General features: G+C 71.2%; 49 protein-coding genes (1 of these 49 running past the window's edge). 24 read left to right on the plus strand and 25 right to left on the minus strand.

Annotated elements, in window-relative coordinates:
• Positions 1-97 precede the first annotated feature (97 nt).
• A complete protein-coding gene (locus tag AB0J87_RS50685; protein ID WP_363979845.1) occupies positions 98-1,528 on the plus strand; it encodes an N-acetylmuramoyl-L-alanine amidase in 1,431 nt (476 codons plus the stop codon).
• Between the two features lie 352 nt (positions 1,529-1,880).
• On the opposite strand, the gene AB0J87_RS50690 is transcribed toward AB0J87_RS50685, so the two are convergent.
• Both AB0J87_RS50690 and AB0J87_RS50695 read right to left on the minus strand, forming a co-directional pair.
• The gene (locus AB0J87_RS50690; RefSeq protein ID WP_363979848.1) at positions 1,881-2,861 is read right to left on the minus strand and encodes a helix-turn-helix domain-containing protein; all 981 of its coding nucleotides are present in this window, start codon (positions 2,859-2,861) and stop codon (positions 1,881-1,883) included.
• A 34-nt stretch (positions 2,862-2,895) separates the two neighbouring features.
• On the minus strand, positions 2,896-3,849 hold the full coding sequence (locus tag AB0J87_RS50695) for a LuxR C-terminal-related transcriptional regulator (RefSeq protein WP_363979851.1): 954 nt from the start codon (positions 3,847-3,849) through the stop codon (positions 2,896-2,898).
• 115 nt (positions 3,850-3,964) lie between these two features.
• Between AB0J87_RS50695 and AB0J87_RS50700 the strand changes: the two genes are divergently transcribed.
• The 4 genes from AB0J87_RS50700 to AB0J87_RS50715 all read left to right on the plus strand — a co-directional run bounded on the left by AB0J87_RS50700 (position 3,965) and on the right by AB0J87_RS50715 (position 11,056).
• A complete protein-coding gene (locus AB0J87_RS50700) occupies positions 3,965-7,798 on the plus strand; it encodes a S8 family serine peptidase (protein ID WP_363979853.1) in 3,834 nt (1,277 codons plus the stop codon).
• A gap of 122 nt (positions 7,799-7,920) precedes the next feature.
• Positions 7,921-8,811 (plus strand): ABC transporter ATP-binding protein, encoded by an 891-nt coding sequence (locus AB0J87_RS50705; RefSeq protein ID WP_363979856.1) that lies wholly within the window; start codon positions 7,921-7,923, stop codon positions 8,809-8,811.
• Complete coding sequence (locus AB0J87_RS50710; RefSeq protein ID WP_363979859.1) at positions 8,808-9,653, plus strand: ABC transporter permease; 846 nt, start codon at positions 8,808-8,810, stop codon at positions 9,651-9,653. The genes AB0J87_RS50705 and AB0J87_RS50710 overlap by 4 nt, the downstream gene beginning before the upstream one ends.
• Positions 9,654-9,760: 107 nt before the next feature.
• Complete coding sequence (locus AB0J87_RS50715; RefSeq protein ID WP_363979862.1) at positions 9,761-11,056, plus strand: FG-GAP-like repeat-containing protein; 1,296 nt, start codon at positions 9,761-9,763, stop codon at positions 11,054-11,056.
• 51 nt (positions 11,057-11,107) lie between these two features.
• Here AB0J87_RS50715 and AB0J87_RS50720 read toward each other — a convergent pair whose 3' ends face one another.
• Entirely contained in the window at positions 11,108-11,746 is a 639-nt protein-coding gene (locus AB0J87_RS50720) for a TetR/AcrR family transcriptional regulator (protein WP_355210647.1), read from the minus strand.
• A gap of 172 nt (positions 11,747-11,918) precedes the next feature.
• On the opposite strand from AB0J87_RS50720, the gene AB0J87_RS50725 reads away from it, so the two are divergent.
• Genes AB0J87_RS50725 through AB0J87_RS50745 form a run of 5 tightly spaced genes read left to right on the plus strand, consistent with a single transcriptional unit; the run spans position 11,919 to position 16,893 of the window.
• Positions 11,919-12,797 carry a sugar phosphate isomerase/epimerase gene (locus tag AB0J87_RS50725; protein ID WP_363979866.1) on the plus strand — a complete coding sequence of 293 codons (879 nt, stop codon included), beginning with the start codon at positions 11,919-11,921 and terminating at the stop codon, positions 12,795-12,797.
• Complete coding sequence (locus tag AB0J87_RS50730; protein ID WP_363979869.1) at positions 12,794-13,834, plus strand: Gfo/Idh/MocA family oxidoreductase; 1,041 nt, start codon at positions 12,794-12,796, stop codon at positions 13,832-13,834. The genes AB0J87_RS50725 and AB0J87_RS50730 overlap by 4 nt, the downstream gene beginning before the upstream one ends.
• Positions 13,831-14,649, plus strand: a complete 819-nt coding sequence (locus AB0J87_RS50735) for a hypothetical protein (RefSeq protein ID WP_363979871.1) — start codon at positions 13,831-13,833, stop codon at positions 14,647-14,649. The genes AB0J87_RS50730 and AB0J87_RS50735 overlap by 4 nt, the downstream gene beginning before the upstream one ends.
• A 28-nt stretch (positions 14,650-14,677) precedes the next feature.
• Positions 14,678-15,949, plus strand: a complete 1,272-nt coding sequence (locus tag AB0J87_RS50740) for an MFS transporter (protein ID WP_363979874.1) — start codon at positions 14,678-14,680, stop codon at positions 15,947-15,949.
• A gap of 26 nt (positions 15,950-15,975) precedes the next feature.
• The gene (locus AB0J87_RS50745) at positions 15,976-16,893 is read left to right on the plus strand and encodes an NAD(+)/NADH kinase (protein ID WP_363979877.1); all 918 of its coding nucleotides are present in this window, start codon (positions 15,976-15,978) and stop codon (positions 16,891-16,893) included.
• On the opposite strand, the gene AB0J87_RS50750 is transcribed toward AB0J87_RS50745, so the two are convergent.
• The 5 genes from AB0J87_RS50750 to AB0J87_RS50770 are packed head-to-tail and all read right to left on the minus strand — an operon-like array spanning position 16,890 to position 22,115.
• Positions 16,890-17,927 (minus strand): hypothetical protein, encoded by a 1,038-nt coding sequence (locus AB0J87_RS50750; RefSeq protein WP_363979880.1) that lies wholly within the window; start codon positions 17,925-17,927, stop codon positions 16,890-16,892. The two genes, AB0J87_RS50745 and AB0J87_RS50750, sit on opposite strands and share 4 nt — an antisense overlap.
• Before the next feature lie 54 nt (positions 17,928-17,981).
• Positions 17,982-18,827, minus strand: coding sequence for a carbohydrate ABC transporter permease (locus tag AB0J87_RS50755; protein ID WP_350742833.1), 846 nt, complete (start codon positions 18,825-18,827; stop codon positions 17,982-17,984).
• Entirely contained in the window at positions 18,820-19,845 is a 1,026-nt protein-coding gene (locus AB0J87_RS50760) for a sugar ABC transporter permease (protein WP_363979883.1), read from the minus strand. Before AB0J87_RS50760 ends, AB0J87_RS50755 begins: the two co-directional genes overlap by 8 nt.
• Complete coding sequence (locus AB0J87_RS50765; RefSeq protein ID WP_363979886.1) at positions 19,842-21,092, minus strand: extracellular solute-binding protein; 1,251 nt, start codon at positions 21,090-21,092, stop codon at positions 19,842-19,844. Before AB0J87_RS50765 ends, AB0J87_RS50760 begins: the two co-directional genes overlap by 4 nt.
• 39 nt (positions 21,093-21,131) lie before the next feature.
• Entirely contained in the window at positions 21,132-22,115 is a 984-nt protein-coding gene (locus AB0J87_RS50770; RefSeq protein WP_363979889.1) for a LacI family DNA-binding transcriptional regulator, read from the minus strand.
• A gap of 162 nt (positions 22,116-22,277) precedes the next feature.
• Between AB0J87_RS50770 and AB0J87_RS50775 the strand changes: the two genes are divergently transcribed.
• Entirely contained in the window at positions 22,278-24,344 is a 2,067-nt protein-coding gene (locus tag AB0J87_RS50775; protein ID WP_363979892.1) for a glycogen debranching N-terminal domain-containing protein, read from the plus strand.
• On the opposite strand, the gene AB0J87_RS50780 is transcribed toward AB0J87_RS50775, so the two are convergent.
• The 5 genes from AB0J87_RS50780 to AB0J87_RS50800 are packed head-to-tail and all read right to left on the minus strand — an operon-like array spanning position 24,319 to position 28,702.
• Positions 24,319-25,149 (minus strand): carbohydrate ABC transporter permease, encoded by an 831-nt coding sequence (locus AB0J87_RS50780; protein ID WP_363979895.1) that lies wholly within the window; start codon positions 25,147-25,149, stop codon positions 24,319-24,321. The genes AB0J87_RS50775 and AB0J87_RS50780 overlap by 26 nt on opposite strands.
• The gene (locus tag AB0J87_RS50785; protein WP_363979898.1) at positions 25,146-26,081 is read right to left on the minus strand and encodes a sugar ABC transporter permease; all 936 of its coding nucleotides are present in this window, start codon (positions 26,079-26,081) and stop codon (positions 25,146-25,148) included. The genes AB0J87_RS50780 and AB0J87_RS50785 overlap by 4 nt, the downstream gene beginning before the upstream one ends.
• The gene (locus tag AB0J87_RS50790; protein ID WP_363979901.1) at positions 26,081-27,379 is read right to left on the minus strand and encodes an extracellular solute-binding protein; all 1,299 of its coding nucleotides are present in this window, start codon (positions 27,377-27,379) and stop codon (positions 26,081-26,083) included. The genes AB0J87_RS50785 and AB0J87_RS50790 overlap by 1 nt, the downstream gene beginning before the upstream one ends.
• A gap of 7 nt (positions 27,380-27,386) precedes the next feature.
• Entirely contained in the window at positions 27,387-28,100 is a 714-nt protein-coding gene (locus tag AB0J87_RS50795; RefSeq protein ID WP_363979903.1) for a fibronectin type III domain-containing protein, read from the minus strand.
• A gap of 17 nt (positions 28,101-28,117) precedes the next feature.
• On the minus strand, positions 28,118-28,702 hold the full coding sequence (locus tag AB0J87_RS50800) for a hypothetical protein (protein ID WP_357751158.1): 585 nt from the start codon (positions 28,700-28,702) through the stop codon (positions 28,118-28,120).
• 398 nt (positions 28,703-29,100) lie between these two features.
• On the opposite strand from AB0J87_RS50800, the gene AB0J87_RS50805 reads away from it, so the two are divergent.
• From AB0J87_RS50805 to AB0J87_RS50815, 3 genes are all read left to right on the plus strand, one after another.
• A complete protein-coding gene (locus tag AB0J87_RS50805) occupies positions 29,101-30,072 on the plus strand; it encodes a helix-turn-helix transcriptional regulator (protein ID WP_363979906.1) in 972 nt (323 codons plus the stop codon).
• 204 nt (positions 30,073-30,276) lie between these two features.
• A complete protein-coding gene (locus AB0J87_RS50810) occupies positions 30,277-30,651 on the plus strand; it encodes an STAS domain-containing protein (RefSeq protein ID WP_363979909.1) in 375 nt (124 codons plus the stop codon).
• Positions 30,652-30,803: 152 nt separating this feature from the next.
• On the plus strand, positions 30,804-31,262 hold the full coding sequence (locus AB0J87_RS50815) for an ATP-binding protein (RefSeq protein WP_363979912.1): 459 nt from the start codon (positions 30,804-30,806) through the stop codon (positions 31,260-31,262).
• Positions 31,263-31,460: 198 nt separating this feature from the next.
• On the opposite strand, the gene AB0J87_RS50820 is transcribed toward AB0J87_RS50815, so the two are convergent.
• Both AB0J87_RS50820 and AB0J87_RS50825 read right to left on the minus strand, forming a co-directional pair.
• Positions 31,461-32,816, minus strand: coding sequence for an OFA family MFS transporter (locus AB0J87_RS50820; protein WP_363979915.1), 1,356 nt, complete (start codon positions 32,814-32,816; stop codon positions 31,461-31,463).
• Positions 32,817-32,931: 115 nt separating this feature from the next.
• Entirely contained in the window at positions 32,932-33,735 is an 804-nt protein-coding gene (locus AB0J87_RS50825; protein ID WP_363979918.1) for an SDR family oxidoreductase, read from the minus strand.
• Positions 33,736-33,822: 87 nt separating this feature from the next.
• Here AB0J87_RS50825 and AB0J87_RS50830 point away from each other — a divergent pair, with 87 nt between their 5' ends.
• The 6 genes from AB0J87_RS50830 to AB0J87_RS50855 all read left to right on the plus strand — a co-directional run bounded on the left by AB0J87_RS50830 (position 33,823) and on the right by AB0J87_RS50855 (position 41,706).
• Complete coding sequence (locus AB0J87_RS50830; protein ID WP_363979921.1) at positions 33,823-34,431, plus strand: TetR family transcriptional regulator; 609 nt, start codon at positions 33,823-33,825, stop codon at positions 34,429-34,431.
• Positions 34,432-34,674: 243 nt separating this feature from the next.
• Complete coding sequence (locus AB0J87_RS50835) at positions 34,675-35,436, plus strand: hypothetical protein (RefSeq protein WP_363979924.1); 762 nt, start codon at positions 34,675-34,677, stop codon at positions 35,434-35,436.
• Positions 35,430-38,135: a PQQ-binding-like beta-propeller repeat protein gene (locus AB0J87_RS50840; protein ID WP_363979927.1), complete on the plus strand. Its 2,706-nt coding sequence runs from the start codon at positions 35,430-35,432 to the stop codon at positions 38,133-38,135. The genes AB0J87_RS50835 and AB0J87_RS50840 overlap by 7 nt, the downstream gene beginning before the upstream one ends.
• A gap of 191 nt (positions 38,136-38,326) precedes the next feature.
• The gene (locus tag AB0J87_RS50845) at positions 38,327-40,501 is read left to right on the plus strand and encodes a fibronectin type III domain-containing protein (RefSeq protein ID WP_363979930.1); all 2,175 of its coding nucleotides are present in this window, start codon (positions 38,327-38,329) and stop codon (positions 40,499-40,501) included.
• A 98-nt stretch (positions 40,502-40,599) separates the two neighbouring features.
• A complete protein-coding gene (locus tag AB0J87_RS50850) occupies positions 40,600-41,331 on the plus strand; it encodes a class I SAM-dependent methyltransferase (protein ID WP_363979933.1) in 732 nt (243 codons plus the stop codon).
• Between the two features lie 114 nt (positions 41,332-41,445).
• A complete protein-coding gene (locus AB0J87_RS50855; protein WP_363979936.1) occupies positions 41,446-41,706 on the plus strand; it encodes a dihydrodipicolinate reductase C-terminal domain-containing protein in 261 nt (86 codons plus the stop codon).
• A gap of 8 nt (positions 41,707-41,714) precedes the next feature.
• Here AB0J87_RS50855 and AB0J87_RS50860 read toward each other — a convergent pair whose 3' ends face one another.
• From AB0J87_RS50860 to AB0J87_RS50885, 6 genes are all read right to left on the minus strand, one after another.
• Positions 41,715-42,572 carry a carbohydrate ABC transporter permease gene (locus tag AB0J87_RS50860; protein ID WP_363979939.1) on the minus strand — a complete coding sequence of 286 codons (858 nt, stop codon included), beginning with the start codon at positions 42,570-42,572 and terminating at the stop codon, positions 41,715-41,717.
• Positions 42,569-43,483 (minus strand): sugar ABC transporter permease, encoded by a 915-nt coding sequence (locus AB0J87_RS50865; protein ID WP_350742797.1) that lies wholly within the window; start codon positions 43,481-43,483, stop codon positions 42,569-42,571. Before AB0J87_RS50865 ends, AB0J87_RS50860 begins: the two co-directional genes overlap by 4 nt.
• Position 43,484: 1 nt before the next feature.
• Entirely contained in the window at positions 43,485-44,804 is a 1,320-nt protein-coding gene (locus AB0J87_RS50870) for an extracellular solute-binding protein (RefSeq protein ID WP_363979943.1), read from the minus strand.
• Between the two features lie 11 nt (positions 44,805-44,815).
• The gene (locus AB0J87_RS50875; protein ID WP_363979946.1) at positions 44,816-46,909 is read right to left on the minus strand and encodes a glycoside hydrolase family 36 protein; all 2,094 of its coding nucleotides are present in this window, start codon (positions 46,907-46,909) and stop codon (positions 44,816-44,818) included.
• A gap of 36 nt (positions 46,910-46,945) precedes the next feature.
• Positions 46,946-49,000 carry a CBM35 domain-containing protein gene (locus tag AB0J87_RS50880; RefSeq protein WP_363979949.1) on the minus strand — a complete coding sequence of 685 codons (2,055 nt, stop codon included), beginning with the start codon at positions 48,998-49,000 and terminating at the stop codon, positions 46,946-46,948.
• Positions 49,001-49,223: 223 nt separating this feature from the next.
• Positions 49,224-49,580: a helix-turn-helix domain-containing protein gene (locus tag AB0J87_RS50885; protein ID WP_363979952.1), complete on the minus strand. Its 357-nt coding sequence runs from the start codon at positions 49,578-49,580 to the stop codon at positions 49,224-49,226.
• Between the two features lie 132 nt (positions 49,581-49,712).
• On the opposite strand from AB0J87_RS50885, the gene AB0J87_RS50890 reads away from it, so the two are divergent.
• Entirely contained in the window at positions 49,713-50,450 is a 738-nt protein-coding gene (locus AB0J87_RS50890; protein ID WP_363979955.1) for an SDR family oxidoreductase, read from the plus strand.
• Here the strand turns inward: AB0J87_RS50890 and AB0J87_RS50895 are convergent.
• Positions 50,429-51,124: a DUF899 domain-containing protein gene (locus AB0J87_RS50895; RefSeq protein ID WP_363979957.1), complete on the minus strand. Its 696-nt coding sequence runs from the start codon at positions 51,122-51,124 to the stop codon at positions 50,429-50,431. The genes AB0J87_RS50890 and AB0J87_RS50895 overlap by 22 nt on opposite strands.
• Before the next feature lie 221 nt (positions 51,125-51,345).
• On the opposite strand from AB0J87_RS50895, the gene AB0J87_RS50900 reads away from it, so the two are divergent.
• On the plus strand, positions 51,346-53,346 hold the full coding sequence (locus AB0J87_RS50900) for a serine/threonine-protein kinase (protein ID WP_363979960.1): 2,001 nt from the start codon (positions 51,346-51,348) through the stop codon (positions 53,344-53,346).
• Positions 53,347-53,417: 71 nt separating this feature from the next.
• Here the strand turns inward: AB0J87_RS50900 and AB0J87_RS50905 are convergent, their stop codons facing one another.
• Both AB0J87_RS50905 and AB0J87_RS50910 read right to left on the minus strand, forming a co-directional pair.
• Positions 53,418-53,948 carry a hypothetical protein gene (locus AB0J87_RS50905; protein WP_363979963.1) on the minus strand — a complete coding sequence of 177 codons (531 nt, stop codon included), beginning with the start codon at positions 53,946-53,948 and terminating at the stop codon, positions 53,418-53,420.
• 153 nt (positions 53,949-54,101) lie between these two features.
• Positions 54,102-54,785, minus strand: coding sequence for a TetR/AcrR family transcriptional regulator (locus AB0J87_RS50910; RefSeq protein WP_363979966.1), 684 nt, complete (start codon positions 54,783-54,785; stop codon positions 54,102-54,104).
• A 73-nt stretch (positions 54,786-54,858) separates the two neighbouring features.
• On the opposite strand from AB0J87_RS50910, the gene AB0J87_RS50915 reads away from it, so the two are divergent.
• A complete protein-coding gene (locus AB0J87_RS50915; protein WP_363979969.1) occupies positions 54,859-56,388 on the plus strand; it encodes an FAD-dependent monooxygenase in 1,530 nt (509 codons plus the stop codon).
• 50 nt (positions 56,389-56,438) lie between these two features.
• Here AB0J87_RS50915 and AB0J87_RS50920 read toward each other — a convergent pair whose 3' ends face one another.
• Positions 56,439-57,287, minus strand: a complete 849-nt coding sequence (locus AB0J87_RS50920) for an enoyl-CoA hydratase/isomerase family protein (protein WP_363979972.1) — start codon at positions 57,285-57,287, stop codon at positions 56,439-56,441.
• Between the two features lie 291 nt (positions 57,288-57,578).
• Between AB0J87_RS50920 and AB0J87_RS50925 the strand changes: the two genes are divergently transcribed.
• Positions 57,579-57,671, plus strand: the 5' end (the start) of a protein-coding gene (locus tag AB0J87_RS50925) for a type 1 glutamine amidotransferase domain-containing protein (RefSeq protein ID WP_363979975.1). Its footprint extends 600 nt past the window's final position; the window shows 93 of its 693 coding nt (coding positions 1-93); its start codon is at positions 57,579-57,581; its stop codon lies beyond the right edge, outside the window.

Here is a 57,671-nt window from a genome sequence, read left to right on the forward strand (position 1 = left end):
GCGCGGCGCGGCCGCCGGCAAGTGCGTCAAGTGGGGCGGCAAGGCCGGATCCAGCACGTACAACAGCCCGTCCGAGCACTGCGGGAGCTGAACCCTCGTGAACCTGCGCATTCTCCTGGCCGGCGCCGCCGTTCTGCCCCTGTCGATGCTGGTGGGGCAGCCGGCCGGCGCGGCGGCCGCCGATCCGATGACCGACGCGTTCACCAAGGCGGCCTCGACGTATGAGGTGCCTCGTGACCTGCTGGTCTCGGTGGCCTACTCCGAGACCCACCTGGACGGGCACCAGGGCCAGCCGAGCGCCGACGGCGGCTATGGCGTGATGCACCTGGTCACCGCCAAGACCCTCGACAAGGCCGCCACGCTGACGAAGAAGTCCGCTTCGGCGCTGAAGTCGGACGACGCGACGAACATCGCGGGCGGCGCGGCCGTCCTGCGTGCCCTCGCCGACGAGCTCAAGCTGGACGCCACCGCCCGCAAGGACGCGGGCAAGTGGTACCAGGCGGTCGCCAAGTACGGCGGCGCCTCCTCCCCCGCGGTCGCCCGGTTGTACGCCGACACCGTGTACGAGCAGCTCGCCAAGGGCGTGAACGCCAAGACGCCCGCCGGAGAGACCGTCACCGCGCCCGCACGCGCCGTGACGCCCGACCGCGGCCCTTACGCCAAGGCGGACGACCTGGACAAGCCCAGCACGCTCGCGGCGAGCACCGACTACCCGGGCGCCGCGTGGGCTCCGGCGCACAGCACCAACTACGCCGTCTCCAACCGGCCCACCAGCGACGCGATCGACCGCATCGTCATCCACGTGGCGCAGGGCACCTACGCCGGGACGATCGACTGGTTCCAGACCGGCCCCCGGCCGAACCCCACCTCGGCCCACTACGTCGTCCGCTCCTCCGACGGCGCCATCACCCAGACGGTGAGGGAGAAGGACCGGGCCTTCCACGCCGGGAACTACAACCGGCGCTCGGTCGGCATCGAGCACGAGGGCTGGGTCGACAACGCGACGTGGTTCACCGACACCATGTACCGCGCGTCGGCGGCGCTGACCCGCAACATCGCCGACCGGTACGGCATCCCCAAGGACCGCACCCACATCGTGGGCCACAGCGAGGTCCCGGAGGCCGACCACACCGACCCGGGCCAGTACTGGGACTGGACCAAGTACATGCAGTACGTCACCGGTGGCGGCGGCGGGGGCACCAACCCGCACACGCCGGAGTCGGTGTGCGGCACCGGCTACAAGGTGATCGACTCGAGCGCGCTGGGCACGGCGGGCACGGTCTACCTGCTGTACAACGCGGACAACGGGAACAACTGCGTGGCCACGATCAAGAAGACCTCGCTGGGTACGGCCACCGCCACCACGGCCTTCCTGGAGGTCGAGGACAAGGCCCGGGTCACGGACACCGGCAACTTCGAGTACTACGCCGGACCCGTCCGGGCCGCCGCCGCCGACAAGTGCGTCAAGTGGGGCGGCAAGGCAGGGGCGAGCACGTACGAGAGCCCCTTCGAACACTGCGGAAGCTGACCCTCTGAGCTGTGGCCGGATCGCGCGGGCTCGCGATCCGGCCACAGCCGTGTCTTCCCGGAAAACCACACCCCCGATCGGCGCCTTCGAGGGGCCTTCCCGCCGTCGGAGGCCGGTGTCCCTCGTGCAGGCGCGCGCCGGCCGGCGCGGTGCGCCCGCACCCCTCCCCCGACCACCCAAGACGCCTCCTGCTCCTCCACCCTGGTCAGTGGGGGAGGGGCTCTCCCGCCGTCAGGGGCGGGGTCTCTTGAGGGAGGGCCGGAGCTGTGGTTGCGCGGCGTCGAGCGCGTCCTGACACTCCCACTCCCCGAAGGACCGCACCCCGGTCGGCGGGGGAGTGGCTCTCCCGCCGTCAAGGGGACGGTGGTGAGGGTGGTTGGGAGAGGGCGGCCTGGACGCCGGCCTGGAAGCGGGTGCGGGCGCCGAGCCGGGACATCAGCTCGGCGATCCGCCGCTCCGCCGTGCGGTGGCCGACCCCGAGCTGGCGGGCGATGGCCTCGTCCGTGAGCCCCGACAGCAGGAGCGCGATCAGCCGCGCGTCGTCCCGGGAGTCCCTGGGGGGCGGGTTGCGGACGGACGGCGCCAGCCCGAGCGGCAGCGCCCGCTGCCACAACCCCTCGAAGAGCCTGATCAGCGCCTCCAGCAGCCCCGACGGATGGATGACGAGCGCCGCCACCGCGTCCGCCGGCTCGTGCCTGAGCAGGAGCAGCGCCAGCCGGTCGTCCACCACGTACAGCTTCATCGGCAGCTCGGGCAGCACCCGCGCCTGCTGGCCCGCCCCCACCATCTCCTCGATCTGCCGTAACGCGCCCTCGGCCGCCACGAAGTCCCGCTCGTAGATCATGCGGCTGGTGATCCCGCGCTCCAGCAGCTCCCGCTGCGCGGCCACGCTGCCCAGGGGGTCGAAGTACGGCCGCCTGGACAGGCACCGGAGCTGCTGCCTGGCGGCGCGCTGGATCTGGGCGTGCCGCTGCTCGACCGCCCGCCGCCCGGAGACCACCTCGACGACCACCGGGGGCGTACGCTCGCGGGCGCGCTCCTGGAAGACCTCCTCGAGCTCGCGGGCGCGTTCGCGGACCCGCAGCAGGTCGCGTTCGGCGGCGAGCAGGAGGACGTCGAGCGCCATCTCCGGAGCGACGGCGGCGTAGGCGGGCGGAGGCCCCGGGGAGGTGTTGAGCAGGCCCTTTGCCTCCAGCGACGCGAGCAGCGGCTGCAGGTCGGCGCGCGGCCAGGCGGCGGCCAGCTCGGCGAGGGTGGCGGGGGAGCGGTCCAGCAGCACCTCGTACAGCGCCTCCTCATCGGGCCCGAGCCCGATCGCGCCCAGCGAGGTCACGGCCCACCCCCATCCGTGCCGAGCCCAAGGGGGGTCATAACGCGTCCCCGTCCAGCCAGCCGCGTACGACCGCCTGGTAGCCCGCCTGGAAGCGGGTTCGCGCGTCGAGCCGGACCATCATCGCGCGCACGTGGCGGCGTACCGTCCGGTCGCTCCACCCGAGGTGGGCGGCGATGGCCGCGTCCGTCAGCCCCGCGGTGAGCAGCGGCAACAGGTCCCGCTGCGCGTCGGCGGGGCCGGTCGCCTCGGCCAGCCGCCCGTGCCTGACCTGCAGCGGCACGGCCCGCTCCCAGTACATCTCGAACAACGCCGACAACGCGTCCAGCAGCGTCGAGTCGTGCACCACCAGCGCGGACTCCACCACGTGCTGGTCGTGGCGGAGCGGCATGATCGCCATGGGGAGGTCGTTCAGTGCGAGCTTGACGGGCACGTCGCCGACCCTGGCCTGCTCGCCGGCCGCGACGTAGCGGGTGATGAGCGAGAGGGTGCCCGGCACCTCCATGGCCCTCCGGTCGTACAGCGCACGGTACTCGACACCCCTCTCCAGCAGCTCGAACTCCACCTCGTTGCCACCCATGGGCGTCGCGTACGGCGGCGCGTCGAAGACGCTGATCTGCCGCCGCGCGCTCTCCTGGAGCCGCCGGAACCACCGGCCCACCGCGTCCTTGCCGATCACCACCTCGACCAGGTCGGCGGAGTCCCCGTCCGGCACCGAGCGGTGGAAGCGCGCGGCGAGCTGGGCGGCGCGGTGGCGGGCCGCGGCCAGCTCCCGGGTGCGCGCCCGGATGAGCGCGTCCAGCCCCATCTCGGGAGAGACCGCAACGTAGCGCGGCGGGTCCTCCGGGAGCCGGGTGATCAGCCCCAGCTGCTCCAGCCTGGCGGCCGTGGAGGCGGCGTGCCCCAGCTCGGCGAGCGCGGCGGGGGAGCGCTCCACCAGCGCCTCGTACAGTGCCTGCTCGGCGTACGAGAGCCCGATGATCTCCAGCACGATCACAGCATGTCCTATTTCCGCACATGGCGGGAAGAGGACTCACAATCGTCTTTCGCGGCTTTACTGCGATCTGTCATGGTTCCCGGGGACACGATGATCTCTGAGGAGACGCATGATCGGCCGGTCGCTTGTCGCGTTGGGGGTGCTGCTTTCCACCGGGATGGCCGCCCCGACCCCACCTCCCGCTCCCTCCGTGCCGCCGCCGGTCGTCGGCGCGGCGGGGGAGTCCGCGAAGAGGATCACATTGATCACCGGGGACGTGGTCACCTACAGTACCGCCCCGGACGGCAGCCCGCAGGCCCAGATCCAGCCGGCCCGGCGTCCGGACGGCGCCCCGGTGTTCTTCATGTCGGTACGCGAGCCCGCCGCGTACTACGTCTACCCCACGGACGTGATGGGCCTGGTGTCGGCGGGACGCCTGGACAGGGGCCTGTTCGACGTCGCCTACCTGGCGGCCAACGGCTACTCCGACGCGGAGAGCCCCACCCTGCCCCTGATCGTCCAGCACGGGGCGCAGCAGCGCACAGCCGGGGCCCGCACCCTGGCCAGCATCGACGCCGCCGCCGTGAAGGTGGACAAGAAGGCCGCCGGGCAGTTCTGGTCCGGGGTCAGCACGGCGAGGACCGCGTCCGAGAAGATCTGGCTCGACCGCAAGGTCCAGGTCTCGCTCGACAGGAGCGTCAAGCAGATCGGCGCGCCCGAGGCATGGGCGGCCGGGCTCAAGGGCGCGGGCGTCAAGGTGGCCGTGCTCGACACCGGCATCGACGCCAGCCACCCCGACCTCGCCGGCCGCATCGCCGCGGCCGAGAACTTCAGCTCCGAGAAGACCGCCCAGGACGGCCACGGCCACGGCACGCACGTCGCCTCCATCATCGCGGGCAACGGCGCCAAGTACCGGGGCGTCGCCCCGGAGGCGTCGCTGCTGGTCGGCAAGGTGCTCAACAACTACGGCAGCGGCCTCTCATCCGACATCATCGCGGGCATGCAGTGGGCGGTCGACCAGAAGGCCCGCGTGGTCAGCATGAGCCTCGGCGGCTGCTGCCCCGGCCCGGACAACCCCCTCGACCAGGCCCTGAACAAGCTGTCCGCCGATTCGGGGGCGCTGTTCGTGGTCGCCGCGGGCAACGACGGCGAGAGCCGCCAGGTCGGTGCCCCGGGCACCGCGGCCTCGGCGCTCACGGTCGCCGCCGTGGACCGCGACGACAAGCTGGCGTCCTTCTCCAGCCGGGGCCCCACCGCGATCGACTACAGCCTCAAGCCCGACATCAGCGCCCCCGGCGTGGACATCGTCGCCGCCCGCGCGGCCGGCACGTCCATGGGTGAGCCCGCCGAGGACGGCTACACCACCGCGTCCGGCACCTCGATGGCCACCCCGCACGTCGCGGGCGCCGCCGCGCTGCTCGCCCAGCAGCACCCCGACTGGACGAACACCCAGCTCAAGGCCGCGCTCACCAGCTCCGCCCACGGCGACGGCCAGGACGCCTACGAGCAGGGCGCCGGCCGCGTGGACGTCGCCCGCGCCGTCAAGCAGCAGGTGCGCGGCTCCGGCGGCATCGACTTCGGCTTCCTGCCCTCACCCCAGAACGGCCCGGTCACCAAGACCCTCACCTACACCAACGACGGCGACCAGCCGGTCACCCTCACGCTGAGCACGGGCGTCAAGGCGCACCGGGGCGGCGACGTGCCCGCGCGCACGCTCACCATCGACCGCGACACGGTCACCGTCCCCGCGCACGGCACCGCGCCGGTCTCGGTCACGTTCGACCCCGCGGGCCCCGACACCTGGTACGAGGGCTCCGTCCGCGCCACCGGCGAGAACGGCCAGGTCCAGGTGAACACGGCCGTGGGCACGTTCGTCGAGCCGAAGAAGGTCACCGTCCGGGCCCGGGTGGTGCTGCCCGACGGCGCGAGCGCCCCCATGGAGAACCCGTGGATGTTCATGCGCACCGACGACCGCGACGACCTCCAGTACGCCTACACCCCCGCCTCGGGCACCGAGACCGAGGCCCAGGTCTACCCCGGCACCTACACCGTGCTCACCGCGCTGGCCTGGCGCGGCGCGGACGGCGCATGGGTCCAGTCGCTCCCGTCCGACCCGCAGATCGAGATCACCAAGGACACCACGGTCACGCTCGACCTGCGCAAGGCGCGCAAGGTGTCCGTGCGGACGCCGCGCGAGTCGGAGACCCGCCTCTCGCAGTACGCCTACCGGCGCACCGCGGCCAACGGCGTCGGCTACGTCGACGTGCAGTCCCTGTACCCGCAGTACGGGCTGGACAACTACGTGATGCTGCCCACCCGCAAGGTCACCCAGGGCACGTTCACCCTCAACGGCCGCTACCAGCTCGGCGCCCCCGCGATCACCATGACGGTGCCCGGCGGCCCCCGCATCACCCCCCGCTACCAGGACATGGCGCCGCAGACGCCCAAGCTCGACGGCCGCAGCAGGCTCTCGCTGGCCTACGCCGGCAAGGGCGCCGACTTCGGCGGCCTGGACGTGCGCGGCAAGCTCGTCCTGCTCAACCTCGAGGACCTCTGCCCGGCCGTGGCCTGCACGGGTAACGCCCTGGACCGGGTCAAGGCCGCCCAGCAGGCGGGGGCCGTGGGAGTCCTCGGGTACGGGGCCGTCAACCGGGCCTTCCTCGACCCGGCGGGCAGCTGGCCCACGTACCCGATCCCGACCATGAGCCTGAGCGCCGAGCAGGGACGGGCCCTGGCAGCCCTGGCCGGGCGCCGGCCGGTGACCGTCACGGCGGAGGGCGTCGCGACCACGCCGTACCTGTACTCGCTGATGCTGCCCGAGCAGGGCCGCGTCCCCGCCGACCTGTCCTACTCGGTCCGGACGGGCGACCTGCAGCGCATCGAGGACCGCTTCCACGCCGACCGGCCCGGCTCGGTCGAGCTGAGCACGTCGGCGGGGATGGTGCGGCCGGCCAGGTTCGCGAACACGTGGTCCATGGAGCACACCGTGCGGGCGCAGACGACCTTCACGGAGTACGTGGGGCCCGTCTCGCCGGACGTCGTCTGGACCCGCACGAACACGATGAACTACGACGAGGGCGGTGACTTCTACAACAGGCGCGCGCTGTCGGCGACCGCGGTGGACATCTTCGCCACCGCGGGCACGCGGACCGAGCCGTGGGGGATCCAGCCCCGCGTGCCGGGCAACGTCGTCGTCTCCGACGCGGTGCTCCGCTCCGGGACCGCCCAGTGCTTCCCCTGCCGGACGAAGGACACCTTCCTGTCGGCGCTGCCGATCATGGGCCCGGTGCCGAACCACCAGGAGGCGTTCGCGTACAACGCCAACTTCCAGGGTGACAAGCATGGCGGAAAGGACGAGCTGCGCCTGTACCGCGACGGGCGGGAGGTCCCGCTCGTCGAGGCGACGGTCGTGATCGCCATCTTCGCGATCATCGTGCCGACCTTCACCCTCCCGGAGACGGAGGCCGCCTACCGGCTCACCGACAAGTTCCACACCCCGAACCCGTCCCAGCTGTACGCCAAGGACGTCGAGACCGCCTGGACGTTCAAGTCGAAGCGGCCCACCGGCGGGATGCAGACCACGGACGACGGGCTCTGCCTGGCCTGGTTCGCCACGGGCAAGCTGGCGCCGTGCGAGCCGGTCCGGCGGCTCAACCTCCGCTACGACGTGCCTCTCGACCTGGACAACCGCCTCAAGGCGGGCACGCCGCACCGGATCACCGTCACCGGCTACCACGGGTCCTACGGCACCCCGGACGCGAAGGTCAAGGACGTGAAGCTCTCGGTCACGTTCGACGACGGCGCCCACTGGACGCCGGTCCGCGTCTCGGCCTCCGGCCAGGCCACCGTCACACCTCCCGCGCTGGCGGCCACCACGGGCGCCGTGGGCCTGCGGGCCCAGGCGACGGACGCGGAGGGCAACACCGTCGAGCAGACCGTCCAGCGGGCGTACGGCCTGAAGTGACCTCGCACGGCCGCGCCAAGCAACCCGCGTTGACTAAGTCGAAATTAGTCAACTAGGGTTGCTTGCGCGGCCGGGCTCTCCGGGCGCCACGCCGAGGCGTGCTCCCATGAGAGGCGAGATCCATGACGACGAGCGAAGTCGTGCTGGACGTCGAGGGCCTGCGGATGCGTTACGGCCCCGCCGACGTCCTGCACGACGTGACCTTCCGGGCACGCCGGGGCGAGGTGGTGTGCCTGCTCGGCCCGAACGGCGCGGGCAAGACCACCACGATCGAGATCCTCGAAGGCTTCCGCATGCGGTCGGCCGGCCGGGTCGAGGTGCTGGGCACCGATCCGGCCCGCGGCGGCGAGGACTGGCGGGCGCGGGTCGGGGTCGTCCTGCAGTCCTGGCGCGACCACGGCAAATGGCGGGTACGCGAGCTGCTCGAGCACCTCGGCCGCTACTACGCCGCGTACGCCACCGAGACCGTCGCCCGGCCGTGGCCGGCCGACCGGCTCATCGCGGCGGTCGGCTTGACCGAGCAGGCGGAGCACAAGATCAGGACGCTCTCGGGCGGCCAGCGGCGCAGGTTCGACGTGGCCGTCGGCCTCGTCGGCCGCCCCGAGCTGGTCTTCCTCGACGAGCCCACCGCCGGGCTCGACCCGGTGGCCCGGCGCGCCTTCCACGAGCTGGTCCTGGAGCTCGCCGCCGAAGGTGACACCACGATCCTGCTCACCACCCACGACCTGGCCGAGGCCGAGAAGCTCGCCGACCGCATCATGGTGCTCGACGGGGGCCGCATCGTCGCGGACGGCACGGTCGCGCAGCTCGCCCAGCAGATCGCCGGCCAGGACGAGGTGCGCTGGACCCGCGACGGACAGCGCTTCGCCCGGTCGGCCACGGAGGCGACCCGGCTGGTGTTCGACCTTTTCAAGCAGTACGGCGAGGAGATCGAGGACCTCGAGGTGCGCCGCGCCTCGCTGGAGGACACCTATCTCTCCCTCGTCCGGCAGGCGGAGGAGGCGGCCCGATGAGCCCGACCGCGACGGCCTGGCGGGCCGGCTGGTCCCGCGGCCTGATCGAGCTGCGGCAGTCGTTCACGAACGCCGCCGACCTGTTCGGCCACTTCCTCTGGCCCGTGCTGATGCTGGTCACCACGTACTTCCTGCGGAACGTCTCCTTCGGGCAGAGCGGGCTCTCCCTCGGAGCCCTGGCCCTGCCGAGCATCCTCGGCATGAACGCCGGGATGTCCATGGTGAGCATGAGCCAGCACCTCACCGCCGACCGCGAGGACGGCACCCTGCTGCGCGCCAAGGCCACGCCGCACGGGATGACCGGCTACCTGCTCGGGAAGATCATCCTCGTCGCCGGCGGCCTGGTCGCCGACCTCGCGATCTTCCTGGTTCCCGGCATGTTCCTGGTGCCCGGCCTGGCGTTCGGCGACGCGGGCGCCTGGCTGACGGTGCTCTGGGTGCTCGTGCTGGGGCTGGTGGCGACGCTGCCGCTGGGGGCGGTGCTGGGCTCGGTGTTCGTCAGCGCCCGCAGCCAGGGGCTGATCCAGCTCCCCGTGCTGGGCCTGATCGCGATCTCCGGCATCTTCTACCCGATCACGGCGCTGCCGGAGTGGGTGCAGTGGATCGCGCAGGCGTTCCCGGTCTACTGGCTCGGGCTCGGCATGCGCTCGGCCCTGCTCCCGGACGCCGCGGCGGCCGTCGAGATCGGCGGGTCCTGGCGGCCCGTGGAGACGGCCGGGGTGCTGCTGGCCTGGGCCGTGCTCGGCCTGGTCACGGCCCCGTTCGTGCTGCGCAGGATGGCCCGCGGGGAGTCGGGCTCCAGCGTCGCGGCCCGCCGCGAGCAGGCCCTGCAGCGGATCTGACGCGCCCTGCGACGCCGCGAGAAGGCCCGGCGGCGGGGACGCGGGTGGCGGAAAGCGGGTGGCGGAAACCCGGCGCTCGGCAGGGTCGAGCACTAAGCTCGGTGCCTGTGCCGCGAAGGGTGATGATCTGGCCGGCGTTGGTCCTCCTGCTCGCCGGATGCGGCGGCGTCCGGCCTGCGCCCAGCCCCGCCGGTCAGTCGCCGTCGGCGTCCACCCCGGCTCCGACGCCGACCGCCACCCCGACCCCCGCGCCGACCCCCGCGCGGCGTTCGGCCAAGGCCGGCGGGCGTCCCGACGACGTCAACGGCGACGGCCGTGCGGACCTGCTCGTCTACGCCGAGCTGCTCCGACCGGGCCTGCGCTTCCTCGCGGTCGTCTACGGCTCGCCCCGGGGGCTGCGCACCGGCAGGCCGGCGGTCGTGTCGTCGCGGACGTTCTTCGCCTGGCAGATCGACCCGGGCATCCGAGCCGACCTCGACGGGGACGGCTTCGGCGACATCCTGGGCTACGGGCGGCCAGGTGATCGCGACGAGACGATGGGCCCGCACATCTTCTGGGGCGGCCCGGGCGGCATCGACACCGGAACGCTCCCGACCCCGGTGCCGCCGCCCGTCAAGACCACCATGGCGACGTTCCGGTCCGTCGCCGGCGACTTCGACGGGGACGGCGCCGCCGACGTGGCGATGTCCGCCGACGACAACCGAGGCGGCTCCAATCTGGTCGTGATGTACGGCCCGTTCAGCCGCGCGGGCGTGCCGAGCCGCCAGACCGTCCAGCCCTCGCCCACGGGGAGCGACTTCTGGCGGATGACCGTCGACGAGATCGACGGGCGGCACGCGACCGGGCTGGTCGTGTTCGAGGGCGACGACGGCGAGCAGACCTCCGGGTGGCTGCTGAACGGCGGTCCGGACGGCCTGGCGAAGACGGGGCGCAGGCTGGGCAAGGGCATGGCGGCCACGTTCGGCGACTTCGACGGCGACGGCGCCAGGGACCTGGCGGTCGGCGACGACGGCAGCCGCAACGACGAGCCCGGCACCGAGACCGAGGCGCCCGACGTCGACAGGACGCTGACCTTCTACTACGGCGACGGCCGCACCCGGACGTTCAAGGGCGACAGGGGCTCGGCGGTCGCCGGCGACTTCGACGGCGACGGCCGTGACGACCTCGCCTTCGGCGGGGCGCGCGACGGACGTGAGCCGGTCCGGATGTTCTGGGGCGGCCCCGGCGGCCTGCGCGCCGGTGGCGGCATCAGCGGCCTGGTCCGCGGCGCGCCGCTGGCGGCGGGCGACTACGACGGCGACGGGGACGACGAGCTCGTCCTCGCCGCCGGCGACGACCTCCTCGACGTCATGGTGACGGACGGCAGGAGCGTGCTGACCCGCTTCGACCTGCCACCCCGCTGAACCCCCCGGCATCGGGGTGACGCTTCAGGACCCGCCGTCGACTGCGCGGGCTCAGGAGGCCGTGACCGGCGCGTACGCGCCGCTCCTCCACCGCGCCAGCGTGTGATCGAGGTGGAAGTCGAAGAGGCCGACCAGGTCCACGGTGGGATCGAGCAGCCACTGGATCTCCAGGCCGTCCATGGTGGCGCAGAGCGCGCGTACCTCGGCCTCGGCCTGCGCGTCGGTCAACGGCGGGATCTCTCCCGTCTCCGCCGTCGCGAGCAGGCGTTTGACCAGCATGTTCACGATGCCCGTGTAGCGGTCCTGGATGAAGGCGCGCGCCGGGTGCTTCTCGTTGGACGCCTCGCCCGTGAGGTGGATGAACAGCTCGAGCAGGCCCCGGTGGTGGGTGTGGTACGTCATGAGGTCGCGCAGGTCGTCGAAGGCCGACAGCCCGTCGCGCCGTTCGTGCCGGAGCGCGGCGGTCTCCCGCGCCCACCATTCGAGCACCGCCGCGAGCAGCTCCTCCTTGTCCTGGAAATGGCGGAGCAGGGCCGCCGGAGAGACGCCCACGTCCGCGGCGATCTGCCGCATGGACGCCCCGTTGTAGCCGCGCTCGCCGAAGGCCTTGGCGGCGGCGCTGACGATCTGCTCGCGGCGCTTGATGCCGCTCCGGTACGGGCCGCGCGGGGTCCCGCCGACGTTCGCCACCCTCTGAGCCTCCCACGGAAAATCTTCGGATCAACCTCTTGCGTCAAAAGCTATCAGGCGTTTACGTTTTGAATCCCAAAGGTTAACACTCGATCACATTTCCCCGATGGGCTCCGTTACGCCCTGGAGCAGGCGCGACGCCACATGCTCGCGCCCCTGGAAGGACCCCGAGATGATCGGCATCAACCCGCTACCCTGGCTGCTCGGGCCGTCCGGTTTCACGCTGGACGTCCCCACCCTGCGCACCGCCTTCGCCGAGATCGCCGAGGCGGGCTTCACCGCCGTCCAGGCCGACGTGCCCGAAGGCACCTCGGCGGCCGCCTACCTGGCTCTCCTCGGCGAGTACGGACTCGCCCCCGCGCCCGGCTACTTCCAGGGCACGTACGAGAACCCCGAGGCGATGCCCGGCCTCCTCGAACACGCCAGGCGGCACGCGGGAACGCAGGCCGCGCTCGGCATGACCGAGGTGTTCATCGCCTCGGCCCTCACCCCGGAACGGCTCGCCGCACCCGCGACCGGCGCCGCGTACGACCCGGGCAGGCTCGCCACCGTCATCGAGAACCTCGCCAGGACCTGCGAGGTCATCACCGGCGAGGGGCTGCGCCCGTGCCTGCATCCGCACGTCGGCACCTGGATCGAGACCGAGGAGGAGACCCGCGCGGTCCTGGACGCCATCGCCCCGGAACTGCTCTCCTTCGGGCCCGACACCGGCCACCTCCATTGGGCGGGCGCGGATCCGGCCGAACTGATCACCCGCTACCGCGACCGGGTCGGCGCGGCCCACCTCAAGGACGTCCACACCGCCGTCGCCCGGCAGGCCCGCGAGGCGGGCGCGGACTACCAGGAGGCCACCGTGGCCCGCCACCTGTGGACCGAGCCGGGTCAGGGCGACGTGGATCTCGAAGGAGCGCTCGCCGCGCTGCCCGCGGGCTTCGGCGGGTGGCTGGTGGTCGAGGTCGACGTACCCGACCACGGCACCCCCAAGGACAGCGCGATCCTGTCGCGCCGGTGGGTCACCGAACACCTCACCGCCGCGGAGGAGCGTCGATGACCGTCGGCGTCGGATTCATCGGAGCGGGCCCGGTCACCCAGGCCATCCACCTCCCCGCCGTCGCCGGGCTGTCCGACCGGCTGCACGTGGCCCGCGTCATGGACGTGGACGAGGGCACCGCGGCCGCGGTCGCCGCCCGCGCCGGGGCCGCACACGGCACCTCCGTCGAAGAGCTGCTCGCCGACCCCGCCGTCGAGATCGTCGCCGTGTGCAGCCCGCACGCCTTCCACGCCGAGCAGGCCGAGGCCGCCTGCGCGGCGGGGAAGAAGGCGGTCCTGGTGGAGAAGCCGCTGGCCACGACCCTGGACGACGCCCGCGGGATCGCCAAGGCGGCACGCGACACCGGTGTCCCGATCGTGGTCGGCGCCATGCACACCTACGACCCGGCGTGGCTGGCCGCCGAGCGGCACTGGGGCGACCTGCCCGCCACCGCCCGCCGGATCCGCTCGCGCATCGTGCTCCCGCCCAACGCCCGCTTCGAGACGCTGGCGACCCAGCTGCACGCCGAACCGGTGTTCCCGGTCCGCGCCGGCGACCCGTCGGACCCGGCGGTGCGGGCGGCGTCCATCCGGGGAGCCGTTCTCGGCCTGGCCATCCACAACCTCCCGCTGGTACGGCGCTTCCTGCCGCGCGTCGAGCGCGTGGACGTCGCCCGGCCGCTCAGCCCGTTCGGCTACGTCCTCACCTTCCAGGGCGGCGGGCGGACGGCCGAGCTCATCGGCTACCTGCACCGGGGCTGGCGGGAGGAGTGGAGCTTCGAGGTGTGGGGCGACGGCGGCGAGCTGCGGCTCGACTTCACCCCGTCGTACGTGCGCGCCGGCTCGGCCACCGCGGAGCTCCGCACCCCCACCGGGCTGCACACCTTCGGCCCCCACCCCGACAACGGCTACACCGGCGAGTGGCAGCACCTCGCCGCCCTGGCCACCGGTGCCGAACCGCTCCGCTACGCCGCGTCCGACCTCGTCGACGACCTCGCCTACGCGCTGGACCTCGCGGAACGCGCCGCCGACCTGCTGCTCCAAGGAACCGCCGCATGACCAGCACCACCCTCGAGCCGCTGCCCGTCACCCTCGCCGGGGGCACCGACCATCCCGCCGTTCACGCCACCCTGGCCTCGCTGCCCAAGTACTTCCGCCCCGCCACCCCCGGCGGCCCTACCACCGGCACGGTCGCCGCAGTCCCCACCCTGACCGCCCTGCGCGCCGCCCTGGACGCCCGACCCACCGGCATCCTGCTCGCCGGGGTCGCCGGGGTCGCCGGGGTCGCCGCGGGCGGTGTCGCGGACGTGCGGGAGCTCGCCGGACGTGCGGCCGCGGCCGGGGTCCCCGTCGTCGTGGCCGGGCCGTGGGCGCTCGATCCGGCGGTCGCGGCCCTCGCCGGAGCCCTGGACGCCGAGGACGCCTCGCTCATCGAGGTGACCGCGACGGTCCCAGCCGGGAGCTCGCCGCCGGACGTCCTGCTCGACCAGCTCGCCCTGCTGCGTACCGCGATAGGCCCCGCTCGGGCGGTCGAGGTGATCCAGGCCGACGCCCACGGGCACCTCGCGCGGGCCCACGTCGGCGACGTGCCCGTGCACCTCGCCGCGGCCGTCTCCGGCCTGGGCACCCGGCGGGCGCGGCTGGACGTGCTGGGGCCGGCCGTCCAGTGGCGGCTCTCGTTCCCCGATCCCGCGACGGCCCGCCCGGCCACCGTCGCCCGCACCGACGCGGACGGCGAACGCCTGCTCCCCACCCTGTACGAGAGCGCCTACCGCGCCGCCTGGCGTCACCTGCACGCCGCCGTCACCGACGGCGCGACCCCGCCGTATTCGCTGCACGACCTCGCCGACGACCTCGACCTGCTCCACAACTGACCCCCCTGCTCCACCTCCGGAGGTCCCCGTGACCGCTCTCCCGACCCCGGCCGCGACCGGCCCGCACGACGCGCCGGCCGCCCCCGCGAGCACCCGCTTCATCGCCCTGTACGCCTTCGGCCAGCTCGGCCTCTGGGCCGCCCTGCTGACCCCGATCACCGTGACCCTCTCGGTCAAGGTCGGCGCCGTCGCCCCCGACACCAAGGCCGCCGGCCTCGGGCTCATCCTGTCCGTGGGCGCGTTCCTGTCCATGGCCATCACCCCCATCTGGGGCAACCTCTCCGACCGCACCACCAGCCGCTTCGGCCGCCGCCGTCCGTGGCTGGCTGGCGGCGCCCTCGCAGGGGCGGCGGGGCTGCTCATCATGGCGCTCGCGCAGAACGTCCCCACCATCCTGCTCGGCTGGTGCGTCACCCAGGCCGGCTACAACGCCGCCCAGGCCGCGCTCAACGCCATCAACCCCGATCACATACCGGAGCGGCAGCGCGGACGGGTCTCCGGCGTCATCGGCCTGATGAGCAACGTCGGCATCCTGGCCGGCACGTTCATCACCACGTCCGTAGCCGGCAGCACGTTCCTCATGTTCCTGCTGCCGGGGGTCTTCGCGTTCGTCGCGCTCGGGCTGCTGATCGCGTTCCTGCCCGACCGTCCCGCGGACCGGGCCGCGCTCGGCCCGTTCCGCCCCCTCGACCTGCTGCGCAGCCTGTGGGTCAACCCCTTCGCCCACCGCGACTTCGGCTGGGCCTTCGCCGGCCGCTTCCTGATCTTCACCGGGAACGCGTTCAAGCTGACGTTCGGCTTCTACGTCATCACCGACCGCCTCGGCTACAGCCCCACCGAGGCCGTGTCCCTGGTCTTCACCGCCACGCTCGTCTTCACCTGCGGCTCGCTGGTCACGGCCACGATCGGCGGCTGGCTGTCCGACCGGCTGGGACGCAGGAAGGTCTTCGTGCTGGTGGCATCCCTGATCATGGGGGTGGGCCTGCTGACCCTCGGCTTCACCACCACCTACCCCCAGTACCTGGTCGGCTCGCTGATCCTGGGCCTGGGGACCGGGGCGTACATGGCCGTCGACATCGCGCTGGTCGTGCGGGTCCTGCCCAACCCCGACAACGCGGCCAAGGACCTGGCCGTCTTCCAGATCGCCAACTCGCTGCCCCAGTCGCTGGCCCCGCTGATCGCCCCGCTCTTCCTCACCATCGGCGGCGGCACCGACAACTATCCCGCCGCCTTCACGGCCGCCCTGGTGTTCGCCGTGCTCGGCGCCCTGACGGTGATTCCCATCCGAAAGGTCCGCTGACCGCATCGCTGGGTAGGGGGCACCACGTGAAGCACTTCACTCTTGGGCTGGTGGTGCACCCCGACCGGCCGGTGCAGGACTCCGTACGGCTGATCCTCCGGCACGCGCGGCGCGCCGGAGGCGTGGTCATCGCCCGGCGGTGCGACGCCGGGCGAGTGGGGCCGGAGGTCGAGATCGTCACGCCCGAGGACTTCGTCGAGCGGGTGACCAGAGTGATCAGCCTGGGCGGCGACGGCACCATGCTGGGCGCGATGCGCCTGGTGGTCGGCCGCCAGGTGCCGGTGCTCGGCGTCAACCACGGGCACCTGGGCTTCCTCATCGAGGTGACCCCGTCGGAGCTGGAGCCGGCCCTCGACCGCCTGGCCGAGGGCCACTACACCCTCGAACCGCACAGCTGCCTGGAGGCCGACGACCACACCGCGTTCAACGACATCGTGGTCACCGCCGCCGATCCGCTGTCCAGCCTGAGCCTCGACCTCGAGGTCAACGGCCTGAGGCACGGCTATTACCGCGCGGACGCGGTGATCGTCTGCACCCCGACCGGCTCGACGGCCTACAACCACGCGGCCGGCGGCCCCATCATCTCCCCGTCCACCGAGGCGGTCGCCCTGACCCCGGTGGCCCCGATGTCCGGCATCAGCCGCTCGGTCATCCTCGGCAAGGACGACCACATCGTGCTGCGCAACCCGTCGGACGACATGACGCTGCTCTTCTCCGTGGACGGCACCCCCGCCAGGCAGCTCGGGCCCGGAGCCGAGCTGTCCGCGCGGCTGCGCACGGACGCGGTGGACGTCGTACGGTTCGACGCCGACACCTACGCCCAGCGCAAGCGGGTCAAGCTCAGCCTGCTCGACCTGCCGCTCAGGCCGGACCAGCTCGTCGAGCTGATCCCGCAACCCCTGCGCGAGCAGGCCGAGCGGCTGCGCCAGACGATGACCCGCTAGACCCGGACGCCGGCCTTCCGCCACGCCTTCAGCAGCCGGCGGGCCGAGCCGCCGATGGGGCCGACGGCCTCGTACAGCACCTCCCGCGACACCGGCTCGGCCCCCGCCACGGCGGTCACGGCCTCGTCCGCGGTGGTGATCGTGTGGGAGCAGACGCTCAGCAGGTAGGCGGGGATGTTCAGGCGCGGGTCCGTGCAGCCCACCAGCGGGACGCCCACGGCCGCGACCACCGGGAAGACCGTGCCCGGGATGCCGATGGCGGCCTCGGCCCGGGCCGACGCCTGGACCGACGGCACGGAGCTGATCTCGTACTTCTCCCAGAGCGAGCGGTCCTCGCGGGGGTGCAGCCCCACGAGGATGTGCTTGCCCGCCGCCGCCAGCCGATCGGCCGCGGCCAGCAGCAGCTCGGTGCCGGGGGCCGAGCCGCCCGTGCTGCTGGACTTGGTCACGCTGGTGAGCACCAGGACGGTGCCGGGCTCGGGCGCGTGCCTGGGCAGGTCGTCGGTCTGCGGGGTGCCGACGACCGTGATCGGGCGGCGCGTGCCCAGGTAGTCGTCGAACACCTTGGCCTCGGCCGGCGAGGACGCGGTGATCGCCCTGAGCCGGTCGCGGAACTCCTTCGCGCGGGGCGCCTCGACCGGCAGCTGGTACGCGAGCGAGCTCGCGACCAACGGCAGGCTCCGGAACCGGGCGGCGCACTCCGCCGGCCAGTCCCCGGCGCCCGTCACGACGAGCAGGTCGGCGTCCGGAACGCGGTCCGGCGTCGCGACCGGCACCGGGTCGCCCGGCTTGATCCCCGTCAGGTCGGGCACCAGCTGCGTGATCTCCCACCCGCGCCGCCGCGCCTCCGGGAGCAGCGGAGCCACGTGGTAGGTGCCCCACGGCTCGTTCGTGGCGATCAGAACCCGGGGTGCCCTCCCGAGCGTGGCCGCCTGGGCGGCGGTGCCGCCCAGGACGGCGAGGCCCGCTCCGGAGAGCGCGCCGGCGAGGAGGGAACGACGGGTGAGCAGGGAAGATCTGTCATCGACTTTCACGTGACCGGAATCTAGGGGGTGCTTCTGAACATCCGCTGACGTCCAGAGGAACGGTCAGCCCTTGTCGGAGCCCTCGTTCGCGCCGCGCACGAAGTACCGCTGGAAGATCACGAACACCACCGCCACCGGAATGGTCGCCATCAGCGCGGCCCCCAGCTTGAGCGGATACTGCGTGCCCTTGCCCAGCGACCCGCTCACCAGGTCGGCCAGCCCTCGCGGCAGCGTGAACAGCTCGGGGTTCTGCACCGCCACCAGCGTGTGCGCGAACTCGTTCCAGGAGCCCTGGAAGGAGATGATGGTGAGCGTGAGCAGCGCGGGCCGGGCCATCGGCAGCACGATCGACCAGTACGTGCGGAAGACGCCCGCCCCGTCCACCTTCGCCGCCTCCTCGACGCTGACCGGCAGCGACTCGAAGAACTGCTTCATGATGAACACCCCGGCCGCGTCCGCGATCACCGGCAGGATCAGCGCGGTGTAGCTGTCGTACATGCCGAACTGGTTCAGCACCAGGAACTTCGGGATGAACAGCACCACGCCCGGCACCGCCAGCATCGCGATGATCGTCGAGAAGATCGCCCGCCGCCCCGGGAAGCGCAGCCGCGCCAGCGCGTACCCGGCCATGGAGTCGAGCAGCACGCGCCCGACCGTGATGACCACGGTCACCAGCAACGAGTTGCCCAGCCACAGCGGCAGGTCGGTGTTGAGGAACACCTTCTCGTAGCCGCCCAGCGTCACCGGGTCGGGGATGGGCGACAGGGGATGCGCCGCCGCGTCCGACTCGGTCTTGAAGGAGGCGGCGATCTGGATGACGAACGGGTAGAGGAAGACGAGCGCGAAGAAGATCAGGATGCAGTAGCCGGCGAACGTGGAGGCCAGCGACCGCGCGTTGTCCTTACGCATGACGCCTCTCTCTCATCACCCAGCGCTGGACCAGGGTCAGCACCACGATGATGGCGAACAGCACGAACGAGATCGCGGTGCCCGAGCCGTACTCGAAACTGCGGAAGGCCGTCTGGTACGACAGGAACGCCGGCGTCAGGGTGGTCTTGGCGGGATTGCCCTGGCTCATCACGTACACCTGGTCGAAGACCTGCCACGTCGAGATCAGCCCCAGCGTCAGCACCAGGAACATGGTCGGCTTGAGCAGCGGCAGCGTCACGCGCCGGAAGACCTGGCGGCGGCCCGCCCCGTCCAGCATGGCGGCCTCCTCCAGCGACACCGGGATGTCCTGCAGCGCCGCCAGGAACATGAGCATGAACGTCCCCGACGTGGTCCAGACGACCAGCGCGATGATGGTCGTCATCGCCACGCTGGGCCCGGACAGCCACTCCCACCACGACAGCCCGAACGGCCCGCCGGAGGTCAGCGCCTCCGGCGGGGCCGCCGGATCGACCAGGCCGACGGACCCGAGCAGCAGGTGCAGCACCCCGCGCGAGTCGGCGAACCACTGGGGCCCGTCGACGCCGAACATCCCCAGCAGGGCGTTGACCGCGCCGGAGTTGGCGAACACGAACAGGAACACCACGCTGATCGCCACCGAGCTGGTCACCGACGGGAAGAAGAACGCGGCGCGGAAGAACGTCCGGCCCTTCAGCAGCCGGCTGTTGACGACCAGGGCCAGGCCGAGCGCCAGCACGGTCTGCAACGGGACCACGATGGCCACGTAGTAGACGTTGTTGCGGACGCTCGTCATGAAGTCCTGCCTGGCCAGCCCGTCCTCGGTGAACAGGCGGGTGTAGTTGTCCACGCCGACGAACGGCACGCTGCCCCGGAACGGGCTGCCCTGCCCGTTCCAGTCGGTCAGGCTCACCCACAGCGCCATGAGGATCGGCGCCAGCAGGAACAGGCCCAGGATCACCACGACGGGGGCCACGAAGAGCCAGCCCGCCAAGTTCTCACGAGTCTTGCTGATGGTCATGACGTGCCGAGCGCGGCCTGGATGTTCTTCTGCGTCCGCTGGAGCAGCGTCTTGGGCGCGGTGGTGGCCAGCTGCTGCAGCCCGGTGTCGAAGTCGGCCAGGACGCTGTCCATCTTGGGGGCGTTCACGGGGCCCTGGGCGTAGTCGGCGCCGTTGACGAAGGGGCCGTCGTCGGGGAACTCGGCGGTGTAGGCGGCCTTGGCGGACTGGCGCGAGGGCATGACGCCGAACGCCTTGGCGAAGGTCATCTGCTGGTCGGCCTTGGTCATCGCCTCGACGAACGAGATGGCCTGCTCCTTGTGCTTGCTCTTGGCGGAGATGCCCCAGCAGTTCGTGAACGACAGCGTGCCCTTGCCCTTGGGGCCGGCCGGCAGCTCGTGGATCGAGTACTTGACGTCGGGGAAGTCCGCCTTGAGCGCGCCCTTGATCCAGTTGCCCTCGATGGTCATGGCGGCCTTGCCCTTGCCGAACGCCTCGCCGCCCCAGCCCGCGTCGAGCTGGTCGGGGTAGCGGGCCAGCTTGGCCGACACCAGCGAGCGCACGTACTCGAGGGCCGCGAGGTTCTGCGGGCTGTCGGCGGTGGCCTGCTTGCCGTCGGGGCTGGTCAGCCAGCCGCCGGCCTGCACCATGAACGCGCCGACGCGGTCGCGGGTCGGGCCGATCGCCAGCGGGGTGACGTCCTTGGCCTTGAGCTTCTCGGCGACCGAGGTGAGCTGCTCCCAGGTGGTCGGCACGTCGGCGTCGGTGAGCCCGGCCTTGGACCACAGGTCCTTGTTGACGATCAGCGCGAGGGTGGAGAAGTCCTTGGGCGCGCAGTAGAGCTTGCCGTCACGGGTGAACGCCGTGCGCAGGGAGGGGTAGAAGTCGTCGGGCTGGCTGATCTTGTCGCCGTAGGGCTCCAGGGCGCCGACGCTGGCGTAGTCGGCGAAGCGGGAGGCGTCCACGTAGAACACGTCCGGGGGGCTGTCACCGGCGAAGGCCTGGCCGAGCTGCTGGGCGAGGTCCTGCGCGGGCGTCACCGTCGCGGCCGCGCCCGCCGAGGAGGCCCAGGTCTGGGCGGCCTGCTTGACGGCCGCGGTCTCCGCCTCGCCGGAGGAGCCGATGAGGATCTGCAGGTTGACCTGGCCGCCGCTCTGCTGGGGGGCCTGGCTCGGCTTGTCGTCGAAGCCGCTGCCGCAGGCCGACAGAACGAGCGTGGCGCAGGCGAGGCCGCTGACCGCGGCGGCGCGGCGGTTACGTGACGTCATCGGGGTGGTTCCTGTTCTCGCGTTGTGGGGGGTTAAGGGTCAGGCGGACTTGCGGATGGTCAAAGAGGGGGGCAGCAGCACGTGCGCCGACGGCGGCTCGGCGTCGGGGCTCTCCAGGGCACGGGCGAGCAGGTCGACGCAGGCCGCGGCGGCCTCGCCGAGCGGCTGGTGGACGCTGGTGAGGCCGACGGCCCTGGCGGCGGGCGTGTCGTCGAAGCCGATCACCGCGACGGGGCGGCCGGGCTCGGGGGCCTGCAGCGCGCCGAGGGCGAGGGAGTCGCTCGCGCACACCAGGGCGGTCACGCCGGGGTCGGCCGCGAGCAGGTCGCGGGCCGCGCTCTCCCCGGCCGCGATGCCGTCCTCGACCGCTCGCTGCAACCCGCCCAGATCGTGGCCGGTCAGCGTTCTCGCCCAGCCCTCGCGGCGGTCGTCGCCCACGCCCGAGCCGGGCGGCCAGCCGATGAAGCCGATGCGCCGGTGACCGGCGGCCAGCAGGTGGCGGGTGGCGGCCTCGGTGCCCGCGGCGCCGTCCACGTCCACCCACGGATGGCGCGCGTCGGGCAGGTCGCTCCAGGGCCGGCCGAACGCCACGAACGGCAGCCCGCGCTCCAGCAGCCAGGACGCGCGCAGGTCGTCGTGGTGGGTGCCGGTCAGCACGAACGCGTCCGGCTTGTACGCGCCGAGCAGGTCCTCGTACGTCGCGATCTCCGCGTGGTCGTCCGCGGCGGTGTAGAGCAGGATCCGGTACCCCTCCTGCGCGGCCGTCTCCGACAGGCGGTGCAGGAAGCGGTCGGCCCACGAGCCGCTGATCCCGTCGCCGTCGGGCTCGATGCCGATGGCGATCAGACGGGAGCGGCCGGTGCGCATCTGGCGGGCGGCCTGGTTGGCTCGGTAGCCGAGCCGCTCGATCACCTCGAGGACGTGCTTGCGGGTCTCCTCTCGGACCACTTCCGGGCTGTTGAGCGTGTTCGACACCGTCTGGCGCGACACGCCTGCTGCCTTCGCCACATCGGTGATCGTCACCTTTTCCGCCATAAATCGCCTTTCGAGGGGGTTGAACGTTCAAAGTCCGGTGAGGCATGATTTGATCGTTCAAAGTTAGCGGAGTGTTTCGAAATCTGCACCCCCGGCGTCCGTCTGTCAAGACCCGGGGTGATCATTGATCTGACCTCAGGGGGAAACGTAGTGCTTCAGCCGCTGCTGCACGATCTGGTCAGCACCGTCATGGCGCCGGCGAGCGCGCTGAGCGACGCCGACGGCCAGATCCGTCAGGCCGGCGTGCAGGGGCTCTTCTGCGCGGACCGCCGGGTGCTGTCCCAGGCCCGGCTCCTCGTGGACGGGCGCGAGCCGGAGTCCATCGGGTACGCGCCCGGGGCCGCCGGCCAGGCCCGGTTCGTGTCCCTGGCCCGCTGGCTCGGCGACCGCACGATCGACCCCACGGTCCGGATCGAGCGCTCGCGGGAGGTGTCGCCGTTCGGCATGGGCGAGCAGGTGGAGATCGTCTCCACCGCGTCGTCGCCGGTCACGGCCACCGTCACCGTCGAACTGGCGTGCGACTTCGCGGCCGTCGAGGCGGTCAAGTCGGGGCGCTCCGGCACCCCCGTACCGGCGGGCGCGGCCGGGGACGGACGCCTGACCTGGCACGCCGGCAGCGCCCGCGTCACCGTCACCGGCCACGGCGCCCACGCGACGGCGGGCGACGGGGCCTGCCTGCTGTGGGAGGTGAGCCTGCCGCCCCGCGGCCGGGCCACCCTGCGCTGGGAGCTCGCCGTCGAGGACCCCGCCGCGGTCGTCGTGCCCCCCGCCGCGACCCTCGAATGGACCCCGCCGCACGTCACCGCCGCCGACCGGCGCGTCACCAGGCTGCTGGACCAGTCGCTCGAAGACCTGCGGTCGCTGCGGCTGGCCGAGCCCGGCGAGCCCGGCGACACCTTCCTCGCGGCCGGCGCGCCCTGGTTCCTGACCCTCTTCGGCAGGGACAGCATCTGGGCGGCGCGCATGCTGCTCCCGCTCGGCACCCGGCTGGCCGCGGGCACCCTGCGCGTCCTGGCCCGCCGCCAGGGCCGGCGCCTCGACCCGGACTCCGGCGAGGCCCCGGGCAAGATCATGCACGAGCTGCGCCGGGACGCCTTCGACCTGGACGACAAGGGCGGACGGCTGCCCGCCGCCTACTACGGCACCATCGACGCCACCCCGCTCTGGATCAGCCTGCTGCACGACGCGTGGCGCTGGGGCCTGCCGGACTCCGAGGTGCGGGCGCTGCTGCCGAATCTCCAGGCCGCGCTGGGCTGGCTCGCCGACCACGCCGACCCCGACGGGGACGGGTTCCTCGAGTACATCGACTCCAGCGGGCGCGGCCTGGCCAACCAGGGCTGGAAGGACTCGGGCGACTCGGTGCGCTTCCACGACGGCCGCCAGGCCGAGCCGCCGATCGCGCTGGCGGAGGTGCAGGGCTACGCCCACCAGGCCGCCCTGCACGGGGCCGCCCTCCTGGACGCCTTCGACCTCCCGGGAGCCGGCCGATGGCGAGACTACGCCGGGGCGCTGGCCGAGCGCTTCCGCGCCGCCTTCTGGGTCGACGGACCCCAGGGCCCCTTCCCGGCGCTCGCCCTCGACCGCGACAAGCGCCCCGTGAACTCCCTGACCAGCAACATCGGCCACCTGCTCGGCACCGGCCTGCTCTCGCGCGAGGAGTCGGCCCGGGTCGCCGGCCTGCTGGCCTCGCCCGGCATGGCGGAGGCGTTCGGGCTGCGGACGATGTCGTCGGAGGAGGGCGGGTTCAGCCCGCTGTCGTATCACTGCGGATCCGTCTGGCCGCACGACACGGCCATCGTCATCGCCGGTCTGGCCAGGGAGGGCTTCGACGAGCAGGCCACCACCCTGGCCGAAGGCCTGCTGGAGGCGGCCGAGTCGTTCGGCTACCGGCTGCCGGAGCTGTTCGCGGGCGACGCCCGGGACCGGGTGGGCCGTCCGGTGGCCTACCCGGCCTCCTGCCGCCCCCAGGCGTGGTCGGCCGCCGCCGCGGTCGTCATCGCCCACACGGCCACCGGGCTCTACCCCGACGTGCCGGCGGGCCGGGTGGAGCTGCGCCCGCTGTCCGGCGCGCCCCTGGGCGCGCTGACCGCCGGGCTGCGCGTGGCGGACGCCGAGGTCGAGGTACGGGTGGACCACGACGGCACCGCCACGGTCAAGGGCCTGCCCCCGGGCATCCGCCTGGAGGAGACCGTCACCCCTTCGTCGCGCCGCCCGTGAGGCCCTTGACGAACTGCTTCTGCAGCAACAGGTAGAAGACCAGGATCGGCAGCGTGGCCAGGAACATCAGCGCGAACATGCCGCCGAAGTCCGCCGCGTACTGGCCGAGCGACTTGTACACGCCCGTCATGATCGTGGTGCCCTCGCGGGGGCCGTAAATGATCAGCGGGTTGAGGAAGTCGTTCCAGATCCACACCCCGAGGAAGATCAGCACGCTCGCGGTGGCCGGCCGCAGGAGGGGGAAGACGACGCGCCAGAACGTCTGCCAGCGCGTCGCCCCGTCGATCGCGGCCGCCTCCTCCAGCTCGCGCGGGATGCCCTTCATGAACCCGGAGAAGACGAACACCCCGAACGGCACGTAGTAGCCGACGTTGAACAGGATGAGCCCCTGGAGCGTGGACATCAGCCCGAGCGACTTCAGCACCTGCGTGACCGGGATGAGGATGACCTGCGGCGGGATCATCAGCCCGCACAGCAGCAGCACCATGACCGCGCGCGACCACCACTGGGTGTGCCGCGCCAGGTAGTGGCCCAGCATGGCCGACAGCAGCGTCAGGATGACGATCGACAGCGACGTGACCACGACGCTGGTGCGCAGCGACGACCAGAAGAGGCTGTCGGGGTCGGTCAGCACGCGGGTGAGGTTGTCCAGGGTGAACGGATCGGGCAAGGACATCGTGTCGCGGGCGACCTGGCCGCTCGCCTTGAAGACGTTGATCAGCGCGATGTAGAGGGGGATGAAGAAGAGCGCGCCGATGACCAGCGCCACCAGCGGGCGCACCCACGGCAGCCGCGAACCGGTCATAGCTGCACCTCCCTGCGCTGCAGGATCCGCAGCGTGACCACCGACAGGGCGGCGATGACGACGAGCATGACGACCGCCTCGGCGGAGGCGTAACCGGTGCGGTTCTCCACGAACCCCTCCTGGAGGACGACGAACGCCACGCTGGCCGTCGTGCCCGTGCCCGGGCCGCCGTTCGTGATGACCTTCACGTGGTCGAAGATCTTGAACGCCGAGATCAGCAGCACGACGGTGTTGATGGTCAGCGCGGGCGCCAGCAGCGGCCAGGTCACCTTCCAGAAGCGGCGCAGCGGCCCCGCCCCGTCGATCGCGGCCGCCTCGGCCAGCTCCTGCGGCACGCCCTGCAGCCCGGCCAGGTAGACGACCACGCAGAAGCCGAGCATCTGCCAGCAGACGATGGACGCCAGCGAGTACAGCGCGATGTCCGGGTCGGACAGCCAGCCCGGCGGCTCGGCCACGCCGAGGGCCCGCAGCCCGTGGTTGACCGGCCCGTCGTCGGCGAGCACGCGCGTCCAGATCACGCTGATGACCACCGAGCTGATCACCATCGGCGTGAAGAAGACGCTGCGCAGCGCGTTGTAGAGCCAGCCGCGCCGGTCGAGGACGACGGCGACGGCCACGCCGAGCACGTTCGGGACGATGACCACGATCAGCGTCAGGATCGTGGTGACCCGCAGCGAGTTCAGGAACGTCTCGTCCCGCAGGAGCAGCGCGTAGTTGCGCAGGCCCACGAACTGCGTGTTCGGCCTGAGGAGCGCCTGGTTGGTGAGGCTGTAGCCGACGCTCATCGCGATCGGCAGCAGGACCAGGCACGTGTAGACGAGCGTGCCCGGCGCCGCGAACGTCAGGAAGTGCCACAGGCCCGGCCACGCCGGCCGCCTGCTCCCTGGGCGGGCGAGCGTGCCGGGCCTGCGATGGGTGGTGCTGACGGCCATCAGCCGCTCTTCTCCCATTCGGTGTCGAGGAAGGCCAGCGCCTGGTCCGTCGTCTTCTTGCCGCTGACCAGGTCCTGCGCGGTCGACCAGAACTTGCCCTGCATGCCGGGCAGCATCGCCGCGTCGCCCGCCTCCCAGCTGAACGCCGGGACGGTCGCGTTCTGCCGGAGCGCCTGCTGCCACAGGTCGTACACGGCCTTGAAGACCGGGCCGGTGGTGGACGGCGGCGTGTAGCCCTTGACGGCGGGGAAGAGCGCGTCGGCCTTGACCGAGGCGTCCAGGTTCTCCTTGGTGAGCTGGAAGGCCAGCGCGAACTTCTTGGCCGCGGCCATGTTCTTGGCCGTGGCGCTGACGGACAGGCCGCCGCCGGTGAACGCCGGGAGATGCAGGCTCCCGTCGTCGCTCGGCCAGGCGAACACGCCGATGTCGTCCTTCATCTCCGACTGGTCGGCCGCGGCGGCGAACCAGCTCCCCATGGGGTACATCGCGCCCTTGCCGCCCAGGAACGCCTCCTGCGTCTTCGGGTAGTCCTGGCCGATCTGCCGCTTGTCGATGTAGCCCTTGGCGGCCAGGTCGGCGAACTTCTGCGTGGCCGCCTTCATGGCCGGGTCACCGGCGAAGGTGACCTGCCCTGCGCGCCGCTTGGCGATCCAGTCGGGCGTCCTGGCGTACAGGTCGGTGGCCAGGATGGCGGTCCACGGCTGGGAGGTGACGAACACCCCGCCGCTCACGAACGGCGTGATCCCGGCGGCCTGGAGCTTGCCGGCGTCGGCGAGCAGCTCGGCGTACGTCTTCGGCGGCGCCTCGATCCCGGCCTTCTTGAACAGCTTCTTGCTGTAGTAGACGTTCGGGATCGTCTGGGTGTTGGCCGGCAGCTGCAGCACCTTGCCGTTGACCGCCCCGCAGGTCGGGCAGATGAAGTCCTTGAGCTCCTGCTCGGTCCAGGCCGCCAGGTTCGGCTCCAGCGCGATCAGGTCCTGCATGCCGATCTGCACGTCCGGCAGCTGGCCTGAGGCGGCGAGCTGCTTGGCGTAGTCGTTGCGCTCCGACTCCGACGGCGCGGCGACGAGCTCCACGTCGAGGTCGGGGTTGGCCTTGGTCACCAGCGCGACCTGGGCCTTCCAGTACGACTCCGGCAGGTTCGGCGACGGGAAGACGAGGAAGGTGACCTTCTGCTTGCCCCCGGCGGAGGACGCGGTGGAGGATGCGGCGGACGTGCTCGGCGTACCGCTCGAACAGGCGCTCAGCGCCAACGTGACGGCCAGCGCGAGCGCTCCGGCCGCGGACAGCTTGTTCATGGTGAGCTCAGTCTTCTCCGGTGGTGGGGGATGGGAGGTCGTCGCCGGTCGTCCGCTTGACGACGTTCGACGGCGGGCCGTAGCGGAAGGCGCGCACCCGGTACGACGCGTGCCGCTCCTCGGGCAGGGTCACCAGGCCGAACGCGTTGACGTCCGGCGCCAGCACGGCGGTCACGCGGTAGTCGGGCCGGCCGGCGGGCCGGTCCTCCAGCAGGAAACCCTCCTCGTCGCGGGCCCGGTCGGCCCACCGGAACGCGACTCCGTCGGCCTGCGTCACCGTGGCCGTCAGGCCGGTGGGCGCGGCCCCTTCGCCGCCCACCGGCCGGCTCCCGGGGGACCCTCCCGGGATCACGCGCGGCTCGGCCCAGCCGGGGCCGGGCTTCGGGTACGGGCCGTCGCCGAGCGTGACGTCGACGGGCGCGGAGGCCGCGCCGTAGTAGGGCCGCAGCCGGTAGTGGAACGTGGTGCGCGGCATCAGGTCGGGATGGGTGTACGCGGTCTGCTCCGGCGGCAGGAAACCCAGGATCGTGTACGGCCCCTGAGGCTCGGTGGCGAACTCGATCACGTGCCCGGCGGCGCCCGGATCACCGCCCTGCCAGCGCAGCGCGATGTCGGTCGGCGACACGAGCGCGGCCTCCAGCCGGACCGCCGGATCCTGCGGCCGCTCCTGCTGCGGGGCCGCGCACCCGGCGACCACCGTCGCCATCAGCACCAACACCATCCGGGCCCTCATCGCCCCTACTTACGCCAGAAGCGGACGCCGCTCCACTCGACCGTGGCGGGCCCCTGCCCGCTGGCCGTCCGGTACGCCCCGAACTTGTCGTAGAAGCTGCCGCTCTCGCTGGCCACGGTGTGCTTCAGCGACCCGTTGATATAGGTGCGGTGCACGCTGCCGACCACGTGGACGGTGTTGACGCGGACCGTGGTGCCGATCGTCGCGCCCGTGGCGATCGTGTCGCCGCCGTGCACCGCGTACAGCCGTCCGCCGCGCTCGACGGCGAGCATGAAGAACGGGCCCGTGGTCTTGAACGTCTGCTTGAGGCTGATCCGCGAACCGGGCAGGCTGGTGATCTTGAAGTAGCCCTCGAACTGGCGCGTGCCGTCGGAGTAGGTGGCGTAGCGCCGTTCGGCCCGCTGGTCGCCGCTGTCGGTCGAGCAGGTCAGCTTGAACGTCAGATCGCTGACGTCGCCGCAGCCCCGCTCCTGGACGGTGAACGTGGGCGAGTACGAGGTCCACGGCCCCGATTCCACGGGGTCGGCCGCGGCCGGGAGGGCGGGCAGCAGCAGTCCGGCGGTCAGCGCGCTCGCGGTGAGTAATCGCATCGACCCTCCATTAGGAAACTTTCCTATCACGAGTCATAGGATCACTTAGCGCGTTGGCGCGTCAAGTCTCTTGACCGAGGGCTATGGCTGCTGTATTCGTCGGAGGTCTGAAGGGAAGCGATCTATGGGACTTCGACCGCATCGCCTGACCCTCCTCGCCGCACTCGTTCTCGCTCCACGTTCACCGTGTCACTGAACGGCACCTGGGCCGGCGGGAAAAGCGGCACCAGGACGCGTGAGGTGACGACGAGCACGGCCCCGAACACCGCCGCGGAGGTCTGCCGCGGACTATCGTCACGGTATGGTCGGTTAATCAGTCACCTTGCTCCGGCGCCTGCACGCGGGTCTCGAAGATGTCACGGGTGTGGCTACGGGACGTGCCGCGAGCGGAGGGTGCCATGGAGCCGTTGACCTTCGACAGCCGGGATATCGGGCAGACCGAGGAGTTCCTCAGCAAGGCTTACGCCAAAATGCGCATCGGGTCCGACGTGGAGCGTCCGCGGACCTGGATCTCGCGTCAGGTCATGGGACCGGTGAGCATCGACCAGCTGCAGCTGGAGTACGCCATGAGCTACGACGTGAACCCGCTCGGCAAGGTGTGCCTGTGCACCGTGGAGTCCGGGTCCATCGTCCAGCAGGTCGCGGGGGGCGAGCAGGACGTGTTCGGGCCGGGGGACGCGGTGTTGTTCGCGCCGCCGGATCGGCCCTACGTGGGTGAGATCCGCCGCTCGCACTACAACATCGTCATGTTCGACGCGGAGCTGTTGCAGCAGGTGGCCGACACTCTCCCGGGTCGCCGGCCGCAGCCGGTACGGCTGATAGGGCACCGGCCCGTCTCCGCCGCCACCGGCCGGCATCTCCAGCGCACCATCGCCTACCTGCGCGACGACGTCCTGGCCGACCCGGACCTGGCCGGCGAGCCCCTCGTGGTCTCCACCGCCGGGCAGCTGCTGGCCGCGAGTGTGCTGGCGGCCCTGCCCAGCAACGCCGGCACGGAGGCCACCGGCATGGACCGGCATGACGCCCATCCCCAGACGCTGCGCCGCGCGATCGCCTTCATCGACGAGCACGCCGACATGCCCGTGGGCATCGCCGAGATCGCCACCGCGGCCCGGGTCAGCGCCCGCGCCCTGCAGTACGCCTTCCACCGGCACCTGAACACCACCCCGCTGGGCCACCTGCGCCAAGTCCGGCTGGCCCGCGCGCACGACGAGCTGAAGACCGGCGATCCCGCTGCCACCACGGTGGCCGCGACCGCGGCCCGCTGGGGCTTCTTCCACCCGGGGCGTTTCGCCCTTTCCTACAAGACCGCGTACGGGTGCGCGCCCAGCGAAACCCTGAATGCCTCGGCCGAACCGCGTCACCACTGAGCGGCGCCCTGCGGCAGGAAGCCCGGCCTGCGGGCGGATGGGGACGGCCGATTTCGTTTCTCGGACAGCGGTGCGGACAATGCTTCGCCTGGTGTGCAGACGAGCCGCGACGGCGAGACAAGAGTAGGAGGCGAAACCGATCGGCGCCGTGGAGTAGAGAGGGTGATGGGTGAGCCCTGTTCGGAAGAGATTTGCTCAGGTGCAATGTCGCCCCTGAGCCTGAGCTGCCGCGACCTGCCCGGCGGCGTGCTGATCACAGTGACGGGCGAGCTCGACGCCACCAACGCTCACGAGCTGGAGTCCTACGCCGAGTCGCAGCGCCGCCCCGGCTCGGGCATGGTCCTCGATCTGGGTGGGCTGACCTTCCTGGACAGCCGCGGCCTGCACGTCCTGCTCCGGTTGCACGCCGCGGTAGGCGAGCAGGGCGGCCTTCTCCGCGTGGCCGCCGCGCAGGGTAGGCCCGCGCGCATCCTGCAGATCACCGGCGTGTGGTCGCTACTGACCATCTATGCCGACGCTCAGCAGGCCGCCGTCGCGATGTGCGGCCACGACGCGGATGGCGCCCAGCGGCCATCCTGATCCTCGCCCACTGCCGCCTCGCCGAGGCGCCACTCCATGCTGCTCGTCACGCGGCAGATTACACCCCCGGTGTTTAACGATCAGTCAGCCGGAAAACAACCCCAAAGCCCGCGAACCTTCCCTCCAATCCCGGCCCGCGGTCTCGGAGAGCGATGAATTTCGAGCTGCGCTGCCCCATCAGCCCCGATCTGGGCTACATTCGCGACCTGGTGCGCGTCCACGGCGAGCATCACGGGCTGAACGGTGAGCAGCTGGACGGGCTGGTACTGGCGGTCAACGAGGCCGTCACCAATGTCTTCGACCACGGCGGCCAGGCCGGCCTGATCACCGCGCGCGGCCACGACGACGGCGTCATCGTGGAGATCCTCGACATCGGCGGCCGGCTGACCCCGGAGCATCTGGCCGCCGCCACGGTGGATGCGACCGGCTCACGAGGGTTCGGCCTGTGGGTGATCCAGCGCCTGTGCGACGAAGTCACCCTGGAACACAACGGTTCGGGCTCGCTGCTGACCCTGCACTTCCGCGGCCGTTCCGCCGCGGTGATCCCGCTTGGGCACCGTGCCGGGCGCAGACGCGGCGCCCAGGACAGCCGATCCGCCCGCACGGCCTGAAACGCCCGGTACGCCATTCGGTGATTCGCGGTACCAGCTGCGCCAGAGGCATCCCGTTCGCGGTCTTCGATCCCACCACCGAGTTCCGGACCTAGTCGAACAGCTGCGTGAGCTTCAGCACCAGCTCGTACACGCCGAACGCGAAGGGCAGCGCGACCCAGGCCCACGCCAGCACCATCAGGGCGGTCCGCCTGGACGTCATGTCGCCTGCCCTTCCATGGCCGGCTCGGCCGGCTTCTCGTGGTACCTGTCGCTCACCGGCCGGATCAGCTCGTTGGCGAGCAGGCCCACCGCCAGCAGCCCGATCATGATGTAGAGGGAGGTCGTGTAGAGCGCCGGCCCCGACCGCCCCGCCGCCTTCTGCGCGTCGGCGATGGCGTTGATGATCAGCGGGCCGAGCACGCCCGCCGTGGACCAGGCCGTGAGCAGGCGGCCGTGGATCGCGCCGACCTGGTAGGTGCCGAACAGGTCCTTCAGGTACGCCGGGACCGTCGCGAAGCCGCCGCCGTAGAAGGACAGGATGCCCAGCGCGCACACGATGAACAGCGGCTTGGAGGAGTTGCCCGCCAGCGCGATCACCAGGTAGAGCAGCGCGCCGACCCCCAGGTAGACGCGGTACATGTTCTTACGGCCGATCACGTCGGAGGTGGAGGACCAGACGAAGCGGCCGGTCATGTTCGCCAGCGACAGCAGTGCGACGAACCCCGCCGCCGCCCCCACCGCGACCGGCGTGGCCGTGCCCGCGAAGAAGTCCCTGATCATGGGCGCGGCCTTCTCCAGGATCCCGATGCCCGCGGTGACGTTGCAGCACAGCACGACCCACAGGCAGTAGAACTGCGGGGTGCGGATCGCGTTGCGGGCCGAGACGTCCGCGTCGGTGATCAGCGGCCTCGACGCGACCACCGGCGGCGTCCACCCCGGCGGCGACCAGCCCTCCGCCGGGACGCGCACCAGCAGCACGCCCATCGTCATGAAGACCGCGTAGACCACGCCGTGCACGAGGAACGTGGTGGCGATCCCGCCCGTGCTCGTGCCGAACGACTCCAGCATCTGCGCCGACCACGGCGAGGCGATGAGCGCGCCGCCGCCGAACCCCATGATCGCGATCCCCGTCGCCATGCCGGGCCGGTCGGGGAACCACTTGATCAGCGTGGAGACGGGGGAGATGTAGCCGATGCCGAGCCCGATCCCGCCCACGACGCCGTAGCCGAGCACGACCAGCCAGTACTGCCGGGTGGCCACGCCGAGCGCGGACAGCAGGAAGCCGGAGGAGAAGCAGGCCATCGAGACGAACATCGCCCAGCGCGGCCCGTTGCGCTCCACCAGCGTGCCGCCGAAGGCCGCCGACAGGCCGAGCATGACGATGCCCAGCTGGAACGGCAGCGCGCTCTGCGTGCCCGACAGGTGAAGGGAGGACTCCAGCGGGGGCTTGAACACGCTCCACGCGTACGCCTGCCCGATCGCGAGGTGGACCGAGAGTGCGGCGGGCGGCACCAGCCACCGGCTCCAGCCGGGTGCCGCCACGATCCGGGAACGGTCGAGGAATCTTGCCACCTCACACGCGTACCACATACGGTATGCAGCATTGAAGATCTTTACGATGAGCGGTCAGAAACGAGCGACGAGCGGACGAGGGTGAGCGGCGCCCGGGCCGCTCACCCCGGTCGGCTCAGGCCAGGCTCTGCCCGCCGTCCACGGTGATCACCTGGCCGGTGACGTAGTTGTTGGCCATCACGAACAGCGCCGACGCGGCGGCCTCGTCGGCGGTGCCGAAGCGGCCGAGCGGGGAACCCTCCCCGGCCTTGGCGACCGCGTCGTCGCCGTCGAGCCCGGACAGCGTGCGCAGCAGCGGGGTGTCGAAGGTGCCGTAGCGGATGGCGTTCACCCGGAGCCGCTTCGGCGCGAGCTCGACGGCGAGCGCCTTGGTGAAGGTCTCGACGGCGCCGACGGCCGCCAGCGGGCCGGTCATCCCGGGGATCGGGCGGATGACGTACGTGCCCGAGGTGAAGGTGATCGAACCGCCCGCCGGCAGCCGGGTCGCCGCGAGCCGGGCGGCGACGACCGCCCCCCAGAGCCGGGTGTCCAGGGCCGAGCGAAGGTCGTCGTGGGAGAGCTCGGTCACCGGGCCCGCGCCACCCAGGCCGCCTGCCGTCACGAGCACGTGGTCGACCTGCCCGGCCCGCTCGAAGATCTCCGCCAGCGCGTCCTCGTCCGACCCGTCCGCGGAAATGCCGAGCACCGAGTCCGCCTGGCCGTCCGCCGGGCCGTCTGCCGGGGCCGCGTCGCGTACCCGGTCCACGGCGGCGGCCAGCCTGGCCTGGTCGCGGCCGACCAGCACGACCCGGGCGCCCACCCCACCCAGCAGCACGCCGGCGGACAGGCCGATGCCCGAGGTGCCGCCGATGAGGACGACGGTGGAGCCGGCCAGACCGGTGGGCAGCGGCGAGCGGACCGGTACGGGAGCTATGGACATGATGTCTCCTCAGCAATAAACCATCTGGTTGGTTTAGATCGAAGCGGATGTCGCGCAGAAAGTCAACTGGATGGTTTAATTCAGTTCATGAGCTACGACGCGGAGGCCACCCGACAGCGGATCTTCCAGTCCGCCACCGCCGAGTTCGCCGCGCACGGCCTGGCCGGCGCCCGGGTCGAGCGCATCGCCGCCGCCGCCAAGGCCAACAAGCAGGCGATCTACCTGTACTTCGGGGGCAAGGAGAAGCTGTTCGGCGCCGTGGTGCGGGCCAAGGTCGACGAGGTCTGCCACGCCAACGCCCTCGACCCCGGCGCGGTGGCCGACTCCGTCGGGCAGCTGTTCGACTGGTACCAGGACCACCCGGACCTGATCAGGCTGCTGCTGTGGGAGGCCCTGGAAAGCGGCCAGGGCCCCGTCCAGGGCGAGGACGAACGCCGCGAGGCCTATCGGGGCAACGTGCGCGACCTCGTGGACGCCGGCGTCGGCGCCGGACTGGACGGGCCCGAGCGCACCTGCGCCGCCCAGGACTGGATGTTCACCGTGCTCGGGCTGGTCGCCTGGAACTTCGCCGTCCCCCAGCTGTGCCGCCTCGTCCTCGACGAGCAGGACGACAAGGCGGCCCTGGCCCGGCGCCGCGAGGCCGTGGTCTCGGCCGTCCGCACCCTCGCCGCCAACCAGCCGTCCTTCAGCCGCTGACGAAGGCGAGCGGGCGGGCCCCATCCGTGCCATAGGAAATTCGTCGACAGCCCCACATCACGGCGCGCAGCCGTATAGGTATACAGCAAGGGGAGAGTCAGTCGCCGTTCGCCGTGCACAGGGGGACGCCTCATGGCCAAAGCGCGCCGCAAAAGGCGTGCGAAATCCGCTGGAGCCGACGAGGCTCCCGCCTCTCGACCCGAGGAGGCCGGGGCCGGGCGGTGGAAGGCCACGCGGACGTGGGTGGCGGGCATTCTCAGCGCCGTGCTCATCGCGGCGGTCGGCGCCGTGTTCACCGCCTGGTTCAACGCCCGCGGACCCGACACGGTCGACCGGATCAGCGGAGCGCCCCCGATCAAGGTCGGCCACGTGGCCGTCGACCACTCCGCGCAGGACACCGCCCTGCGGATGCCGGTGACCGACCCCGGAGAACGAGCGGCCCTGCTGGGCAACACGTCAGGTTCGGGCCGTGACACGATCATGGCGAGCCATCGCCGGGCCCCGCTCGAACAGGCGAACGTCACCGTCGTCCTCATCGGCAACCGCAGCAGCGTACGCATCGTCGACATCGAGCCGCGGGTCCTCGACCGCAAGCCGGTGTCGGACGGCGCGCTGCTGGTCTACACCCCCGCCGGCGAGGCCGACACCATCGAGCTCTCCGCCGACCTCGACGAGCCGGCTCCCCGCTTCGCCACCGCAGAGGACGCTTCGTATTTCAGGAAGAAGCAGATAGACCTGAAACGGGACGAGCCGGTCACCCTCTCCCTGTCGATCAAGGGCGCGGCGGCGTATTACGAGTTCGATCTCCTGGTCACCGTGCTGGCGGAGGACCGGACCGAGCAGGTGACGATCGAGGGGCCGGGCAAGACCCCGTTCCGGGTGACCGGCATCGCCGACGCCTACAGCGCCTACTACGCCGTCTCCTCGCTCGGCGGCTGGCAGCCGATCTCGCGCGGCCAGGCGTGCGCGATCGAGCGTAAGATCCAGAAGATCAAGGGGTGCTGACCGTGCTCGGGCGGCGCGCGGGGGCGATCCTGCTCGTGGTGGTCCTGGCGGCCTGCTCGTCCGCGGACGCTCCGCGGCTCTCGCTCGTACCCGTCGAGTGGCGCGTGGCGTGGTCGGCGCCCGCGGACGCCGGCACCGGGGAGCCGCCCTTCGAGACTCCGCGCTACGCCGTGTCCGGCCGCGCGGTCGCCATGGCGACCCAACAGGGCACCGTACGGATCCGCGATCCGCGTACAGGTGAGCTCCGGCGCACCGTCCCCGCAGGCCCGGCTCCCGCCGCGCCCGTCACCGGCGTGTGGCTCGCGGCGGACACGCTGGTCGTGTCGCGAGGAACGCCCGACGTCGCCGCCCATGCCCTGACCGGCCTGGACCTGGCCACGGGCACCACGCTGTGGCGGCGCACGATCGCCGTCTCCACCCATCGGCCCCCGGCGATCGGCGCCGGCGTGTACCGGGGCCCGCGGATCATGGTGACCGAGCGCGGCATCGTGGTGTTCGAGCGGCCCGCCGAACCCTTCGACCTCCAGGCCCTCGATCTCCGGACCGGCGTGACCACGGGGCGGGTGACGTACCCGCGAGGCTGCGACCTTCGAGGCGCCGCGACCGCCCGATCGGTGATGCTGCTCAGCTATTGCGCGAGCAGCCAGGTGCGGCTCGCCTCGATGGATCCGCGCACGCTGCGGCCCGGCTGGGCGCGCCTGCTGTCGTCGCTCGCCTCGCCGCCGGACGGAGGCCCGCCGATGACCCTCACGGCCAATGCGGATGGATATGTCCACGCCTCGGTGGGGGAGGAGGACTTCTTCTACGGTCCGGACGGCCGCCCGGCGTCCACCGCCTCGGAAGCCGCGCGGGTCATGAACCCGACCCGCTGGAGCGCGCCCCTGTTCGCCGGCTCGTACCCCGTGACGGCCGATAACGGCGCGCTCCTCCTGCACAACGGATGGCCGTTGCCCGCGTACCTGACCTCCCTGGACCCCGCCACCGGACGGCTCGGCGCGCTGCCGCTCGACCTGCCCGCGCGGTCGGCGTCCCTTGTTGGGGCGATCCGGGACCTGGCTTTCGTGTACGGTGACGGCCGCCTCACCGCGTACAAGCTGAGCTACGGGCTCTCCCACGGGTCCGCCCGGTTCGGCGGCGTCCCGGCGAGCGCCTGGCCGGACGCCTGCTCCCTGCTGGCCGGCCGTGACCTGTCCGTCCTCGCGGACGGCTACCGCGCGGTGCCCGGACAGGACGATCCGGCGCTGCCGAAACCGGCGACATGCGACTGGATACCGCCCACGGACGACGGCGCCGTCGTCTCGCTCTCCGTGGAATGGGTGTCCCCGTCGAGCGCGGCCGCGCGAAAGCTGTTCACCGCCGAGGTGGACGCCGTCAAGGGGGCCGATGCCGCCGACCTCACCACCCAGCGCCCCGACTTCCTCTCCTACACCGTGGCCAGGACGAACGGACTCCACGGCGCGACGATCGTCAACGCGGGCCCCGTCATCGTCCGGCTGACCTCCACCTCACGGCAGGCCGTGCGGCTCCTCTCCCCGTTGCTGCGGGACAATCTGCTCGCCCGCTACCGGCCGGGCGCCCGCGCTCCCGGCCCCGTCCGCGAGCGCGGCTGGATCCATCCGACCGACGGGGCCGTCCACGCCGACCCGGTGGTGGCCGGCGGTGTCGTCTACGCCACGAGCGGCGACGGCACGGTCTCCGCGCTGGACGTCGCCACCGGCGGGCCGCGGTGGAGCTTCCGGACCGGCGGCCCCGTTCAGTTCGATCACGTGGTGATGGACGGCACCGTCTTCGTCGCGAACACGTCCGGCAGGCTGACGGCGCTGGACGCCGCCACCGGCCGCCCGAGGTGGAGCCGCAGGCTCAACGTGGCCGGCGACCTGGTGGGCGCGGCGGGCCGCCTCTACGTCTGGACCAGGAGCCCCGCCTGGTCCGCGAACGCCGAGGTCGTGGCGCTCGACGCCGCCTCCGGCAGGCGGGCGTGGGCCTTCCGGCCGGAGGGCGACGTCCTCAACCCCGACCCTGTGCTGGCCGGCGACGTCGTCCACGTCGGCGGCGACCACGGCATGGTGTACGCGCTGGCCGCCGCCTCGGGAGCCCGGAAATGGCGTTTCCGGGCCGGCGGAGCACGAGACCACACCTATCTGGCGCGGGCCGACGGTGTCGTCTACGCCGCGAGCACCGACGGCGAGGTGCACGCCCTGGAAGCCGCCTCCGGGAAGGCCCGGTGGAGCTCGGAGATCGCCGGTTCCGTCGACTTCCGACCGGTGGCGGCCGGCGGGGCCGTGTACCTCGGCGGCAGGGACGGCACGACGTACGCGCTGGACGCCGCCTCCGGCACGCGGCTGTGGCGCTTCCGGACCGAAGGCGACAAACCCGGCTACCGATGGGATGCCGCCGTGGCCTCCGGACTCGTGTACGCCACAGGCGCCGACAGCATGCTGCACGCGCTCGACGCCGCCACCGGCGCGTCGCGATGGTCGTTCCCGCTGGGCAAGGGCCGCCCGGCGGGCCCGGTCGCGGCAGGCGGGACCATTCACATCGGGGACGGCGCGGGAACGCTGCACGCGCTCGACCCCGCCACCGGCACGGTGCGCCGGAGCTTCCCGACCGGCGGCCCCATCGAGACCAGACCGGTCGTGGCAGGCGGCTTCGTGTACGTCGGCGGCTCGAACGGCGATATCTCGAAACTTTCGGAATAGCGGGCTCTATGGAGACAGAGGTGCACTATACGTCGCCCCCTCTCCGAAACTTTCGACAGTCGTACTGACATATTCCCAGTTCACAATCCCGGCAAAAGATTGATCTTTGAAATATTTCTGTCTTATATTGACATGTTTCATAGGCATTCCCAGACTGATCGCCAACACTCCACCCGGAAGGGAGAGCCCTGGTGATCACCAGCTTGGCCCGCTCCAAGATCCGTACCAGGGTCGTCGCGCTGACGGCGGCAGCGGCGCTGTCGATCGCCGGAGCGGTGACGGTAGCGCCCCCCGAGGCCGTCGCGGCGGCCGGAGTCGAGGACGAGGGCGCCGACTGCACGGTGACCGGCCTGCCCGACGCAGGCTCCTTACCCACCAACTCCAAGCTTCCCGACCCCTTCAAGAAGCTGGACGGTACGCGCATCTCCGCCAGGTCCGACTGGCGGTGCCGACGCCAGGAAATCAAGAAGCTGGCGGAGAAATTCGTCTACGGCGAGAAGCCGGGAAAACCGGCCGGCGTCACCGGAACGGTTTCGAGGACCGGCATCACCGTGAACGTGAACCACAACGGCAAGAGCTCGAGTTTCTCGGCGAGCGTCGATCTGCCGAGTGGTTCCGGACCTTTCCCGGCCGTCGTGGTCGTGGGCGGATTCGGCGCGGACACGGCCGCCATCAAGGCGGCCGGCGCCGCCGTCATCAATTACGACCCGTACGCGGTCGGGAAAGAGGGCACGCCACGCAACAACAAGCAAGGCGCGTTCTACAGCATCTACGGCTCCTCCAGCAGCACGGGGCTGCTGCTCGCCTGGGCCTGGGGCGTGAGCCGGATCATCGACGTCATCGAACAGTCGGGCGGCGGCATTCTCAAAGCGGATGCGACCGGCGTCACGGGATGCTCGCGCTTCGGAAAGGGCGCTTTCGTGATCGGCGCGTTCGATCAGCGCATCGCCTTGACCATGCCGATCGAGTCGGGCAGCGCCGGCGTTCCCATCTTCCGCGGAATTCCCGGGGAGGGCGCCCAGAGCCTGAGCAGCGCGTACGGAGAGCAGCCGTGGCTGGGTGACGCGTTCGGTTCCTTCACGAGCAGCCCGGCCAGGCTGCCGGTGGACACGCATGAAATGGTGGCCATGGTCGCGCCGCGCGGACTGTTCATCATGGACAATCCGCACATCACCAATCTCGGACCCAAGTCCGCCAGCGTGGCGGCGTTGGGCGGGGCGGAGGTCTACAAGGCGCTCGGCGCGGGAGAGAACATCACGTACTGGTCCGACATCCAGGACGGCAACCACTGCGCCAACAGGGCGGAATGGCGGACCCCGCTCCAGCAGAACATCCAGAAGTTCCTGCTGAAGACGGGCAACGCCCCCGGCGCGATCAGGATCTCGTCCAAGGCGCTCGGCAATCTGGCCGAGTGGAGAGACTGGCAGACTCCCACGCTCGGCGACTCCGGCGACACCACCCCGCCGAGCACGCCGGGCACCCCGGCCGCGTCCAACGTGACCGCCACCGGCGCCACGCTGACCTGGGCCGCGTCCACCGACCAGGGCGGTTCCGGCCTGGCCGGCTACAACGTCTACCGCGAGCAGGGCACCACCGACCCGCAACTCGGCCAGTCCGCCACCAACTCGATCACCCTCACCGGGCTGACCGCGAACACCCAGTACCAGGTGTACGTGCGGGCACGGGACGGCGCGGGCAACCTGTCCGGCGACTCGCCACCGGTCACGTTCACGACGACGATCGGCGGCGGCGACACCTCGCCGCCGACGGCCCCGGCCGGCCTGGCGGCCTCGGCGACCTCGTCCACGGGCACGACCCTGGGCTGGACGGCCTCGACGGACGACACCGGCGTCGCCGGCTACGACATCCTGCGCGCGCCCGGCGCGAGCGGCGGCACGTTCACCCAGGTCGGCACCTCGGCCACGACCTCGTTCAGCGACACGGGCCTGACCCCGAGCACCACCTACCGCTACCAGGTCAGGGCGCGCGACGCCGGGGGCAACACCTCGCCGGTCTCGAACACCGCGCAGGTGACCACCCAGCCCGGCACCTCCACCGGAACGTGCACGGCCGTCCCCACCGTCCAGACCCAGTGGGCCACCGGGTACGTCATCCAGCCCCTGACCATCACCAACACCGGCACCTCGACGATCAACGGATGGACGGTCACCTTCACGCTGCCGGCCGGGCACACGCTGACCGGCTCGTGGAACGGCACCGCCACCGTCAGCGGGCAGACCGTGACCATCAAGAACGCCGGCCACAACGGCACCCTCGCCCCCGGAGCCGCCACCACCGGCGTCGGCTTCCAGGCGACCCGCCCCAACGGCAACACCGCCCTACCCTCCGGCTACACCTGCGCCTGACCGCCCCGGCTCTCCCGGCCCGCCGATCCCGGGCCGGGCGAGAGGCGAGGGCCGGTTAATCGGTGGCGGTCGCCCGGCGTCCTGGGCACAGTGGGTCTGTGCCGGAGAACCACTTCGACGAACGGACAGCGCAGACGTACGAAGCCAAATGGCCGGAACTGTTCGATCCGGCCGTCGTCGACCCCGCGGTGGGCTTCCTCGCCGAGCTGGCCGGATCGGGCGCCGCTCTCGAGCTGGGCATCGGCACCGGCCGCATCGCGTTGCCGCTCAGCAGGCGCGGTGTCCGGGTGCACGGGATAGAGCTGTCGCCGGCCATGGTGGCGCAGCTGCGGACCAAGCCGGGCGCGGAGAACATCGGCGTGACCATCGGCGACTTCGCCACGACCAGGGCGGGCGGCACCTTCGCACTCGCCTATCTGGTGCGCAACACCATCACCAACCTGACGACCCAAGAAGAGCAGGTGGAGTGCTTCCGCACGGTGGCGGCCCAATTGGAGCCCGGCGGCCGTTTCGTCATCGAGGTGTACGTCCCGGAGCTCCGGCGGCTCCCGCCCGGCCAGACCGTCCACCCGTTCACCGTGACCCCCGCGCATCTGGGTTTCGAGGAGTACGACGTGGCGTCGCAGATCGCCGTCTCCCATCACTACTGGGTCGTGGACGGCCAGTTGGAGACCCGCTCGACGGCGCATCGCTATGTCTGGCCGTCCGAGCTCGACCTGATGGCGCGGATCGCCGGAATGACCCTGCGCGAACGGTGGGCCGGCTGGGAGCGCGAGCCCTTCACCGGCGACAGCAGGAGCCACGTGTCGGTCTGGCAGAAGGCGTCGTGACGGGAAGCCCGGACGCTTGGAGTGACGGCGTGATCGCGGCGGGGAACTTCTCCGTGATGGCGACCGTGCTGCGCCGGGCGGCCGCGATGGACGGTCCGCACGCCCGAGCCGGCCGTGCCGCCCGGCGAGCTGCACGGCCCGGTGGAGGCGCGCGGCGCCGAGGTCGCCGGGAGCCGCACCCACTCGGTACGGCTGCCCAGTTTCGTGGTGAGCACCGAGATCGTGTTCGGCGGTCCGGGGGAACGCCTGGTCATGCGGCACGACCCCGGCACCGACCCCAGCCCGTACGTGGCCGGGACGCTGCTGGCGGTGCGCCACGCGGGCGAGGAGACCGGCGTGCGCAGGGGACTGGACTCACTGCTCTTCAGGGGCTGACCGGCCGGCTACTTGACGGCGCCGCTGGTGATACCCGAGATGATCTTGCGTTGGGCGACGGCGAAGACCACGACCAGCGGCAGGCTCATCAGGATCACGTACGCGAAGATCAGGTGCCAGTTGTTGAGATAGAGCCCGGCGCTGGCCACGCGGAAGAGGTTGAGGGGCAGCGTGTCCAGTCGTCCGCCGATCACGAAGAAGGCGTAGAAGACGTCGTTCCACACGTACAGGCAGACCAGGATGGTGGCCGTGGCCAGCACCGGGCGCAGCAGCGGCAGCACGACCAGCCAGAACACCCGCATCGGGCTCGCCCCGTCGAGCTGCGCCGCCTCCTCCAGGGAGGTGGGGATGGTCCGCACGAAGCCGGTGACGAAGAAGATCACCGTGGACATGTAGATGCCCATGTAGACGCCGATCATCCCGACCGCGCTCCCGGCCAGGCCGAGCTGGCGCAGCAGCAGGACGACGGTGACGACGGCGGGCGGGAGCACGATGCCGCTGATCGCCAGCGCGTACAGGACGGCGTTGATCCGCGTGGCGCGGCGCGCCAGGATCCAGGCCGCCATCGACCCGAACAGCAGCACCCCGATCACCGAGGGCACGACGACGAGCAGGCTGCCCAGCGACGCCCGCAGGACCTCGCCGTCGCCCCACACCTGCCGCAGGTTCTCCAGCAGGTGCCACTCGGTCGGCAGCGACAGGTCCGGCGTGAGCGCCTCGCCGCGGGACTTGGCCGCCGTCACCAGCACCAGCCACAGCGGGATGCCGATGGACAGCACCACGAGCACGAACGTGACCACGGGCTGGAGCCGGCGCCACACGGGCGCGTCGCTCACACCGCGGCGGTCGGGGACGACGGGGGTCACAGGATCTCCTCCCGCTTGCGCAGCACGTAGATGACAGGGAAGGCCATGAGGGCCACCAGCAGGAACAGCACCAGGCTCATCGTCGTGGCCTGCGCGAACAGGCCCTGGCCGAAGGTGCGGTAGATGAAGATGTTCAGGATCTCCGTCGTGCGGGCGGGCCCGCCGCCGGTGGTGGCCTGGGCGATGTCGAAGCCGTTCATCGAGCCCAGCAGCGCCGTGGCGACGTTGAACGTGATCGCGGGCGCCAGCAGCGGGAAGCGGACCGCCCAGAACGTACGCCACCGCGACGCCCCGTCGATGTGGGCGGCCTCCACGATGTCCTCCGGGACGGTCTTCAGCCCCGCCAGGTAGATGAGCATCGACAGCCCCATCCACTTCCACGCGTGGATCAGCGCGACGACCACGACCGTCCAGGTGGTGTCGCCCAGCCAGGCGTAGTCGATCCCGAGCAGCCGGTTCAGGCCGCCCGTCGGCTTGAGCAGGGCCTGGAAGATGTAGCCGACGGCGAGGGCCGACATCAGCACCGGGATGAGGAAGAACACCCTGGCCACCCGGTTGAGCCAGGTGTCGCGTTCGAGCAGCACGGCCAGGCCGAAGCCGAACGCGTTCTGGAAGAGCGCCACCAGCACCGCGTACACGACCGTGACCCGCAGCGACCGGAACAGCGTGCCGTTGGAGGCCAGGTCGGTGAAGTTGTCCAGACCGACGGGCCGGATCGCGCTCTTGAAGCCCGACCAGTCGGTGAAGGCGTAGACGAAGTTGAACAGCGTCGGCAGGAAGAAGAACACCAGCAGGATGGCGAACGCCGGAGCCATGAACCACATGGGGTGCGTCCGCCTCCCGACGACCGGGCGCCCGCGGGTCGCGGTCGTGGTGCGGGAGGCGGCCTGCCGCGAGGTGGTGATCAGCACGTCAGAAACCGCTCGCCCCGGCGGCCTTGGCGAGCTGGGCGAACTGATCCTGGGTGGCCGAGGCGACCTTCTCCGGCGTCATGGTCCCGGTGATCATGTCGGCCAGGTTCAGGTACAGGTCCGGGTTGGCCACCGCCAGCGCCTGCATCGACCCGACCGCGGTGGGCAGCGCGGCGTGCACGTCCAGCAGCGCCTGCGGCACGCCCGCCGGGCTGGGCACCGACGGCTCCAGGGAGACGGTGTTGCGGTCGGCGACGAAGTCCTTGTAGCCGGGCCCCATCCAGTACGCCAGCAGCTGCCGCGCCGCGGCCTCGCGCTTGGCGTCCCCGGTCTTGAACGCCACCAGCGCGTTCGACTGGTCGGGGATGAACGTGCCGACGTTCCCCGACGGCGAGATCGGGAAGAAGCCGATCTTCTTGTTCAGCGTGGCGGTGTCGGCCGAGGCCTGCAGCTGCCCGAAGAACGAGTTCACCTGCACGACCATGGCCGCCTTGCCGGCCAGCAGCGCCGCGCCCTGGTCCTCGAACTTCGCGGTCTTGATGTCGGAGTTGAACAGCCCCTCGTCGATCAGCGACTTGTACGTCTTGATCGCCCCCACGACGGCCGGGCCGTTGAACGTCTCCTTGCCCGTGTTGATCCGCTCCCACAGGCCGTCCTTGGCCGCGTCCGCGAGCTGGACCTGCACCCACCACTGGGTCGCCCACTTGTCGCCGGCCATCTCGAAGAACGGCGTGACGCCCTTGGCCTTCAGCGTGCGCCCCAGCTTCACCATCTCGTCGAAGTTCTTCGGCGTGCTGGTGATCTTGTTGGCGGCGAAGACCTCCTTGTTGTAGTAGACGCCCTCGACCGCGGGGCTCGTGATGAGGGCCGCGTACCGGGCGCCGTCCAGGATGCCGGTGATGTCCTTCAGGTCCGGCGACAGCTGCGCCAGCCACGGCGCGTCGTTCAGCGGCTGGAGGTTGGCCTTGGCGTTGATCGCGGTCAGCATGGACGCGGTCGGCTGCCAGAACGCCAGGTCGGGCTTGTCGCCGGTGGCGACCTTGGTCTGGATGCCCTGCTCGTACGGGTCCGGGATCGTCACGACCTCGACCGCCGCGCCCGTCGCCTGCTGGAACCCGGCGATGACCGCCTTGGGCACGGTGTTGCTGTTCTGGGCGGCCCAGATCGTCAGCTTGACGCCGTCGAGCTTGGTGGCCGGGTCGGGCCAGGCCGCGGCGGTGGCGGGCGCGGCGGAGGAGGTCTCGACGGAGGGGTCGCTGCACGCGGCGAGGCCGAGCGCGAGCGCCGTCGCGACGGCGGCGGCCGTCCAGGTGGTCTTCATGGTGGTCTCTTTCATGAGGCGGTGCGGATGCGGAGGATCCGGGCGGAGTGGGGCTCGTCGCAGCAGGGGGTGAGCGTCAACACGCCGGTGCCGGGCTGCCAGTCGCGAGCCCAGTCCGGCAGGTGCCGCGGGTAGATCACGTCGATCTCGACCGCGCGGCCCGCCAAATGTGGCAGGTCCAGCCGTACGGGCTTCGCCCCGTCGCGTCGCCATACGCCAAGGTATGTGACGTCGGCCGTCTGCAAACCCAGGGCGAGGTGGCGGTCGCCCCAGCGTGGCAGCCCCAGCGGCCACACGGGCGTCGCGCGGGCCAGGTCCGCGCGGATCTCCTTGTGGACGCGTACGGCGTCGCGGACCGAGTCGAGCTGGGCGGGGCTCATCCCGTCCAGGTGGCCGGACAGGTAGAGCCGCCCCAGCATGCCGGTGCACAGCGCGAAGGCGATCTCCTCGTCCGACATGTCGGGCTGCGGGTACGCCCAGCTCGCCGACTGCTCGGGCAGCACGGACATCGGCGCCGACACCGCGATCGGCGGGTAGAGGCGGAAGTCCTGCTGGTCGCTGGTGGACTGCAGGTGCAGCCGGGACAGCATGGCGTAGTCCATGCGCATGGCGCCCGACGCGCAGTTCTCCAGGGTGAGGCCCGGATGGCGCGCCAGGACGCCGTCCAGCCAGGCCAGGTGGGCCCGGTTGCAGGCCAGCAGCCCGTCCCCGGCGCTGTCGGCGTCCAGGTCGGTGCCCGCGCCCGGGTCGATGTTGTAGTCGAGCTTGAAATAGCCGACGCCGAGCTCCTCCACCAGCCGGTCCACCACCTGGTCCAGGTGCGCGATCGCGCGGGGATGGCGCAGGTCGAGGTGGTAGCGGCCGTGCTCGACCAGGCGTACGCCGCCACGCTGCAGGAACGCCTCGGCGGGCAGCTTGTCGGCCATGGGGCTGCGGACGCCGATCACCTCGGGTTCGAGCCACAGCCCCGGCACCATGCCGTGCTCCCTGATGCGGCCGAGGACCTCCTCGATGCCGCGCGGGAAGCGCGTCTGCGACGGCTGCCATTCGCCGACGCTGTCCCACCAGGTGCCGCCGTCGTCGTACCAGCCCGCGTCCACGCAGAACGTCTCGGCCCCGGCCGAGGCGGCGGCGTCGATCAGCGGCAGGAGCTTGGCCGTGGTCGGGTCGCCCGACAGCGTGTTCATGTAGTCGTTGAACACCACCGGCAGCCGCTCCCGGTCGGGGTGCGGCCGGACGATCATCCGCCGGTGCGCGGTGAGCGCCGCGGCCGCCCCTTCCAGGCCCGCGCCGGACACCGCCACCGACACCGGCACCGTGGTGAACGATTCGCCGGGTTGGAGCAGGTGCTGCCACTGGTGGTCGATGTCGGTCGGGCCGAGCAGCGCGACATACGGGTCGTCGAGCCGCTCGCCGACCTCCCAGCGCCAGGCGCCGTTGTGCTCGATCTGCCACAGCCACGCCTGCCCGCCGGCGCGGTCGATCAGGCCGCCGGTGGGCAGGTGGGAGCCGGTCGACCAGGTGCCGGTGCTGACGACCGCGAGCCGCCCGCGGCCGTCCTGCCCGTGGCCGCCCAGGCGGAGATCGGGTACGGCCTGCCCGCGCAGGGCCTCGCGGACCCAGCGGCTCTCGCCCAGCCATTCGCTGTCGGCCCGTACCACGTCCAGGTCGTCCACCGCCCCCGCGAAGGCGGCGGCGAACGACGTGACGCCCAGCAGCAGCCGGGGGGCCTGGCCGCGGTTGGTCACCCGCGTCCAGACCTGGAACGCGCTGACGCCCTCCGCCGAGCGCAGGAACACCTCGGAGCTCAGCCCGCTCCGCGCGTCGTGCAGGTCGAGCTGCAGCACGTGCCACGCCCCCTCCCTGCGCTGTTCGCAGCCCCGGTAGGCCAGGCGCAGGCCGACGGCCGTCCGGGAGAAGCGGTGCGAGGCCCGCGCCCGCCCCTCCTCCGGGACCAGCAGCTCCACCAGCGGCTGCGTCGCCCTGGGCAGGTGCGCCGTGGCGGCGTCGCCGCCGGACAGCGACCGGACGCCGACCGGGCCGTCGGGTGAGACGTCGAGCACGACCCGCAGGCTCGGGTGGCCCCAGACGACGCTGGTGTTCATGGATCTCCTCTGCTGCTTCTTACCGATCGGCTTGTCTCAGCCGACCGGCTTGGCGATCTGGATGCGGTCGATGTCGGGCGCGTAGCCGGTGGAGGAGTTGCCGAACGTGATCGTGTTCGCTCCGGCGGCCAGGGTGACGTCCACGACCGTGGTCCGGTAGTTCGACCAGCCCAGCGTGTTGCGGAAGTAGTGCCGCTGGGCCGCGCCGCCGTTGACCGAGATGTCGGCGTAGCGGTCGACGATGTTGCTGTTGTAGTTGGTGGCGCCCTCCCCCAGCTCGCCGTTGGCGTACGTGACGACCAGGCGGTAGCGGCCGGCCGAGGCGGCGGTGACGTTGTTGAAGCGCAGCGTGTTGGCCGCGCCGGCGCCGACATATCCGACGTACTTCCCGCCCGAGGCGGCGGAGTTGGCCGCCACCCTGGCGGCGCCGCCGAGCGTGTTGGCGCTGGACTCGGCCTCGTACGCGGTGATCGTCCCCGTCGTCGCCGACACGTCGAGGTAGTCGACGTTGACGCCGGCGGCGCTGACCTCCAGGCGGTTGATCCCCGCGGTCAGGAACACCTTGGTGGTGACGGTGCTCCAGCTCGCGGCAGCGGGCAGGCTGACGTCGGTCAGGTCGGAGCCGTTGAGCCGCAGCTTGGCCGTGCGGGCGGCGGAGGCGGAGTAACGCAGGTCCACGTTGTAGTAGCCGTCCGAGGGGGCCGTGACCACGAACTTGGCGCCGCCGTCCGCGGAGGAGACCGGGCCGTAGGTGATCGCGCCCGGCGCGGCGGCGTACTCGGCCTCGTAGCGGGAGCCGGCGGTCGGGTCCTTGTCCGGGGTCACGATCACCTGGTACGCCGAGGAGCCCTTCAGCCCGGTGAGCGGGATCGTGATCTGGCCGCCGGACGGCGTGAAGTCCGCCTCGGTGACCTTGTACGGGCCGGGGGAGGGGTTCAGCCCGGTGTTGTCCACGCCCCAGACGGCGGCATGGACCGTGGTGCCCAGGGCGCCCGGGATGCCCTTGACGACCAGGTTGGTGTCGTACGTGCCGCTGGCCGGGTTGTTGCCGCCGAAGATCACCCTGGCCTGCTTCTTGCCCTGGTCGAGCGCGGCCAGGACCTGGAGGGAGCCGTCGGGAGCGGGTGGGGTGACGGCCACGGTGTTGCCGGTCAGCTCGCCGTACCACTTGTACAGCCACCAGCCGCCGGTCGCCTGGTTGTTCCTGGTGACCAGGTCGTTGAGCCCGCCGGCCGTCGTCCAGTACGCCAGGCAGCCGTCGACCTTGCTGTTCTCGAACTTCGCCACGAACTGCACCAGGTTGCCCGGCACGCCGAGGTCCCCGGAGAAGCGCCCGTACTCGTTGATGGTGATCGGCCTGGGGGAGATGCCCAGGCTGGACTCGATCGCCCGGTAGTCGGCGTGGTGGGTGTGCCAGCTGGTGAAGAAGTCGTCGCCGAGCTCGTGCCAGGTGGTGACGTCCGGCAGTACGGCGTTGTCCCGGGCGAACTGCATGAACGTCCGGATGTCGGCCGAGCGGTAGCTCGCGAAGTTCGGGCCCGCGATGCGGGCGCCGGGGTCGAGGGAGCGGATCCGGCGGTAGACGGTCCGGTAGTCGTTCATGAACCCGGCGAGGTTGCCGCCGTACCAGATCTGGTCGGGCTCGTTGAAGGGGACGTAGACGTACGAGGTGCGGTACGGGTCGGCGACGACCTTCCTGACCATCGTGTCCACCTTGGCCAGGTAGTCGTTGATGCCCAGGTTCTCGTACGGCCACTGCTTGTAGACGTCCTGCATGTAGATCTGGATCTCGCGGCCGCCGGCGCGTTTGAACATGGGGGCGATCTTGAGCGCGTCGCCGTTCGGGTGTTGCAGGCCGTCAGGCGCCTTCTGGGCGGTGACCTGCGGTTTGAGGGCGGCGAGCATGGTCTCGTTCGGGATGCCCTCGTCGCCGAGCCCGTACAGGAAGCCGGTGGCTCCGTACCTGAGCGCGCCGGTCGAGCTGCCGAGATCGACGACGAGCTGAGACGCGGCCTGGGCGGGGGCGGCGTGCACGGCACCCGTCAACAGGACCACCGCCAGCATCGCTGACCAGGCATGTTTCCTCCTCATGGCGAGACAACCTCCTTGCGTGCTGCGGGCGTCAGAGCCCTTGGGGGGACGTGGAGGTGCGCAGATGTGACCGGTCACATTTCTTGTTGCCTGAGTGTGACCGCTCACATTGCCGAGGAGAAGACCCTGTTACCAGGTTGTTACCGGCAAATATCGACCGAGAGTCCGCCGCGTGCGCGGGATGCGGCCCGGTGGCTCTCTCGGTGCTCCGCGGCGGAGCCGCTCAGGGAGTTTCCTGTTCGTACACGGCCTGGGCGGCGAGGATGTCACCCGCATGGTCCCGGATCCAGTCGGACAGGGTCTGGAGCGGCTCGGTGATCCCCTCGCCGAGGGCGGTCAGGCCGTAGCTGACCTGTGGCGGCGTGGTGGGGGTGACCGTTCGGCGGACGAAGCCGTCGCGTACGAGAGTGCGCAGCGTCTGGGACAGCATCTTCTCGCTGATCCCCTCGATCTTGGTGCGCAGTTCGTGGAACCGCAGCGGGCCACCGCGGACGGCGGTCAGCACGAGCACCGCCCAGCGGCTGGTGACGTGGTCGAGCACCATGCGCGCCGGGCAGTCCCTGTGAAACGCGTCACTCATACGTCGTGCCACCCCTTGACGAGCAGAAAGCCGACGGCAGGGTATGGAGCTTACCAAAAGGTAGGTACTTTCTCCTGGAATGCTCAATACCTAGAGTCTGCCACCGAAGCCGTAGAGCAGAGGAGGCATGACATGCGACGCATCGCACTCATCACCGGCGCGGGGCGCGGTATCGGTGCCGCGACGGCACATGAGCTGGGCCGTCGCGGTTTCCATGTGATCGTCAACTATCGCGCCGACACGTCGGCGGCCGCCTCGGTGGTCAAGCAGATCCAGGCGGCCGGCGGTACGGCGCAGGCTGTCCAGGCCGACGTCCGCGACCCTGGCCAGGTGGCCGAACTCGTCGAGGCCTGCGCGCGGGTGGACGCGCTGGTCTGCAACGCCAACATCCCCCCGCCGTTCGGCCCGCTGGCCGAGATGCCGTGGGAGGACTTCGCCGGCAAGGTCACCGGGGAGCTCGCCGGGGTCTTCCACATCACCCAGCGGGCACTGGACCGCATGCGCGAGCAGGGCGACGGCCGAATCGTCTACGTCTCCAGCCTCAGCGCCGAGCTGGTACGTCCGGGCGCGGTCGCGCACGCGACGGCGAAGGCGGCGCTCAACACCTTTGCCCAGCACGTCGCCGCCGAGGCCGGTGCCTGGGGAATCCGGGTGAACACCGTGGCGCCCGGCGCGGTCCGTACCGAGGCCAGCGCCATGATGCGAACGCCCGAGACGGAGGCGGCGCTGGGGCGCCGCTCGGTCCTCGGCCGGGTGCTCGATCCTCAGGATGTCGCCGCGGTGATCGGCTCCATTCTCGACGGCGGGTTCGACGCCGTGTCCGGCGCCTGCATCCCGGTGGACGCGGGCTACCGGGTCCTGTCCGGCTGACGGCCCTCGCCCGCGCCGTACTCGTCGTGCCAGTTCCACCACTGGTACGGCGGGGTCTGGGGATAGCCCTCGGGAGAGTCCTCCCACTCCTCCTGCCGCCCGAGCGCGGTCATGTCGAGGTAGCTCCAGGTGCTCCCCAGCGCCTCGTCGCCGCGGTCGTTGATGAAGTACGTGCGGAACACCCTGTCGCCGTCGCGGATGAACGCGTTGGTGCCGTGCCACTCGTTCACGCCGAAGTCGGCGTCGAAGTCATCGGTCAGGGTGTACCAGGGCATCGTCCAGCCCATCCGCGCCTTCACCCGCGCGATGTCCGGCTGGGGCGCGCGGGAGACGAACACGAGAGTGGTGTCACGCGCGTTCAGATGGGCGAGGTGCCCGACATGATCGGCCACCATGGAACACCCGACGCACGCGTGATCGGGCCAGCCGTGCACGCCGGGATCGAAGAAGGCGCGGTAGACGACCAGCTGGCGACGGCCCTCGAACAGGTCCGGCAGGCTCGCCTTACCCGCCGGCCCGTCGAACTCGTAGTCTTTCTCCACCTCCAGCCACGGCATCCGCCGGCGCTCCGCGGCCAGCGCGTCCCGGGCGTGGGTCAGCTCCTTCTCCTTGACGAGCAACCGCCGGCGCGCTGCCTCCCACTCCTGCGGCGTGACGATCGCGGGTGTCTTCATGGTGTCGTTCACCTTCCCGTCCAGTTCCGCGTACCCCTCCCCATCCCCGTCGGGATGATCCTTCAACGCCTCCAGCGGGCCGTCCCGGTCGCGGGGCCCGCATCGGCGCGGAAACGCCGCCCCGATAGCGCACCCGCCACAACGCTTTTGCGTCATCATGCGGACATATACCTTTTGAGCAGCCGAGTGGATCCTCCCTGACCCCAGGAGAAGATTGCCTCATGTCCGGTCCGCGCCCGTTGGCCGAGAACGATCCCCGGCAGATCGGGGACTATCGACTGATCGGCGTGCTGGGCGTGGGCGGGCAGGGGGTCGTCTATCTGGGGCAGGCCCCCTCGGGCCGGCAGGTGGCCGTCAAGACGCTGCACGCCCGGATGGCCTCCGAGCCCGAAGCCCTGGACCGGTTCCTGCGCGAGACCGAGATAGCCAGGTCGGTGGCGGCGTTCTGCACGGCGCGGGTCGTCCACGCCGGGATCGCCGACCGGGCGCCCTACCTGGTCAGCGAGTACGTACAGGGCCCGTCCCTGGACGAGCTCGTGACCCGGGAAGGGCCGCGCACGGGCGGCGGGCTGGACCGGTTGGCGATCACCACCCTGGTCGCGCTGGACGCGATCCACCGGGCCGGCATCGTGCACCGGGACTTCAAGCCCAGCAACGTGATCATGGGCCAGGAGGGCCCCGTCGTCATCGATTTCGGCATCGCCCGGGTACTGGACCACTCCACCACGGGATCCGGCCTGGTCGGCACCCCGGCCTACCTGTCGCCCGAACAGCTCAACGGAGAGCCGGCCGGGGCCGCCTCGGACGTGTTCGCCTGGGCCGCGACCATGGTGTACGCCGCCACCGGGCACCGGGCCTTCTCCGGCACGGTCACCGCGGGAGTCCTCAACGCGATCATGACCCGCGAGCCCGACCTGGCAGGCGTCCCCGACCGCCTCCGTCCCCTCCTGGCCGCCGGCCTGGCCAAGGACCCCGCGTCCCGGCCGAGCATCACCGACCTGTTCACCGCGCTCACCCACGAGACCCCCCTCCAGGACACGGGTTACCGGCGTCCCGCACCGCCGCCCGAAAACGCCCCGCGCCGCCGCCGTCAACGTCCGCCCGGCTTGGCGAAGGTGTTCGCGGCGGCCGCCGTCGTCCTCGCGATCCCCGTGGCCTTATGGCTGGCGTCCGTCCTGGCCGGGAGCCTCCCCGGCACCCCCCTCTCCACCGCCGGCGCGAAGCCCTCCACGACGGGCGCGCCGTTCGGCACCCTGATCCGCGAGCCCGTCAACGGCTGGCAGCCGTGGGTGCTGTCACTGGCCGTCGGGCAGTGGGACGGCCGTCCCGTCGTCGCCTCTGGAGGCTACGACGGCACGGTGCTCATATCGGATCTCGCCACCGGCGCACCCCTCCACTCCCCGTTCGCGGGGCATCAGGGTCCGGTCTGGTCGGTGGCGACAGGGCAGGTGAGCGGCCGACCGGTCGTCGTCTCCGGTGGTCGCGACGGCACCGTACGCGTCTGGGACCAGACCACCGGCGAACCGATCGGCAAACCCTTCCAAGGCCATCGGGGCTCGGTCGAATCGGTGGCGGTCGGGCAGGTGAACGGCCGCCCCGTGGCGGTGTCCGGCGGTCTCGACGGTACGGTGCAGGTTTCGGACCTGGCCACCGGCGACCGGGTCGGCGACCCCGTCGGCACCGGCCGCGGCTGGGTGCTCTCGGTGGCGGTGGGCGAGGTGAACGGCCGCCCGATCGTGGTCTCCGGGGACGTCGACGGCACCATCCTGATGACGGACCTGGCCACCGGCACTCCCATGGCCAGACGCGTCAACGCTCACGACGGGCCGGTCGAATCGGCGACGGTGGCGCGACTCGACGGCCGCCCGGTGGCGATCTCGGGCGGTGGGAAAGGCGATCACACCGTACGCGTCTGGGACCTGGCCACGGGCGAACCGATCGGCCGGCCCTTCAGAGGCCACCGGAGCTGGGCGCTCGGCCTGGCCGCTGCGCAACTGAACGACGGCCGCCCGATCGTGGTCTCCGGCGGCTACAACGACCAGACCGTACGGGTGTGGGACCTGGCGACCGGCAAGCCGATCGGCGAACCCTTCAAGGACCACGTGGGCCTGATCGAAGCGGTGGCAACCGGCCACCTGGACGGCCGCCTGGTGGCGGTCTCCGGGGGCAACGACGGCAAGGTCCGGGTCTGGAGCCTGAGCTCCCCGTACCCGTCTCCATGAACGGATTCCATTGTCCTGCCGCGTTCACGCCGCCGACCCGCGGTCTCGGCCGAGCTCCTGTGAAGGAGCCGCTACCCGAGGCAGTCCTGAGCGGTCAGGACCAGGGTCACACCGAGGACCATCCTCTTCGACACGAGGAAGACGTAGGACGCCTTGGGGTTGCCCGGGACGGTGGCGAAGGTGCCGTACAGCGCATTCTGCTTCAGGTTGGGGTAGGCGGCCTTCAACTGCGCGGGAGTGGCGCCTATGCCGATGCCCTGCGGCGTTTTGACGCCGCGGCCCGGCGCGGAGATCGTGACCACGCCCTGCTTCTTCGAAATGTACATCCCTGCCCGGTTGCCGCTGTACCGCCGCTCCTTCAGGTCATAGGTCGAGCACGTGGTGGGGACGTTGATGGTCTTGCGAACGATCCTCCCGGTCGCCCTGGCCCGCGCCTCCGTCATCCCGAGCTTGATGTTGCCGTACCCGAACGGTCCTAGCGTCCTCTTCTGGGCGGTGGCAGCGGCGTTCGCCGCGGGAACGACGCCTGCCATCATGACGCCTGCGGCCAGCGCCGTGACCAGCGCCGACCGGCCGATTCGTTGGGCTTTGGACTGTTTCACAGCACTTCCTCCGTGATCATGGCTGCAAACTGTAGCCCGAACGCGGCGGGGAGTGCCGGTGATTGACGAGATCATCAGATGTCTTCGCGAACGTTGAGGTGCGCGTCCCGTACCACCGGCGCTGTGGCCCCCGTCCGTCTCGTCGACCTGGCTTCAGAGACGGCCCGGTCGCGGTGCTTGGGGACGGGGTCGTGTCCCCAGCAGCGGCAGCCACACCTCGTCCACGATCTCGACGATCGACTCGTCCGGCACCGCGCGCATCGTCGTGAGCAGGTCGTGGCGCAGCAGGTCGAACGGCAGGTTCACCACGCGGGACGGGCGCGGCACGTCGGGCAGCTCGCCGCGCCCGACCGCGTGGGCGACGATCGTCTCGAAGGCGGTCGCCTGGCCCGGCGGGAGGAGGGTGCGGCGCAGCTCGCCGAAGCTGGTGCCGGCGTCGCGGAAGTAGTCCGCCAGCTGCACGCTCATGAACGTGATCGTGGGCGCGCGGTCGGCGTTGGCGTTGCGCAGGAAGCCGATCGCGTCGTCGCGGAGGCTGCCGGTGTCGGGCACCGCGATCGGCTGCCAGAACCTGGTGAGCGTGGCCAGCAGCAGGTCGTCGCGCTGCGGCCAGCGCCGGTAGAGCACGGGACGGCTCGTACCGGCGCGGGCGGCGACCGCTTCGTAGGTGAAGCCGTGGTATCCGTGCTCGATCAGCACGTCCCACGCGGCGTCGAGGATCGCGCCCTCGAGTTCGGAGCCACGGCGACGGGATGCGCCGCCGTCGGTACGGCGTTCCGCCGCCTGCGCCCCGATCGTCCCGCGCTCATCCGCGACCCGCTCGTACTTAGGATCCACTTGCGTATCTTATCGCGGTGACTTACGGTGTCCGCCGTTAGATACAGCTGCGTATCCTAAGGAGGCGTCAGTGATGTTCGACGTCATCATCGTCGGCGGTGGACCCGCCGGCCTCTTTCTGGCCTGCGAGCTCCGCCTCGCGGGAGCCCGGCCCCTGGTGCTGGAACGACGGCCGGAACCGGACCCGGCAGACAAGGCACACGGCCTCGCCGGCCAGGTCGTGCGGTTACTGGACAACCGCGGCCTCTTGGAACGCTGCGGGGGCCGAGGGGCACCGGTGCCTGCGCCCGGGTTCTTCTTCGGCGGGATGCCCCTGCCGCTGCACGTGCTCGGCAGCGAGAACCCGATGTATCTCCTGCCGGTCAACCAGCGTGACCTGGAACGGGTGCTCGGCGAGCGCGCGGCAGAACTTGGCGCGGAGGTCCGGCGAGGTTGGGACGTGCTGTCCTTCAGCCAGAACGACGAACAGGTCGACGTCGTGGCACGCGGCGCGGACGGAACGGAGACGACCTTCACGACCCGATACCTCGTCGGCTGCGACGGCGGCCACAGCCTGGTTCGCAGGCAGGCGGGAATCGCCTTCCCCGGCACCAGCGACGACAACATCGTCGACCGGACGGCCCTCATCGGGCCGAGCGACCGCTTCCGTTTCGCGCCGGGGGGACGGGTCGTGATCGAGGGCCTCGGCGAGATCCCGGCGCACTTCCACCGTACCGAGCGGGGCGTTTTCACGCTCCTCGCGCACGACCCGGAGCGGCCGCTGGTCAACACCGCCGAATGGGAAGATCACCCGGCAGGCGATTTCCCGGGGCCTGGCGCGCCGATGACGATGGCCGAGATGGAGGACAGCGTCGAACGGGTCCTCGGAGTGCGCCTGCCCCTGACTGCGCCGCCCGAGGGTGCGCCTACCTTGCTTCGCCGCCAGTGCGGCCGCAACTCGCGGCTCGCCGACCGCTACCGCGACGGCCGAGTCTTCATCGCCGGCGACGCCGCCCACGTCAGCCACGGGCCGACCCTGAATCTGGCGCTGCAGGACGCGGCCAACCTGGCCTGGAAACTGGCCGCCGCACTGCAGGGCTGGGCCCCGGAAGGCCTGCTGGACAGCTACGGAGCCGAACGCCACGCGAGCGGCGAACGCGTGCTCATGCACACGCAGGCCGCGACCGCCCTGATGGCACCCGGAGGCGATGTCACCGCCCTGCGCCTGCTCTTCGCCGAACTCCTCGGCCGCACCGAGAACCTGCACCTGGTCGCCGCCCTGCTGGCGGGCGCCGATGTCCGCCACGACACGGGCGAGGAACACCCCGCCGCGCCCACCGGCTGGTTCGTACCATCCCTTGAGCTGACCACCGGCGACGGACACGCGCGGCGCCTCGCCGAGCTCCTGCGCGACGCCCGCCCCCTGCTTCTCGACCTCACCGGCGGGAACGACCTCGCCGCCACCGCAGAGCCCTGGAACGACCGGGTGCGCCGCGTGACCGCAACCGCCGCCGACGCCCCGGCGCCCGCAATGCTCATCCGGCCGGACGGCTACGTCGCCTGGGCGGGCGCGGACCCCGACAGTCTGAAGGCGGCCCTCACCCGCTGGTTCAGCCCGGGCTGAGTTCCGTCGTCCGTGACCCAACGGTGGCCCGAGGGCGAAGTTCGGGCGGTCTACTTCCCGTCGGAGCCGGGCCGGTACGGGAACCGCGTCACCCAATGCGGGAGGTCGCGTTCGACGTCGCTTCGCTGCTGGAGTCCCGCCTCGAACAGGTGCCTCGCGATGTGCTGCTGGGCCGGACGGGTCACCGCGGCCCAGAAGGCATCCATCTGGTCCTTGAACTCGGCCTCGGGCCGCTGCGTGGCGAGGTTGACGAAGTGCTTGATGTCCCTGATCGTCTGCAGGTCGAAGGAGGCGACGCGGGACGCGAACGCGTCGACGAAGCCGTCGAGGTCGTCGTCGGGCAGGGCCCGGTTCACGTATCCGTACATTTCAGCGAGCGCGCCGTCATAGTCGAGCCCGCCGAAGAGGATCTCGAAAGTCCGGCCCCGTCCGACCAGGCCGGGCAGACGCGTGGCGGGTCCGCCACCCGGGACGGCGGCCATGCCGATCTCGAACTGGCCGACGATGGCCTTCTCCCGGCTGGCGAAGCGGATGTCGGTGGCGAGGAGGAATTCGCTCCCCGCACCGCGTGCCCTGCCCCTGATGGAGGAGATGGTCGCCACGGGGAGGGAGCTGAGACGGGTCAGCAGCGCAGTCCACGGGTGGACCTCCTCCGGATGGGCCAGGACGCGCTTCACCTCGTCACTGTCGGACAGGTCGTAGTGGGCCAGGTAGAAGTCGGGGTCGGCGCTGTCGAAGACGATGGCCGCGAGACTGTCGCTCGCCTCGGCGCGCGCGAACAGGGCATTCAACTCGCTCGTCATCGTCGCGTCGACGAGATTGACGGGAGGATTGTCGAACGTCACTCGCCACAATGCGGCTGAGTGCTCGGTCAGGGTGAACCGGCTCGGTGAGGTCATGGACCTGACGCTAGGCTCTGGCGGCCAAATGCCGGTTCAGCCTCGCTGCCTTTTCATTCTCAAAGGTCTGCAGGTCGGCAAGGCTTTCAGGCGCGCCGGGAAACGCCGGGTGAGCGGTCGGTCTCGCGTTCGTAAGCCCTTCATCATTCGCCGGTGAATATCCGGTCCCGGCTACCGTCGGAAACTCGGCGCCTGGCAAAAAGAGAACAATATCGGCATGGGAGGCTTTCATCCGGCACATCACGCCGGACATAAAATGCTGTAGACGTAGGACGGGGAGGCGGTTGTCCGATGGCGAAGCTACTTTTCGTGATGACCGGGACGGCGTACTGGACGCTCAAGGACGGCACCAGGCATGCGACGGGTTACTGGGCCGAGGAGTTC

Source organism: Nonomuraea sp. NPDC049625 (assembly GCF_040675285.1).
Taxonomy (GTDB): Bacteria; Actinomycetota; Actinomycetes; order Streptosporangiales; family Streptosporangiaceae; genus Nonomuraea; species Nonomuraea angiospora_A.

What these genes read in the sequence shown, in the direction of transcription:
- AB0J87_RS50710 (WP_363979859.1), top strand. Translation starts at nt 8,808, where the DNA reads ATGAGCCCGACCGCGACGGCCTGGCGGGCCGGCTGGTCCCGCGGCCTG.
- AB0J87_RS50735 (WP_363979871.1), top strand. Translation starts at nt 13,831, where the DNA reads ATGACCAGCACCACCCTCGAGCCGCTGCCCGTCACCCTCGCCGGGGGC.
- AB0J87_RS50885 (WP_363979952.1), bottom strand. Translation starts at nt 49,580, where the DNA reads ATGAGTGACGCGTTTCACAGGGACTGCCCGGCGCGCATGGTGCTCGAC.
- AB0J87_RS50825 (WP_363979918.1), bottom strand. Translation starts at nt 33,735, where the DNA reads ATGTCCATAGCTCCCGTACCGGTCCGCTCGCCGCTGCCCACCGGTCTG.
- AB0J87_RS50920 (WP_363979972.1), bottom strand. Translation starts at nt 57,287, where the DNA reads ATGACCTCACCGAGCCGGTTCACCCTGACCGAGCACTCAGCCGCATTG.
- AB0J87_RS50795 (WP_363979903.1), bottom strand. Translation starts at nt 28,100, where the DNA reads ATGGTGTTGGTGCTGATGGCGACGGTGGTCGCCGGGTGCGCGGCCCCG.
- AB0J87_RS50815 (WP_363979912.1), top strand. Translation starts at nt 30,804, where the DNA reads ATGAATTTCGAGCTGCGCTGCCCCATCAGCCCCGATCTGGGCTACATT.
- AB0J87_RS50765 (WP_363979886.1), bottom strand. Translation starts at nt 21,092, where the DNA reads ATGACGTCACGTAACCGCCGCGCCGCCGCGGTCAGCGGCCTCGCCTGC.
- AB0J87_RS50755 (WP_350742833.1), bottom strand. Translation starts at nt 18,827, where the DNA reads ATGCGTAAGGACAACGCGCGGTCGCTGGCCTCCACGTTCGCCGGCTAC.
- AB0J87_RS50730 (WP_363979869.1), top strand. Translation starts at nt 12,794, where the DNA reads ATGACCGTCGGCGTCGGATTCATCGGAGCGGGCCCGGTCACCCAGGCC.
- AB0J87_RS50725 (WP_363979866.1), top strand. Translation starts at nt 11,919, where the DNA reads ATGATCGGCATCAACCCGCTACCCTGGCTGCTCGGGCCGTCCGGTTTC.
- AB0J87_RS50780 (WP_363979895.1), bottom strand. Translation starts at nt 25,149, where the DNA reads ATGACCGGTTCGCGGCTGCCGTGGGTGCGCCCGCTGGTGGCGCTGGTC.
- AB0J87_RS50785 (WP_363979898.1), bottom strand. Translation starts at nt 26,081, where the DNA reads ATGGCCGTCAGCACCACCCATCGCAGGCCCGGCACGCTCGCCCGCCCA.
- AB0J87_RS50880 (WP_363979949.1), bottom strand. Translation starts at nt 49,000, where the DNA reads ATGAGGAGGAAACATGCCTGGTCAGCGATGCTGGCGGTGGTCCTGTTG.
- AB0J87_RS50915 (WP_363979969.1), top strand. Translation starts at nt 54,859, where the DNA reads ATGTTCGACGTCATCATCGTCGGCGGTGGACCCGCCGGCCTCTTTCTG.
- AB0J87_RS50760 (WP_363979883.1), bottom strand. Translation starts at nt 19,845, where the DNA reads ATGACCATCAGCAAGACTCGTGAGAACTTGGCGGGCTGGCTCTTCGTG.
- AB0J87_RS50700 (WP_363979853.1), top strand. Translation starts at nt 3,965, where the DNA reads ATGATCGGCCGGTCGCTTGTCGCGTTGGGGGTGCTGCTTTCCACCGGG.
- AB0J87_RS50705 (WP_363979856.1), top strand. Translation starts at nt 7,921, where the DNA reads ATGACGACGAGCGAAGTCGTGCTGGACGTCGAGGGCCTGCGGATGCGT.
- AB0J87_RS50900 (WP_363979960.1), top strand. Translation starts at nt 51,346, where the DNA reads ATGTCCGGTCCGCGCCCGTTGGCCGAGAACGATCCCCGGCAGATCGGG.
- AB0J87_RS50805 (WP_363979906.1), top strand. Translation starts at nt 29,101, where the DNA reads ATGGAGCCGTTGACCTTCGACAGCCGGGATATCGGGCAGACCGAGGAG.
- AB0J87_RS50830 (WP_363979921.1), top strand. Translation starts at nt 33,823, where the DNA reads ATGAGCTACGACGCGGAGGCCACCCGACAGCGGATCTTCCAGTCCGCC.
- AB0J87_RS50870 (WP_363979943.1), bottom strand. Translation starts at nt 44,804, where the DNA reads ATGAAGACCACCTGGACGGCCGCCGCCGTCGCGACGGCGCTCGCGCTC.
- AB0J87_RS50800 (WP_357751158.1), bottom strand. Translation starts at nt 28,702, where the DNA reads ATGCGATTACTCACCGCGAGCGCGCTGACCGCCGGACTGCTGCTGCCC.
- AB0J87_RS50810 (WP_363979909.1), top strand. Translation starts at nt 30,277, where the DNA reads ATGTCGCCCCTGAGCCTGAGCTGCCGCGACCTGCCCGGCGGCGTGCTG.
- AB0J87_RS50890 (WP_363979955.1), top strand. Translation starts at nt 49,713, where the DNA reads ATGCGACGCATCGCACTCATCACCGGCGCGGGGCGCGGTATCGGTGCC.
- AB0J87_RS50790 (WP_363979901.1), bottom strand. Translation starts at nt 27,379, where the DNA reads ATGAACAAGCTGTCCGCGGCCGGAGCGCTCGCGCTGGCCGTCACGTTG.
- AB0J87_RS50875 (WP_363979946.1), bottom strand. Translation starts at nt 46,909, where the DNA reads ATGAACACCAGCGTCGTCTGGGGCCACCCGAGCCTGCGGGTCGTGCTC.
- AB0J87_RS50895 (WP_363979957.1), bottom strand. Translation starts at nt 51,124, where the DNA reads ATGAAGACACCCGCGATCGTCACGCCGCAGGAGTGGGAGGCAGCGCGC.